Below are 55353 nucleotides of genomic sequence, written 5' to 3' on the forward strand. Positions count from 1 at the left end.
AACTCTAAGGCCTTCTCAAATCGGTGGTGGTGGCCGGGCAGGGCTCCCCCCCCCGTGGCGACCCCTGGCCGATGGTCCCCGCCCCCGATCTTCTCCACTCCAGGCCCGTGGCGGCCTGGTCCGTCCAAGGAACCATCTTGTCCAAGTTGCCTACCCTCGATCTTGTCGAGGTCATCGAGCAATCGCCGCTGGGCTTTCGCCGGCTGGTGATCTTCTTCCTGATCTTTCTTTTCATCACCATCGAAGGCTTTGACACCGCCGCCATCGGCTTTCTGGTGCCTTCGATGGTCAAGGCCTTCCAACTGAGCAGCACCGAGGTGTCGGGTCTGTTTGCTGCCGGCATGGGGGGGCTGCTGCTCAGTTCCTTCGTGGGCGGCATGCTCTGCGATGTGTACGGCCGCAAGCGGGTCAGCGTGATCAGCGTGCTGATCTTTGGTGTGGCCTGCATTGGTGTCGCCATGTCCAAGGGCTACACCGAACTGATGCTGTGGCGCTTTGCCACCGGCGCCGGCATCGGTGCGGCGCTGCCTGCCTTGTCCACCTTGTGCGCCGAGCTGACACCGGCCCGCTCGCGCTCGACGATCCTGGCCATTGTTTTCAGTGGCTTTCTCACGGGCTCGGTGTTGGCTGGCCTGATCACCGGTGCCTACCTGCACCAGGTGGGTTGGGAGGGCATCATGCTCATTGGCGGGGTGGTGCCGATTGCCATGATCGTGCTGCTGGCCGCGTGGATGCCTGAGTCGCCGCGCTACATGGCCTTGCGTCCTCAACGCGCGGCAGGGGTGCCGGCGGCCATGGACAGGCTGTTCCCGGGGCGCGAGTTCAGCCGCACCGCCTTTGTCAGCCACGAGAACCCCCAGGCCGGCCCCAAAGCCCGGGTGACTGAATTGTTCCGGGGGCGCTTTGCGGCCGTCACGATGGCCCTGTGGGGCATGAATTTCACTGTGTTGCTGAGCTTCTACACGATTGCCAGCTGGCTGCCTTCGCTGTTGCACCTGGGGGGCATCGATCCAGCCCAGGCCTCGAAGCTGGCGTCCAGCTTTCAGATCGGCGCTTTGATCGGTTCAGTGAGCACGGCGCTGGCCCTGCGTCGGCTGCGCCCGGCGGTCTGGCTGGGTTCGGTGTTCGTCCTCGGTGGCTTGACCACCTGGTTGTTGACGGCCGCGGTGGGCACGACGTGGTTCATTCCGGTGACCTTGCTGAGCGGCTTTTGCGTGGCCGGTCCGGTGGTGGGCCTGCAGGCCGTGGCCGCTTCGGTCTACCCGACCTACATGCGGGGAGCCGGCGTGGGCTGGGCTGCCACCTTGTCTCGCGTGGGATCGTTGACGGGGGCCAGCATGGTGGGAATCATGATCAGCGGTGGCCTTGCCATGCCCGACATCTTCCGGCTGATGCTGGTGCCCATGCTGTTGGCAGCGGCTTGTGCCTGGTTTCTGCAGCGCGGCATGAGCGGGCCGGTGAACATGGCGGCTGGCGGCCATTGAGCTGAATCCCTGCCCGCAGCAGGGCTGACCAACGTGTCGGGCTTTCCGATAAACTGTATAAAAATACAGTTATTGGAGCCCTCATGGACGATTTCGACCCGCCCCCCATCGTGCCCAGGCCTGTGCAGGTGCTGAAGGGGCGGGGGGTGTCCAGTGCCGTGCCCCACCGCTTCAGCAAAGACCAGCGCGAGTGGCTGGATGATGGCTGGTCCGATCGTGAGGCGGGCGAACTTGAGGGCGCCCGGCCCGCCACCGAGGTCATCACCGAGACCGCACGCAGTGCCTTGAGCCGCAACGACTCCCCCGACATTGCGTTTGATCAGGCCATCAACCCCTATCGGGGGTGTGAGCACGGTTGCAGCTATTGCTATGCGCGGCCCACCCACAGCTACCTGGGGTACTCGCCCGGGCTGGACTTCGAGACCCGCATCGTGGCCAAGCACAACCTGCCCGAGCTGCTGGAGCAGGCCTTGTCCCGGTCCAGCTACCGGCCCCGCATGACCAACCTGGGCTCGGCCACCGATTGCTACCAGCCTGTGGAGCGCGAGCTGCGCCTGACGCGACGCGTGATCGAGGTCTTGCAGCGGCACCAGCACCCGTTCTCGCTGATCACCAAGGCCAGTCTGGTCGAGCGCGATCTGGATTTGCTGGCACCCATGGCACACCAGGGCCTGGTGGCGGTGTATGTGACCATCACCACCCTGGATGCCGACCTGGCGCGCCGCCTGGAGCCCCGGGCCGCGTCACCGCAACGGCGCCTGCGCACGATCCGCACGCTGGCCGAGGCGGGCGTGCCCGTGGGCGTGAGTGTGGCGCCGCAGATCCCCTTCCTCAACGAAGACATGGAGCAGGTGCTGGCCGCAGCCACCGAGGCGGGTGCGCGCTCGGCTTTCTACACGGTGCTGCGCCTGCCATGGGAGTTGCGCGAGGTGTTCACCGAGTGGCTTCAGCTGCATTACCCGGATCGGGCCGCCCGCGTGCTGGCCCGCTTGCGCGACCACCGCGGCGGGCATGATTCGGCAGGTGATTTTTCAACCCGCATGAAGGGGCAGGGCCTGTGGGCTGATTTGCTGAGTCAGCGCTTTGCCCGCGCCTGCACCCGCCTGGGGCTGAACCGCGAGCGGGTGGAACTGGACTTGTCGCGCTTCATGCACCATCCCGAGCTGGCTGGGCGTCAGCCCGGGTTGTTTGACGATGAACCCGGGCCCCTGCCTCGCCGGGTGGCGGGAACCGTGCTCGATGTGTGCGCCGAGCGGACCGGCCATTGAGGGGCGTCGGCGCCTCAGCTCAACGGTAACGGTAGGCCACGCCCAGGTTGGCGGACAGGCTGTTCGGACGCTGCGTCAATGGGCTGGCACGGGCCGGGCCCCGCAACTGGGTTCCGCCCAGGCCCCCGTAAACCAGCCATTGGGAGGTCAGCGCGCTGGTGAAACTCAGGCCGATCGAGCGGCTGTAAAAGCCCGCCCCGGCCTGGTAGGCGGGCAGTGACGAGGCGCCGGTTGGCACGCCGTAGTGGCTGTTCATGTAGGTGCCATTCCCCCAACTGGTGCCTCCGCCAAGCACCAATCGGGTGCGTGGCGTGGCTTGCCAGGTGTAGCTGAGCGAGGTGTCGACCTGGCTGCCAGCGTCCCTCCCCAGCAGATCCTGGGTCAGGCCGGTGCCCACGGCCCAGCCATAGCCCAGTGCCAGGCCCAGGCCCAGTCGCCCCGTGATGGTGCGTCGTACATCGGGCAGGCCGCTCAGACGGGGATCGTCAGAGGCGCTGCGCCCGTTGTCAAAGCCCAGCGAGGCATTGAGCTGGAGGTCGCGCAGGCTCAGCAGGGTGGCGGTGGCGCCCGATCCGCCCATTTCGGCGCCATAACCCAGCAAGGCGTTGGCCCCACCGGTGCTCAGCTTGAAGCGTCCGTACGACACCAGCCACACCGGGCTGATGCGATGCTGGCTGCCGGCTGCCCCTGAGTAGTTGGGGCTGCTTCGCAGGCCGGCGCCCAGCAGGTAGCTGAGGCGGGGTTCGGGCGGCTCAAAACCGACACCGGGGGTGCGGGCCTCGCCGGACAACACGGGGCCGCCTGGGGCCGACGCGACAGCTGGCGTTGGCGTTGCTGGCGTGGCGCCTGCTTCCGTGCCGGCGTTGGCCAGACGCAGGTCCAGGGCTTGGGGCAGGGCAGGGGCCACGGGCGGGGCGCCTGCCTCGGCCTGTGCCAATGCCAGTGCCGGCAGTAACCACAGGCCCGTCAGCAGGCCTGGCAGTGCCCCTGCCTGCCCGCAAACGGCGAGGCAGGGCCTCGGTGGGTAAGTGCTGAACGGTCGTCTTGAACGCATGAGACGCATTATGGAGGCCGATGCAACCGGCCCCTGAGCCTTGCGTCAAACCACGTGGTGCGGCAGCGCGTTCAGGCGCAAAGCGTGGCGGCGTGGTGACGCAGGTGGCTCTCGATCACGCTGCTCACGAAGTAGTAGCCGTGGTCATAGCCTTCGTGGCGGCGCAACTGCAGGCCTTGGCCCACCTGGGCGCAGGCCGCCTCGAACAGGTGCGGGTGCAATTGCTCGGCCAGGAAGTTGTCGGCCAGACCCTGGTCGATCAGGATGTCCTGCGGCAGCAGCGGCGCGTTGCGGGTGCTCATCAGTTCGGTGGCGTCGTGGGCCGACCAGTGCTGGCGGTCTGGCCCCAGGTAGCCGGTGAAGGCCTTCTCGCCCCAGGGACAGCGGGTGGGGGCGCAGATGGGCGCCAGGGCCGACAGTGAGCGGAAGCGGCCTGGGTGGCGCAGCGCCAGGGTCAGGGCCCCATGCCCACCCATCGAATGGCCGGTGATGCCGACGCGTGTCACGTCCAGCCCTTGCAGGGTGCCCAGCAAGGGCAACAGCTCGTCGAGCAGGTAGCTTTCCATGCGCCAATGGGTGGACCAGGGGGCCTGGGTGGCATCGAGGTAGAAGCCGGCGCCCACCCCGAAATCCCAGGCTTCGGCCTCACCCGGCACACCGGCGCCGCGCGGGCTGGTGTCGGGCGTGACCAGGGCCACGCCCAGTTCGGCGGCCACGCGCTGGGCACCGGCCTTGATCATGAAGGTCTCTTCGGTGCAGGTCAGCCCGGCCAGGTACAGCAGCACCGGCACCGGGCCGGTCTCGGCCTGCGGGGGAAGGTAGACCGAAAAGCGCATCGGCAGACCGATGGTGCTGGAGGCGTGGCGGTAGAAGCGTTGCACGCCGCCAAAGCAGCGGTGCTGGCTGAGGGTTTCAAGCGTCATGGCCGTTGTCGGTGTCAGTAGAGCACCACGCCGCGGATCGATTCGCCGCGCTTCATCAGGTCGAAGCCCTTGTTGATGTCTTCGAGCGGCATGGTGTGGGTGATCAGAGCGTCGATGTTGATCTTGCCCTCCATGTACCAGTCGACGATCTTGGGCACGTCGGTGCGGCCACGGGCGCCGCCGAAGGCCGAGCCTTCCCATTTGCGGCCGGTGACCAGTTGGAAGGGCCGGGTGCTGATTTCGGCGCCAGCCTCGGCCACGCCGATGATGATGCTGCGGCCCCAGCCCTTGTGGGTGCATTCCAGGGCCTGGCGCATGACCTGGGTGTTGCCGATGCATTCGAAGCTGTAGTCGGCACCGCCATCGGTCAACTGCACGATGGCGTCCACCACGTTTTCGACTTCCTTGGGGTTGATGAAGTGGGTCATGCCGAACTGGCGCGCCATTTCCTGGCGGGCCGGGTTGATGTCGACCCCGATGATCTTGTCGGCGCCGACCATCTTGGCGCCCTGGATCACGTTCAGGCCGATGCCGCCCAGGCCGAACACCACCACATTGGCGCCTGCCTCGACCTTGGCCGTGAAGATCACGGCACCGATCCCGGTGGTGACGCCGCACCCGATGTAGCAAACCTTGTCGAACGGTGCATCTTCGCGGATCTTGGCCAGCGAGATCTCCGGGGCCACGGTGAAGTTGCTGAAGGTGCTGGTGCCCATGTAGTGGAAGATGGGCTGGCCGTCCAGGCTGAAGCGGCTGGTGGCGTCAGGCATCAGGCCCTTGCCCTGGGTGCCGCGGATCAACTGGCACAGGTTGGTCTTGCGCGACAGGCAGAACTTGCACTGGCGGCATTCCGGTGTGTAGAGCGGGATCACGTGATCGCCCTTTTTGAGGGTGGTCACGCCCGGGCCCACATCGACCACGATGCCGGCGCCCTCATGGCCCAGGATGGCCGGGAAGATGCCTTCGGGGTCGGCGCCCGACAAGGTGTAGTAGTCGGTGTGGCAGATGCCGGTGGCCTTGATCTCGACCAGCACTTCGCCAAACTTGGGGCCTTGCAGGTCGACGGTTTCGATGGTGAGGGGCTGGCCAGCTTGCCAGGCGACGGCGGCACGCGTTTTCATGGTGGGCTCCGGGGGTGTTCAGGAAAGAAGAGGTGTCTGGTGGCGCACTCTACCGAAGTCGGCCGCTCTTGCGGGGGACGGGCTGGAAGTGCCGCACAATTTGGCCGCTGCCATCGCTAGATTGGCCGTCGGCCATTCAGCCCGGTCGATGGCTGCGCCGTGGCCTTGTCGTTTCACGCTGTTTTCCTGCCCGCTTGTTGCCCATGTCCTCACTGCCAGCCTCCGCTCCGTTCACCGTGGACATCGTCGTCTACCCCGGCTTCAAGGCCCTGGAGGCGGTGGGGCCCTTGTCGGTCTTTGACTATGCCAATCTGCACCTGGCCCGGCGCGGCTTGGGACCGGGCTACCTGGTGTCGGTGGTGGCCGAGCAGACGGGCCTGGTGCGTTCGGACACCGTCATGGCCCTGGAGGCGACGCGCCAGGCCGGTGTCGGGCCGGTGCCTGACGTGGCCTTGATCGTGGGTTCCAGGCACATCGAGCAGGCCCTGCAGGCCTCACCCGGCCTGGTGGCCTGGGCGGCCCGCACTGCCCCGGAGGTCGGGCGCATGGTGGCCTTGTGTTCCGGGTGCTTTTTTCTGGCGGCGGCCGGGCTGCTCGATGGCCGGCCCGCGGCCACGCACTGGAGCGTGACCGAGTTGCTGCGCCAGCGATTTCCCCAGGTGCAGGTCGATCCGGATGCGATTTATGTGCGCAGCGGCAAGTTCTGGACGTCGGCCGGGGTGACGGCCGGCATCGATCTGGCCCTGGCCCTGGTCGAAGAGGACTTCGGCCATGCCCTGGCCCTGGAGGTGGCGCGTGATTTGGTGATGTACCTGAAGCGCCCCGGCGGGCAGTCGCAATTCAGCGTGCACCTGGCCAGCCAGGCCACGCGCCACCCCGGCATCCGCGAGGTGCAGGCCTGGGTGCTGTCGCACCTGGACCAGCCGATCAGCCTGGCGCTGCTGGCCTCGCAGGCGGCGATGAGCGAGCGCAACTTCCGCCGCGTGTTCGCACAGGAGTGCGGGCAAAGCCCATCCGAATTCATCGAGACAGCCCGCCTGGAGGGGGCCCGGCGCTTGCTGGAGGAGGGCGCCGGTCTGCCCGTCAAGGCGGTGGCGGTGCGGGTGGGCTTCCAATCCGAGCAGGCGCTGCGGGCCTTGTTCATCCGCCGCTTGGGTGTGACCCCCCAGGCCTACCGCGAGCGCTTTGGCGAAGCCCCATGAAAAAAGCCCGCCGGGTGGCGGGCTTGGTCAGGCTTGAGGCCTTCAGACACGGGCCACCGAGGTGGCCTGTGCCGGGGTCATCAACGTTGGCCCAGGGGCTGGACGTCGCGACGGGGCGAGCCGGTGAACAGCTGGCGCGGACGGCCGATCTTGTACTCGGGGTCGCCGATCATTTCGTTCAACTGGGCGATCCAGCCCACGGTGCGGGCCAGCGCGAAGATGGCGGTGAACAGGCTGACCGGGATGCCGATGGCACGTTGCACGATGCCCGAGTAGAAGTCGACGTTCGGGTACAGCTTGCGCGACACGAAGTAGTCGTCCGACAGGGCGATGCGTTCGAGTTCCTTGGCCAGCTTGAACAGCGGGTCGTTTTCCAGGCCCAGGGCTTCCAGCACCTCGTTGCAGGTTTCCTGCATCAGCTTGGCGCGCGGGTCGTAGTTCTTGTACACGCGGTGACCGAAGCCCATCAGGCGCACGCCCGAGTTCTTGTCCTTCACCTTTTCCATGAACTCACCGACCTTGGCCACACCGCCCATGGCCTGGATTTCTTCCAGCATGTTCAGGCAGGCTTCGTTGGCGCCACCGTGGGCAGGGCCCCACAGGCAGGCCACGCCAGCCGCGATGGCGGCGAACGGGTTGGTGCCCGACGAGCCGCACAGACGCACGGTCGAGGTGGAGGCGTTTTGCTCGTGGTCAGCGTGCAGGATGAAGATGCGGTCGAGCGCGCGCTCGATCACCGGGTTCACCTTGTACTCTTCGCACGGGGTGGCGAACATCATGCGCAGGAAGTTGCCGGCGTACGACAGGTCGTTCTTCGGGTACATGAAAGGCTGGCCCACGCTGTACTTGTACGCCATGGCGACCAGGGTCGGCAGCTTGGCGATCAGGCGGATGGCAGCGATTTCGCGGTGCTCAGGGTTGTTGATGTCGGTGCTGTCGTGATAGAAGGCCGACAGACCACCCACCAGACCGGTCAGCACAGCCATCGGGTGGGCATCACGGCGGAAACCACGCAGGAAGAACTGCATCTGTTCGTTCACCATCGTGTGCTGGGTGACACGGTTGGTGAAGTCAGACTTTTGCGTGGCGTTCGGCAGTTCACCGTACAGCAGCAGGTGGCAGGTTTCCAGGAAGTCGCAGTTCACGGCCAACTGCTCGATGGGGTAGCCGCGGTACAGCAGTTCGCCCTTGTCGCCATCGATGTAGGTGATGGCCGACTGGCACGAGGCCGTCGACAGAAAGCCCGGGTCGTAGGTGAACATGCCGGTCTGGGCGTACAGCTTGCGGATGTCGATGACGTCCGGACCGATGTTGCCGTGGTAGACCGGCAGGTCAACGCTGGGGCTGCCGTTGCTGAACGACAGGGTGGCTTTATTGTCAGCTAGCTTCATATGCACTTTCCTAGAGTAATTTGCCCGTCTTGGGTGGGGGCTCTGCCAGGCCTTTGATGAGGCCTCAGGGGGTCAGCAGGGCCAGTACTGCACGCACTTCTTCAGTGTCCAATGTCTCGGCAAGCGGCTTGCGGCGCAGCAGCAGGTCGAGCAGATCGTTGTCTGCCAAGTCCATCAAGGCATACATGCCCCGGGCGTGGCCCACGGTGAGGTGAGCGCCGTGCCGGGTGAAGAACTTCTCGATGAACAGGTCGTTTTCCAGCAGGCCGCGACGGCAGCGCCACTGCAGCTTGCTGTAGGCACGTTCACCCAAGGGCTCGTCGGCAGCCCGCTGAGCGAGCTCGCCGTCATCTCCGAGGTGACTGGGCAGATCAAGTGTCATGCCTGAACCATCAAACGGCCCGACGGACCATCAGTTCCTTGATCTTGCCAATCGCCTTGGTCGGGTTCAGGCCCTTGGGGCAGACGTCGACGCAGTTCATGATGGTGTGGCAGCGGAACAGGCGGTACGGATCTTCGAGGTTGTCCAGGCGCTCGGTGGTGGCTTCATCGCGGCTGTCCGCAATGAAGCGATAGGCCTGCAGCAGACCGGCGGGGCCCACGAACTTGTCGGGGTTCCACCAGAAGCTGGGGCAGCTGGTCGAGCAGCTGGCGCACAGAATGCACTCGTACAGGCCGTTGAGCTCTTCGCGCTCTTCGGGCGACTGCAGGCGCTCTTTCTCGGGCGGCACGTTGTCGTTGATCAGGTAAGGCTTGATCGAGTTGTACTGCTTGAAGAACTGGGTCATGTCCACGATCAGGTCGCGGATGACCGGCAGGCCGGGCAGCGGCTTGAGCGTGATCACGCCCTTGAGCGTGTTCATGTTGGTCAGGCAGGCCAGACCATTCTTGCCGTTGATGTTCATGGCATCAGAGCCACAAACACCTTCGCGGCAGGAGCGGCGGAAGGCGATGCTGGGGTCTTGGGCCTTGAGCTTGATCAGGGCGTCCAGCAGCATGCGCTCGTGACCGTCGAGTTCGATCTCGATGGTCTGCATGTAGGGCTTGGCATCCTTGTCCGGATCGTAGCGGTAGATCTGAAAAGTACGTTTCGTCATATCGTGGGCTTTCGTGCGGGACGGATCAGAACGTGCGGACCTTGGGCGGCACGGATTCAACGGTGCGCGGCTTCAGGTTCACGGGCTTGTAGGTCAGGCTGTTGGAAGCGCTGTGCCACAGGGTGTGCTTCATCCAGTTGGCGTCGTCGCGGCCCAGCGGTGCCGTGGGGTGATCGGCCGGGTGTTCGTAGTCGTCCACGGTGTGGGCGCCACGGCATTCACGGCGGGCAGCGGCCGAGACCATGGTGGCCTGGGCGGCTTCGATCAGGTTGTCGACTTCCAGCGCTTCGATGCGCGCGGTGTTGAACACCTTGGAGTTGTCGGACAGACCCACGCTCTTGGCGCGTTCGCGCAGTTCGGCGATCTTGACCACGCCTTCATCCATGCTCGCCTGGGTGCGGAACACGCCGGCGTGCTGCTGCATGGCAGCGCGGATGTCGTTGGCCACGTCCTGGGCGTATTCGCCGCTCTTGGCGTTGTCCAGGCGGTTCAGGCGCTCCAGCGTGTAATCGGCCGCATCGGTCGGCAGCGGCTTGTGCGACTTGGTGCGGCTGGCGAACTCGACGATGTGGTTGCCGGCCGCGCGGCCGAACACCAGCAGGTCAAGCAGCGAGTTGGTGCCCAGGCGGTTGGCGCCGTGCACCGACACGCAGGAGCATTCACCGACGGCATACAGGCCATTGACGACCTGGTTGTGGACATCACCGTTCTGAACCACGACCTGACCATTGACGTTGGTCGAGATACCGCCCATCTGATAGTGGATGGTGGGCACGACCGGGATCGGCTCGCGGGTGATGTCGACGTTGGCAAAGTTCACGCCGATTTCGTACACCGAGGGCAGGCGCTTGTGGATGGTCTCGGCACCCAGGTGGTCCAGCTTCAACAGGATGTAGTCCTTGTTGGGACCGCAGCCACGGCCTTCCTTGATTTCCTGGTCCATCGAGCGCGACACGAAGTCACGCGGGGCCAGATCCTTCAGGGTCGGCGCATAGCGTTCCATGAAGCGTTCGCCATTGCTGTTGAGCAGAATCGCGCCTTCGCCACGGCAACCTTCGGTCAGCAGCACGCCAGCACCGGCCACGCCGGTGGGGTGGAACTGCCAGAACTCCATGTCTTGCAGCGCGATGCCTGCACGGGCAGCCATGCCCAGGCCGTCACCGGTGTTGATGAAGGCGTTGGTGGAGGCTGCGAAGATGCGGCCGGCACCGCCGGTGGCCAGCAGCACGGTCTTGGCGTGCAGCACATGCAGGTCGCCGGTTTCCATTTCGAGGGCGGTCACGCCGACCACGTCGCCTTCGGCGTCGCGGATCAGGTCCAGGGCCATCCACTCGACGAAGAAGCTGGTCTTGGCCTTGACGTTCTGCTGGTACAGCGTGTGCAGCATGGCGTGACCCGTGCGGTCAGCGGCTGCGCAGGCACGTTGCACCGGCTTTTCGCCGTAGTTGGCGGTGTGGCCGCCAAAGGGGCGCTGATAGATGGTGCCGTCTGGGTTGCGGTCGAAAGGCATGCCCATGTGCTCAAGGTCATAAACCACCTTGGGCGCTTCCTGGCACATGAACTCGATCGCATCCTGGTCGCCGAGCCAGTCGGAGCCCTTGATGGTGTCGTAGAAGTGATAGTGCCAGTTGTCTTCGGACATGTTGCCCAGCGAGGCGCCAATGCCGCCTTGAGCCGCCACGGTGTGCGAGCGGGTCGGGAACACTTTGGACAGAACGGCCACATTCAGGCCTGCACGGGCCAGTTGCAGCGATGCGCGCATGCCGGAGCCGCCGGCCCCCACGATGACGACGTCAAACTTGCGGGTGGTGATGCCAGATTTCGAGTAAGTCATTTTTTACAGTCTCCACAGGATTTGAATCGCCCAACCAGCGCAGCTGACGAGCCAGACAATGGAGAAGATTTGCAGGGTGAGACGGAGACCGACGGGCTTGACGTAGTCCATGAAGATGTCACGCACGCCAATCCAGACGTGGTAGAGCAGGGCGATGATGACCGAGAAGGTCAGGGCCTTCATCCATTGGGCCGAGAAGATGCCGGCCCACTTGTCGTAGCCGATGGGGCCGGAGCCCAGAAGCACCTGAGCCAGCACGATGATCGTGAACAGGGCCATCAGGCCGCCGGTGATGCGCTGGGCCAGCCAGTCGCGCAGACCATAGTGAGCACCGACGACGATGCGCTTGGAGCCGTAGTTGACGGACATGGGTTGTTGCTCCTGTGTAATCAGTAGAGGCCGAACAGCTTGGCACCCAGCACCAGGGTCAGGCCAATGCTCAGGGTGAGGGTCACGAGGGCGGAGCTCTTGCCGAACTCTTTGCTCACGGCGTGGTTCACATCCATGTAGAGGTGACGCAGGCCGGCGATGAAGTGGTGCAGGTAGGCCCAGATGAGGGCCAGAGCCACCAGCTTGATGAACACGCCCGGAACAAAACCAAGGCCGCTGTTGAAAGCGGCCTTGAACTTCGAAAACGAAATTTCGGAGGAGACGGAAGCGTCAAACATCCAGATGATGAAAGGCATCAGCAAGAACATGATGACGCCACTGGCGCGGTGAAGAATCGACACCCAACCGGCCGGAGGCAGGCGGTAGGTGGTCAGGTCCTTGAAGGCGTTGATGTTGCGGAACTCTGGCCGCTTTTTTGCGAGTTCGGACATTGGATGTGCTTTCGTGGATGTAACTGCTCTGTAATTTCGTAAATGCGATCGACCCAAAATTCTATTGCAATGCAGCAATGGGGGGCTTGGGTCGGTGCCTATTTTCGACGTTTCTCATCAAGTTGGTGCCGCTTCTTTCTTTAGTTGAGTTCGTTCCTGTAGTGATGGGTATCAGTTCGGTAAAGACCGCGCCGCAGTTCCATGGGGGCGTTGTTGTAGGTGTAGGCCACGCGTTCCACGCTCAGCAGCGGGGTTTGAGGGCTGATCTGCAGCAGGCTGGCCTGTGTTTCGTCGGGCAGCACGGCCTTGATTTTTTCTTCGGCGCGCACCATGCGCACGCCAAATTCGAGCTCGAACATCGCGTAAGTGGCCCCATGAAACTGAGCCATTTGCTCGGCTGTCAGGCCCTTGAAAGCCTGGCCCGGCAGCCACAGGTCTTCCAGGATGGTGGGGACACCACCAAAGGCGAGGATCCTGCGCACCTGCAGCACGGCGTCACCGCTGCGCAGGGCCAGGGGGCGGGCCACTTCGGCGCTGGCCCGGGCCCGGCGGCACTCGATGATGGTGCGCTGTGCAGGGCCTTCGGCGGCGATGTCGCCCACATCGGGCTTGAGTTTCAGGAAGCGGTATTGAACATGCTGTTCGGCGTGGGTCGCCACGAAGGTGCCCTTGCCCTGGCGGCGCACCACCAGGTTGTCGGCAGCCAGTTCGTCGATGGCCTTGCGCACCGTGCCTTGGCTCACGCGGTAACGTGCAGCCAGGTCCATCTCGCTGGGGATGGACTCGCCGGGTTTCCAGTCGCCCGCCTGGAGGCTTTGCAGGATCAGGCCTTTGATCTGTTGGTACAGTGGACTGAAGGCGGGGGTGACCATGCCGCCGGCGTCCGGGGAACTGGCGTCGGATGGGCTCAGTGAGGGCGGTGGCATGGTGGTGTCGGGTGGCATCGGGCTGGGCGAGGTCCGCGTTATTTTTCAACGTGGCGCGGGCTCGCATCATATCTTATATAAGACATAAGACAAATTGACCGAGGTGCTGTAACGAGAGTACACTCTTGTGCTGTTTCGCAGGCTCGGACGCTAGTTCCTGGGACAGGTCCAGCACTGTGGCGACACCCGTTTTACACAACCTCCTGGAGTTCCTCATGAGCAAAAAGCCCGTCCGTGTTGCCGTTACCGGCGCCGCAGGCCAAATTGGTTACGCCCTGCTGTTCCGCATCGCCTCCGGCGAAATGCTGGGCAAGGACCAGCCGGTGATCCTGCAATTGCTGGAAATCCCCGATGAAAAGGCCCAGAACGCGCTCAAGGGCGTGATCATGGAACTGGAAGACTGCGCCTTCCCGCTGCTGGCCGGCATTGAAGCCCACAGCGATCCGATGACCGCCTTCAAGGACACCGACTACGCCCTGCTGGTGGGTTCGCGTCCGCGTGGCCCGGGCATGGAACGTGCCGAGCTGCTGGCCGTCAACGGCGCCATCTTCATTGGCCAGGGCAAGGCCCTGAACGCCGTGGCTTCGCGCAACGTCAAGGTGCTCGTGGTCGGCAACCCCGCCAACACCAACGCTTACATCGCCATGAAGTCGGCCCCGGATCTGCCGGCCAAGAACTTCACTGCCATGCTGCGCCTGGACCACAACCGCGCTGCCTCGCAACTGGCTGCCAAGACTGGCAAGGCCGTGTCGGACATCGAAAAATTGGCCGTTTGGGGCAACCACTCGCCCACCATGTACGCCGACTACCGCTTCGCCACCATCGGTGGTGAGTCGGTCAAGGCCATGATCAACGACGAAACCTGGAACCGCGAAACCTTCCTGCCGACCGTGGGCAAGCGTGGTGCCGCCATCATCGCCGCCCGTGGCCTGTCGTCGGCTGCCTCGGCTGCCAACGCTGCCATCGACCACATGCGCGACTGGGCCCTGGGCACCAACGGCAAGTGGGTCACCATGGGCATCCCGTCGGATGGCTCTTACGGCATCCCCAAGGACGTCATGTTCGGCTTCCCGGTCACCACCGAAAACGGTGAGTACAAGATCGTTCAAGGTCTGGATGTCGACGCCTTCTCGCAAGAATGCATCGACAAGACCCTGAAGGAATTGACCGACGAGCAAGCCGGCGTGGCCCACCTGCTCTGATCGGACTGCAATCCGTGAAGAAGCATCCGCGCGACGTCTTGCTGGAAGCCCAGGCCCAACGGGGCCTGTTGCCGGTCTGTGACCATTACAGCGGCGTTGAGCTGCGGATGCGCAAAAGCCTGCAGCTGCAGGCTGAAATGACCGCGCGCCTGGGTACCTGTGTCTTCGATGTCACCCTTGACTGCGAAGATGGTGCTCCGGCTGGTGGTGAGGCGGAACATGCTGCGCTGGTGGCCGAGCTGGCGCTGGGCGCCGCGCCCGGGGCCCGCGTGGCAGCCCGAGTCCACCCGGTCGATCACCCCTCTTTTGACGCTGACGTGCAGACCATCGTGGGTCGAGCCGGAGCCCGCCTGTGCCATGTGATGGTGCCCAAGGTGGAAACCGTGCAGGACGTCGAGCGAGCGACCCGTGCCCTGGCGGCAGCGGGTCACCCTGATCTTCCGCTGCAGGTGCTGATCGAGTCGCCTGCAGCCGTCCACCGCGCCTTCGACATTGCTGCCTGTCCCCAGGTGCAATCGCTCAGCTTCGGCCTGATGGACTTTGTTTCCGCCCACGCCGGTGCCATACCCTCTGCGGGCATGGGTGCTGCGGGGCAGTTCACCCATCCGCTGGTGGTGCGTGCCAAGCTCGAGATCGCCTCGGCCGCCCACGCCCACGGCAAAGTCCCCTCGCACTGCGTGGTCACCGAATTCAGCGACATGGCGGTGATGCGCGCGGCGGCCCAGAAGGCCTCGCGTGAATTTGGCTATGCCCGCATGTGGAGCATTCACCCTTCTCAGATCCAGCCCATTCTCGAGGCCTTTTCGCCCGACGAGCGGGAGATCGAGACCGCAACGCGCATCATCCTGGCGGCTGAGGCGGCTGATTGGGCCCCGATCAGCCACGCCTCCCAATTGCATGATCGCGCGAGTTACCGTTATTTCTGGCAAGTGCTGGAGCGCGCCCACCAGACGGGTTGCGCCCTGCCTGCCGAGGCGCAGGCGTATTTCGCGCCTAGCCATCTTTGACCCACCCCGGGAGTTACAAGCATGAAACATCTGATCGCCGCAGCCCTGATCCTGGGCGCCAGCACCCTGGCCCTGGCCCAGAACCCGACGGCTGACGCGGCCCACAAGGCCCACAGCGAGAAGAAGGCCAAGGCCAAGCCCAGCGTCAGCCGCACCGAAATCAAGAGCACCGCCAAGAACATGGCGGCGGGTGTGGAGGCCGCCGAGGCCGCCCTGTCGCCCGAGGAACTGGCGCTGGCCGACCGCGTGCACATCGGTCGCATCCCCTGCGAACTGGGCGCCTACGTGACCGTCACGGCCGACGAGAAGGCACCCGGCTACTTCAATGTGGTGGGCAAGGGCTTCAAGTACCGCATGTCGCCGGTGGCCAGCCGCACTGGCGCCCTGCGCCTGGAAGACGAGAAGGCTGGCGCCGTGTGGATCCAGATCGCCAACAAATCGATGCTGATGAACCAGAAGCTGGGCCAACGCCTGGCCGACGAATGCATGAGCCCCGAACAGGCCATTGTGGCCGACAGCCTGCGCAAGAACCCGGCCCCAAGCCTGCTTGATGCCCCGGCCACCGCACTGGCCAAGTAAACCTCAGATTTTCAAAAACCGCCCCACTATCCCCTTAGTGAACTGACAGGAGAACAACATGTTGCAAGCCTACCGCCAACACGCTGCCGAACGCGCAGCCCTGGGCATTCCTCCCCTGCCGCTGGATGCCAAGCAAGTGGCCGAGCTGATCGAACTGATCAAGAACCCGCCCGCGGGTGAAGATGCCTTCCTGCTCGATCTGCTGACCCACCGCGTGCCCCCGGGCGTGGACGATGCCGCCAAGGTCAAAGCCAGCTTCCTGGCAGCCGTGGCCCATGGCGACATTGCTGTCGGCCTGATCTCCAAGGCCAAGGCCACCGAGTTGCTGGGCACCATGGTGGGTGGCTACAACGTGCACCCCCTGATCGAACTGCTGGACGACGCTGAAGTGGCTGCTGTGGCTGCCGAAGGCCTCAAGAAGACCCTGCTGATGTTCGACTTCTTCAACGACGTGGCTGAGAAGGCCAAGGCCGGCAATGCCAAGGCCAAGGAAGTGGTGCAGAGCTGGGCTGACGCCGAGTGGTTCACCACCCGCCCCGAAGTCGAGAAGAAGATCACCGTCACCGTGTTCAAGGTGCCCGGCGAAACCAACACCGACGACCTGTCGCCCGCCCCGGACGCCTGGAGCCGTCCGGACATCCCGCTGCACTACCTGGCCATGCTGAAGAACACCCGTCCCGACGCGGCCTTCAAGCCCGAGGAAGACGGCAAGCGCGGTCCGATGCAGTTCATTGAAGACCTGAAGAAAAAGGGCAACCTGGTGGCCTACGTGGGCGACGTGGTGGGCACCGGCTCCAGCCGCAAGTCGGCCACCAACAGCGTGATCTGGGCCACGGGCCAAGACATTCCCTTCGTGCCCAACAAGCGCTTTGGCGGTGTGACCCTGGGTGGCAAGATCGCCCCCATCTTCTTCAACACCCAAGAAGACTCGGGTTCGCTGCCGATCGAAGTGGATGTGTCCAAGCTCGAAATGGGCGACGTGGTCGACATCCTGCCGTACGAAGGCAAGATCGTGAAGAACGGCGAGACCGTCTCTGAGTTCAAGCTCAAGAGCGATGTGCTGTTTGATGAAGTGCGCGCCGGCGGCCGCATCAACCTGATCATCGGCCGCTCGCTGACGGCCAAGGCCCGCGAATTCCTGGGCCTGGGCGCTTCCACCCTGTTCCGTCTGCCGCAGGCCCCTGCTGCCACCAACGCTGGCTTCACGCTGGCCCAGAAGATGGTCGGTCGCGCAGTCGGTCTGGCTGAAGGTCAAGGCGTGCGCCCTGGCACCTACTGCGAACCCCGGATGACCACCGTGGGCTCGCAAGACACCACCGGCCCCATGACCCGTGACGAGCTGAAGGATCTGGCTTGCCTGGGCTTCTCGGCTGACCTGGTGATGCAGTCCTTCTGCCACACGGCCGCCTATCCGAAGCCGGTCGACGTCAAGACCCACCGCGAACTGCCGGCCTTCATCAGCAGCCGCGGCGGCGTGGCTCTGCGTCCGGGCGACGGCGTGATCCACAGCTGGCTGAACCGCCTGCTGCTGCCTGACACCGTCGGTACCGGTGGCGACTCGCACACCCGTTTCCCAATCGGTATCTCGTTCCCCGCCGGTTCCGGCCTGGTGGCCTTCGGTGCCGCCACCGGCGTGATGCCCCTGGACATGCCTGAGTCGGTGCTGGTCCGCTTCAAGGGCCAGATGCAACCCGGCGTCACCCTGCGTGACCTGGTGCATGCGATCCCGCTGTACGCCATCAAGGCCGGTCTGCTGACCGTGGCCAAGGCTGGCAAGAAGAACGTGTTCTCGGGCCGCATCCTCGAAATCGAAGGCCTGCCGGATCTGAAGGTTGAGCAAGCGTTCGAACTGTCTGACGCCTCGGCCGAACGCTCGGCAGCGGGTTGCACCATCAAGCTCAACCCCGAGCCGGTCAAGGAATACCTCACCAGCAACGTGGTGCTGATGAAGAACATGATCGCCGACGGCTACGCTGATGCCCGCACCCTGCAGCGCCGCATCGAGAAGGTCGAAGCCTGGCTGGCCCAGCCCAACCTGCTCGAAGCCGACAAGGACGCCGAGTACGCCGCGGTCATCGAGATCGACCTGGCCGACATCAAGGAGCCGATCGTCTGCTGCCCGAACGACCCGGATGACGCCAAGTTCCTGTCCGAAGTGGCCGGCACCAAGATCGATGAGTCCTTCATCGGTTCGTGCATGACCAACATCGGTCACTTCCGCGCGGCAGCCAAGCTGCTGGGCGGCCAGCGCGACATCCCGGTCAAGCTGTGGGTCGCCCCGCCGACCAAGATGGACCAGAGCGAGCTGATCAAGGAAGGTCATTACGCCGCCTTCGGCACCGCCGGTGCCCGCACCGAAATGCCGGGCTGCTCGCTGTGCATGGGCAACCAAGCCCAGGTGCGCGAAGGTGCGACCGTCATCTCGACCAGCACCCGCAACTTCCCGAACCGCCTGGGCAAGAACACCAATGTGTTCCTGGGCTCGGCCGAACTGGCCGCCATTGCCTCCAAGCTGGGCAAGCTGCCCACCGTGGCCGAGTACCACGAAGCCATGGGCATCGTGAACAAGGACGGCGCCTCGATCTACAAGTACCTCAACTTCAACCAGATCGAAGAGTACGCAGAAGTGGCCAAGGGCGTGACCGCCTGAGGACCCCGGGCCTGAAAAGGCCCGTTTTCAGCCCTGGTGCTGAAACGTCTGTCAAAAAAAGCCCCGCTGGCGTGAGCCTGCGGGGCTTTTTGCTGATGTCTGCCTGATGCCCCAGGTTGTCTGCAGGGGGCAATGGGGATGATCAGTGCAGCAGGTCTGCAGGCACGTTGCCGCCGTTGGCCGCCAGCTTTTGCAGCACCGTCTTGTGCAGCCAGATGTTCATGGCGGCAGAGTCCTCCATCTTTTCGCTCGGGCAGCCCAGCTCGGTGGCCAGGGCCTTGCGCGTGGCCAGGCTGCTGTCCAGGCCCAACAGCTTCATCAGGTCGACGATGGAGACCTTCCAGTTGAGCTTTTCAGCGTGGCTGGCGGCCAGTGCTTCGAGTTGACCCAGGACATCGACCACGCTGATGGCCGCGGGGGCGTCTGCCGGTGCCGCTGCCGTGGGGGCGCTGGGCGCTTGCTCGGCGGCGGAGACGGCCTGTTCGCCAAAACCCAGTTTGGAAAGAATGCTGCTGAAAAAGCCCATGGGGAACTCCCGGTGTTGAATGAACCCCGGTTGTAACTGCGCTGTGTGACGGCATGGTCGATGGGCAAGGCCCAAAGTGTGACAAAAACCTCCGATGAGGCGGTCGCGAAGGCTCAGGCCGCGACCAGGCTGACGGCCACCCCGCTCAAGACCGAATTGCCCGACAAGGGATCGCGTCTTTGTTCATCCAACAAGGCGTTCAGGTTGACCCCAGGGCGCTCAGCCGCCAGGTTCAGGCGCGCCCCAGGCTGATCGTGCCCCCAGCCGTGCGGCAGGCTGACCACGCCGGGCATCATGGCGGCGCTGAGCTGAATGGGCACGAGCAGGGTGTTGGCTGGCTGGTCACTGCGGCTCAGGCGGGCCTGGCGGCCGTCTTGCAGGCCCAGGCGTTGGGCATCGTTGGGGTGGACCAGCAGGGTGCAGCGTTCTGGCCCCTTGGCCAGGATGGGCAGGTTGTGCATCCAGCTGTTGTTCGACCGCACATCGCGCCGGCCGATCAGGGTGAGGGCTGGGGCTGGTTCGCTCAGGGCGATGGCGGCACGCTGCAGGTCTTGCATCAGCGCCGGTGGCGTCAGGTCGATGCGGCCGTCGGGTGTGCGCAGCAGCTCAGGCAGGCGGGGCTGCAGTTCACCCAGGTCCAGGCCAGCCGGAGCGGCCTGCACCTGTTCCAGACTCAGCCGGTAAGGGCCGGCGCGCAGGGCCAGATCGAGCAGGCGGTCCGGGCCCTGAAGATGGCCACTGGCGGCTTGGGCGGCTTCGGCCAGCTCGGCGGGCAGGCGCTTCAATTCATCAGCAAAGTACGCGTCGTCCAGCCTCTGGCTGTCCTGCGGGCCTTGCTCGCCCTGGGCGATGGCCGCCAGCCTCAGCAGGCTTTGCCATTCGGCAGGTTGCTCTGCCGGGCGTTGAAAGACGGGCGCGCTGTAGCGCGCATGGTTGCGCCACGATAGCTGGGGAAAGGGCACGTCGTAATGCAGGTCTTCCAGCGGCGACGGCGCGGGCAGGATCACATCGGCATGGCGCGTGGTCTCGTTGAGGTAGATGTCCAGGCTGACCATGAAGTCGAGCTGACCCAGGGCCTTGGTCAGGCGTTCGCCGTTGGGCGAGGACAGCGCGGGGTTGGTGGCAATGGTGATCAAGGCTCGCACAGCCCCTTCGCCCGGGGTGTCGATCTCTTCGGCCAGGCAACTGATGGGCAGCTCGCCCATCACTTCAGGTGCGGCGCTGACTCGGCTGCTGAAGCGACCCAGCTTGACCCCACGGCCCTGTCCGGCAGGGCCGGCCGTGTTGGCGGCAAAGGCGGCCGCCTTGGGGAACATCGATCCACCGACCTGATCAAGGTGTCCGGTGAGCAGGTTCAGCAGGTCGAGCAGCCAGGTGGACAGGCTGCCGAAATCCTGCGTGCAGGTGCCGATGCGGCCGTACAGCACGGCGCGGGGGGTGGTGGCCAGTTCGGTCGCCAGACGGACAATGGTCTGTGCGGGCAGCCCACAACGTTCGGCCACCCGCTCTGGGGTAAAGCCCGCCACGGCTTGCCGAAGTTCATCCCACGGTCCGATCAGGCCCTGGACCGCCCCGGGCCGCGCCAGGCCCGACTCGAACACGGTGTGCAGCATGCCCAAGAGCAGATAGACGTCGGCGCCCGGGCGGATGAAGTGGTGTTCATCAGCCAATGCGGCGGTTTCGCTGCGGCGCGGGTCGATGACGATGAGCTTGCCGCCGCGTGCCTGCAATGCCTTGGCCTTGCCGCGGAAATCGGGCACGGTCCACATGCTGCCGTTGCTGGCCACCGGGTTGGCGCCCAGCACCAGCAGCCAGTCGGTGCGGGTGATGTCGGGCACGGGCACACTCATCCACTGCCCGTACATCAGTCCGCTGACCACATGGCGAGGCATCTGGTCGAGGGTTGCGGCGCTGAAGATGTTGCGCGTGCCCAGGGCCTTGAGCAGACGGGGGTAGTAAAGCATCAGCCCGATCTTGTGAGCGCTGGGGTTGCCGGCCACCGCGGCCACGCTGTGGCGCCCATGCTGCGCTTGCACGGCCTGCAGGCGGCGTTCGATCTCGGTGTAGGCCTCCTCCCAACTGGCCGGTTCGAAGCGTCCGTTGCGTTTGATCAATGGCTGACGCAAGCGGTCGGGGTCTTCGTGCAGGTCTTTCAGCGCGGCGCCCTTGGGGCAGATGTAGCCTTGGCTGAACACATCATCGGCCTGGCCGCTGATGCGGGTCACACGGCCCTCACTGACCTTGATTTCCAGGCCGCAGCAGGCCTCGCACAGTGGGCAGATGCGGTGGTGGGTGGTGGTGATCGGGGTGGGCGGGCTTGTCTCTGTCATGGTGTGCGCTCGGTGGGCTCTTGATCGGGGTCATGCTGCCGCAGCCCCGGCGTCGGCGCGATCACACCCGCGACAGGCCCTGTTCAAGCGCCCTTGCGGGCCGGGGCCTCCTGGTGCCGTGAGGCTGTCGCCAGCTTGTCACATTCGTCCACAGCTTCTGTGGACAACTTTGTGGGTGAGTGCATGAACAAGCCGCCAAAGCCTTGACTGGCGCGGCTTTCAACAGGCTGCTTACTGTTTGAGCAGGGTTAACCCTGTGTTGAAAAGTGCGAATTTTGCTACCGAAACAAGAGCAAAAAAGGCCTGCGAAGCAGGCCTTTCCGGTCGTTGGGGGGGTGGATCTGTGCTAGGCCTTCTGGCCTGTCACGCCACCGCTTCGGGCTCAAACACCCGGGCCAGCAAGGCACCCGCGAAGCGGGCCTCCAGCGGGATCCAGACCTTGATCGGGTTGCCCTGGGCCACATCGACGGGCTGACCGTCGCTGTTGCGCATCTCGGCGAGCTTGACCTTGTGGTTGCCACTGGGGTGGATCACCTCCAGGGTGTCGCCCACGGCGAAGCGGTTTTTGGTTTCCACTTCCACCCAGCCATCGGCCGCACCACGCACCTCGCCCACAAACTGGCTGCGGTGGGCCACCGAATGGCCGGTTTCGTAGTTCTGGTAATCGTTGGCCGGGCGTCGGTCCAGCAGACCGGTGGTGTAGCCCCGGTTGGCCAGGCCCTCCAGATCGGTGATCAATGCCGGGTTGAAGGGGCGGCCCGCCACGGCGTCGTCAATCGCACGGCGGTAGGCCTGGGCGGTACGGGCCACGTAATAGAGGGATTTGGTGCGGCCCTCGATCTTCAATGAGTCGACGCCGATCTGGGCCAGCCGCTCCACGTACTCGATGGCGCGCAGGTCTTTCGAGTTGAGGATGTAAGTGCCGTGTTCGTCTTCCATGACCGGCATCAGCTCACCTGGGCGGCCCAGCTCTTCGATCAGGTAGACCTGGTCTGCTGCGGGGTGGCGTTGCTGGTTGCCGCAGGTGCTGGTGAACTGGGCATCGGCCTCGTCGCGGGCCTGCTCGAAGCTGAAGCCCTTGTCCAGCGGCTGGGCCAGGGCTTCGCCGGTGTTGGCGTCGATGGCGGCTGACTGGGTCTTGTACTCCCAGCGGCAGGCATTGGTGCAGGTGCCTTGGTTGGGGTCGCGCCGGTTGAAGTAGCCAGACAGCAGGCAGCGGCCCGAGTAGGCGATGCACAGGGCGCCGTGCACGAAGACCTCGATCTCCATGTCCGGGCATTCCTGGCGGATCTTCTCGATCTCGTCCAGGCTCAGTTCACGCGACAGAATGATGCGGGTCACGCCCATCTTCTGCCAGAACTTGACCGTGGCCCAGTTGGTGGTGTTGGCCTGCACCGAGAGGTGGATCTCGGTCTCGGGCCATTTTTCTTTCACCATCATGATCAGGCCCGGGTCGGCCATGATCAGGGCGTCGGGGCGGCATTCGATCACCGGTTCGATGTCGCGCAGGTAGGTGCGCACTTTGTCGTTGTGGGCAATCAGATTGCTGGTGACGAAGAACTTTTTGCCCCGCGCGTGGGCTTCGCCAATGCCTTGGGCAATCTGCTCCAGGCGGAACTCGTTGTTGCGTGCGCGCAGCGAGTAGCGGGGTTGCCCGGCATAGACGGCATCGGCGCCAAAGTCATAGGCGGCGCGCATCTTTTCGAGGGAACCGGCCGGCAGCAGCAGTTCGGGGGCTTTGAGGGTCATGGTGGGGTGTCCTGAGGGGGGCCGGCTGGCTTCGCCAACCTGTGTCGTGCGACGGGCGCCGACCGCACAGGCGGCAGACGGGGGCTGTCTGCCGCTGGGCAAAAAAGGGGGCACGGTCCAGACACGTGGCCTTGACAGCACCGGCTGGAGCGGATTTTAAGGGCTGAGCGCGATTCAGCTTTCTGTCCGGTTCAAGAGCGCTTCAAGGCTGGGGGCACTCAGCATGTGTTGCGACCACTGATCAAGCTGATGCCGGGTGGCCTCGCTCAGGCGTTGCTCGGCCCAGGGCGGCAAGTGGTCAAAACGCTGCTCCAGCACCCGGCGTAGCATGAGGCTGATACCCTCTTCACGACCTTCTTCACGACCTTTCTCTCGACCCTCGTCACGCCCCTCCTGAAAGCCCGCTTGGCGACCTGCCTTGAGGCCATCCTTGTGGGCCTGTTTGAAAATGCGCTCCAGGGTGTCTTCAAGCATGGGGGCTCCTTCAAAGAGGTTGGGGATGGTGGCCAGATCGGGCTCGGCAGTTTCGGGCATTTTGCGACGGATCAGGCGGCGAAACCAGAGGTCCAGGGTGCGCCGAAGTGCTTTTTGCTCGGGGGCTTGCAGCACTCTTCCAGCCGCGAGGATCAGTCGGATGATGTCGTCTGAGGCGGTGCTGCGTTCAAGTTTGAACAGGGCTTCGACCATGTTGTGGATGTCATGGGAGGGGGACAGTTGCAGCCGGGCCTCGTCGATCAGGTGGTACATGAGTCTGGGGCGGAACCGGGCCAGGCCGGGCAGGCTGGGGGCAAAGCAGTGGCCCGCATCGGTGGGTGCCCGCCAGGGCTGTGCGCCGTTGTAAAGCACCAAGGGGATCAGTGCGGGCAATCGACCATCCTCCAACTGCCTTTCCTTGATCAGGTGCTGCGCCAGCAGGCCCACGTAGACCATCATGCGTACGGCCATCCACGGGTCATCTTGGCTCTGGAACTCCAGCAGCAGGTAGACCCAGACCCAGCGTGGCCCCACTTGCAGCCGCCACACCATGTCGTCGTGGCGTTGCTTGTCCGATTCGCTGACATAGCTCGCATTGACACGTTCTAACGTTTCGAAGCGCGCGGCCTGCAGCCAGGGCCCGGGGACGAAGCCGGTGAGCAGGTCGCGCACCATGTCGGGGTGGGAGAACAGTTGCTTGTAGCCGCTGTCGTGGGCAGTGTCTGAGGCCATGGCGGGCCATCGTGAGGGCCTTTGCCCCGCATGCAGCCGGCGCACCGCCGGACTGGCGGTGCGGGCGGACAAAGGGGCAGCCCTGGCGGGCTGGCCGCCTCAGTCCTTGGGCCGGAACACCAGCACCAGCGACGAAGGCACGGTACCGTCGGTGTCGCGTGGCAGCACCTCGGTCTTGTCGATGGCCTTGAGCACAGCGTCGTCCCAGGCCGCCACACCGCTGGATTTGCTCAGCTTGCGGCCCACGATGGTGCCGTCCGGGGCAAGTCGCACCTCCACCTCGGCCACCGGGTTGTTCGGCAGGTCGTCGGTGAAGACGATGTTGGGCTTGACGCGTGCCTTGACGCGCCCGCCATAGCTGGCAGACGGCCCGGACGAACGCAGCGCGCTGCCTGTGGCGCTGGCGCCACCGCTGGCACCGGCCATGCCGGCCATGCGTTTGAGGTTGTCGGCGCGCTGGGCTTCCAGGCGCTTGGCATCGGCGGCTTCAGCGTCTTTCTTGCGCTTGGCGTCGGCTTCGGTCGCTCGGCGTTTGTCGGCCTCGGCCTCCTGCTTCTTGCGCTCCTGGTCTTTCTCTCGCTGCTGTTGTTCCTGGCGCTTCTTTTCAGCGGCTTTCTCAGCGGCCTTCTCGGCGGCTTTGTCGGCCTCGCGCTTTTGCTGCAGGGCTTTTTCTTTGTCCAGCTTTTCCTGCTTCTCGCGCTCTTTCTTTTCCTGCGCCTTTTTCTCAAGTTCGCGCTGGTGCTCGCGTTCTTTCTTCTCAAGTTCCTTGCGCTTGCGTTCTTTTTCGAGGGCGATCTGGGCGTCCTTGAGCGATTCGTCCGGGGCCGGCGGCGGCTTGACCTCCGGCGCTGGCGGCGGGGCGGGGCGGGGCTTGACGATCTCCTCGGGCGGAGCCGGTGGAGGAGGAGGGGGGGGCGGTGGCTCGACGGCGCGCGGGGCGGCCTCTTGCGGCACGGCAGACCACAACTCGGCCTCGGCCACCGTGTCCTCGGCGTTGCGCTTCCACTGCACGCTGAAGGTCAGGCCGGCCACCAGCAAGGCATGGGCCAGCAGCGCCAAGGCCACAGCGCGGCCCATGCCGCGTTGTGGCGGCGGCGCGAATTCGTTGCGTTCGGAGAGGGCGTGCGTCATGAAGCTCGGGGGCCTGGGTCAGGGGGCCAGTTGCACCGACAGGCCCACGCGCTTGACGCCGGCGCGCTGCAGGGCGTCCATCACCTTCACCACCGACTCGTACTTGACGTTGCGGTCGGCGCTGATCACGACCGGGTTGTTGTCATCGCCCTCCTGGGCCTGGCGCACGGCGGCCACCAGACCGGCCTGGTTGATGGCCTGGGTTTCTTCGGGCTTGCCGGGGCGGCGCAGTTCCAGCTTTTCGTCCTTGCCGATCACCACCTGCACCACGCGGTCAGGCTGTTTGGCGGCCTTGCCCACGCTGGGCAGGTCGATGTTGCTGGGCGTGATCAGCGGGGCGGTGACCATGAAGATGATCAGCAGCACCAGCATCACGTCGATGAAGGGCACCATGTTGATCTCGTTGATGGTGCGGCGGCCGCGGCCGCGTGAAACCATGGCGGGCATCGTGGGGTCTCCGGACGGGGTTCAGCGGCCCGAGGCCGATGCCTGCGCAGCCTGGGCACCCAGGTTGCGTTGCAGGATGTTGGAGAACTCTTCGATGAAGGTTTCCTGGTGGATGGCCACGCGGTCGATGTCGCGCGCAAAGCGGTTGTAGGCCACCACGGCCGGGATGGCAGAAAACAACCCGATGGCGGTTGACACCAGGGCTTCGGCGATGCCGGGGGCCACGGTGGCCAGGGTGACCTGTTGCAGGGCGGCCAGGCCCGAGAACGCGCCCATGATGCCCCACACCGTGCCGAACAGACCCACATAGGGGGACACCGAGCCCACTGAGGCCAGGAAGGACAGATTGGATTCGATCACGTCCATTTCGCGCTGGAAGCTGGCGCGCATGGCGCGGCGGGCGCCATCCATCAAGGTGCCGGCATCGCTGATGCGGCGCTCACGCAGCTTCTGGAACTCTCGCATGCCGCTGGCAAAAATGCGTTCCATGGGGCCGGACTGGCGTGCGTTCTGGGCCGCGGCGGCAAACAGGTCGTTCAGGCTGGTGCCCGACCAGAACTCGCGCTCGAACTCCTCATTGAGGGCTTTCACGCGCTTGATCGAGAACAGCTTGCGGAAGATGGCCGTCCAGCTGGCGATCGAGATGCAGGCCAGCAAGGCCATGACCAGCTGGACCACCAGACTGGCATGCAGCACCAGATGCACGATGGACAGGTCTTGAGAATTCATGAGAGTACTTCCAGGATGTTCGTCGGGATGCGGGCGGGGCGCAGGCTGGCCGCATCGACCCAACCTATGCGGATCGTGCCTTCGCACAGAAGTTCCACTGGCAGGCCTGCTGCATCCTGCAGCCAGGCCTGTTGGGCAATCACCAGCGAGGCCCGGCCCGGCGTGTGCAGGCTCGCCGTGACGATGAGTTGATCGTCGAGCCGCGCCGGCCGGTGGTAGCGCAGTCGGGTCTCGCTGACCACGAACATGCCGCCCGTGGCTTCGCGCAGCGCCTGCTGGCCCACACCCAGGCTGCGCAGCCATTCGGTGCGGGCGCGCTCGAAGAACTTGAGGTAGTTGGCATAGAACACGATGCCACCGGCATCGGTGTCTTCCCAGTACACGCGCACGCTGTGGCTGTAGGCGGCACTTTGCGGGGTGGCTTGCGGGCTCATCCGGCCAGGGCCTTCAAGCGGGCAATCGACTCTTGCAGGTGCGCCATCGAGCTGGCGGTGGAGAAGCGCAGGAAATCCGCTGTCTCGGCCGTACCGAAGTCGCGCCCCGGGGTGACGGCCAGATGGCTTTCGCGCATCAGGGTGTAGGCCAGGTCCCAGCTGTCTTTCACGCCCAGGCGCTGGCACCAGTCGCGGCAGTGGGCCCAGGCGTAAAAGGCCCCGTCGGGCTTCACAGGCACAGTCAGTCCCACGCTTTCCAGCGCCGGGATGAAGTAATCACGCCGGGCCTTGAATTCGGCGCGACGGCGCTCGTACTCGGCCAGGCTGTCGGGCTCGAAGCAGGCGAGGGCGGCGTGCTGGGCCACGGTGCTGGCGCAGATGAAGAGGTTCTGAGCCAGGCGCTCGACCACCGGCACCAGGGTGTCTGGCACCACCAGCCAGCCCAGGCGCCAACCCGTCATGTTGAAGTACTTGCTGAAGCTGTTGATGCTGATGAGCTGATCGTCGATGCCCAGGCCCGTGTGGCCATAGGTGTCGTCGTAGCTCAGGCCCAGGTAGATCTCGTCGACCATCGTGATGCCGTCGTGCTGCTTCACCACCTCGTGGATGCGGCGCAGTTCATCGGGATGGATCGAGGTGCCCGTGGGGTTGGAGGGCGAGGCCAGCAACACGCCACGGGTGCGGGGTGTCCAGGCCTGGCGCACTTTGTCGGCGCTGAGCTGGTAGCGCTCGGCGGCCGTGGTGGGAATCAGCACCGCGTTGCCTTCGGCGGCACTCACAAAGTGGCGGTTGCAGGGGTAGCTGGGGTCGGGCATCAGCACCTCGTCGCCCGCATCAATCAGGGCCAGGCAGGCCAGTTGCAGGGCGGCCGAGGCGCCGGCCGTGATCACGATGCGCCGCGCCGGCACCTGAGCGCCAAACCGGTCGGCATACCACTGGCTGATGCGTTCACGCAGCGCCATCAGGCCGGTGGCCTGGGTGTACTGGGTGGCCCCATCGCGGATGGCTTTGGCAGCGGCCTCCTGCACGGCCGGCGGGGCCGTGAAGTCGGGCTCGCCGATGTTCAGGAAGATCATCGGGCGGCTGCTGTGCGCCACCTCGCGGGCCAGTTCGGAAGCAGCCTTGGCCACCTCCATGACATAGAAGGGCTCGATGCGCCCAGCTCGGGTGGAGATTTTCATGCGCGGGGCAATACAGGCAAAGGAGGCTGTGCAGGGGCGGGCGGCAGTTCAGTCGGCAGACGGCGGTGTGGCTGCTGCGTCTGGGGTCGTTGCCGGGCTGGCCTGGGGCGCCTTGCTCTTGTCGGCGGCCACTTCGGCGGCGCGCAGGCGCGGGGCCAAGCCATTGAGCACCGCATTCACGTACTTGTGACCATCGGTACCGCCAAATTCCTTGGCGAGTTCGATGCATTCGTTGAGCACCACGCGCCAGGGCACGTCGTGGCAGAACTGCAGTTCGTAGGCGCCGATCCACATCACGGCGTGTTCGATGGGCGAAATTTCGGCCAGCTTGCGGTCGAGCAGGGGCTCGATCTGGGCATCCAGATCATCGGCCTGGGCCACGCAACCGTGCAGCAAGGTGTTGTAGTGCGCAGCATCGGCCTTGTGAAAGCCCGACAGGTCGCGCGTGAAGTGGTCGATGTCGCTGGCGTCGTTCTTGCCCACCAGGAACTGGTACAGCGCCTGCAGGGTGAATTCACGCGCACGGCTGCGGTCGGATTTCGAGGCCGCCTTGCGGGCGCCGGTGCTGGTCGTGCCTTTGCGCGGGGCGCGCGGCTGGCGAGGGGCGGGGGAGGGGGTATCGCTCATGAAAGTTCGTCCAGCAGGTTGGCCATCTCGACCGCCACCCGGGCCGCATCGCGTCCCTTGTCGGTCTGGCGGGCCACGGCCTGCTCCAGGTTTTCGGTGGTGATGATCGCGTTGGCGATCGGGATCTGGTAGTCCAGCGTCAGGCGGGTCACGCCGGCGCCCGATTCGTTGGCCACGAGTTCGAAGTGGTAGGTCTCGCCACGGATGATGCAGCCGAGGGCGATCAGGGCGTCGTACTCGTCCTTTTCGGCCATGGCCTGCAGGGCCACGGGCACTTCCAGTGCGCCTGGCACGAGCACGTGGTGGATGTGCTTGTCCAGCACGCCCAATGCGGCCAGCTCGGCCTTGCAGGCGTCGGCCAGTGCATTGGTGATGCTCTCGTTGAAGCGGGCCTGCACGATGCCGATGTGGAGTTTTTTACCGTCCAGCTTGTCGGACGTGCCTTTTTCTGCGCCAAACATGTGTCTTATTCCTTGGTGAGGTAGCCGGTGATCTCGAGTCCGTAGCCGGTCATGCTGGGCATGCGGCGCGGGTTGCCCATCAGGCGCATGCGGTGCACGCCGCAGGCGCGCAGGATCTGTGCCCCCACGCCGTAGGTGCGTAGGTCCATGCGGCCCCGCTCAGGGGCCTGGGCCGCGCGGGCCCGGCCCTCGAACTGGGCCAGCAGTTCGGCAGCGCTTTCGCCGCAGTTGAGCAGCACGGCCACGCCCTTGCCGCTGGCGGCAAAGTGCGCCAGGCTGGCGTCCAGCCCCCAGGAGTGCATGCTGCGGTTGATTTCCAGGGCATCCAGCACCGACAGCGGCTCGTGCACGCGCACATCCACCACTTCATCGGCCTGCCATTGACCCTTCACCAGGGCCAGGTGAATGCCCTGGCTGGGTTTGTCGCGGAAGGCATGGGCCTGGAACTCGCCATAGGCGGTGCGGATGCTGCGCACGCCCAGGCTCTCGACCAGGGATTCGGTGCGGCTGCGGTATTCGATCAGATCGGCAATGGTGCCAATCTTCAGGCCGTGCTCGGCAGCAAACAGTTGCAGGTCAGGCAGCCGGGCCATGGTGCCGTCTTCGTTCATCACTTCGCAGATCACCGAGGCGGGACTGCATCCGGCCATGGTGGCCAGATCACAGCCGGCTTCGGTGTGGCCGGCGCGCATCAGCACGCCGCCATCGACGGCCTGCAAGGGAAAGATGTGGCCAGGCTGAACCAGGTCGCTGGCTTGGGCATGGCGGGCCACGGCAGCCTGCACGGTGCGTGCGCGGTCGGCTGCCGAGATGCCCGTGGTGACGCCTTCGGCAGCTTCGATCGAGACCGTGAAGGCTGTCGAGTGCTTGGCCCCGTTGCGGGCCACCATGGGCGGCAGCTGCAGCTTCTCGCACATCTCGCGCGACAGGGTCAGGCAGATCAGGCCGCGGGCATACCGTGCCATGAAGTTGATGTACTCGGCGCTGACATGGTCTGCCGCCAGCACCAGGTCGCCTTCGTTCTCGCGGTCTTCTTCATCCACCAGGATGACCATGCGGCCGGCACGGATGTCGGCCACGATGTCCTCCACCGGGGAGATCGCCACGGGCGTGAGTGATTTGCTTGTCATGGGTGTCGATGTGATCGGGCCAGCTCGCCGGCATCCGGCCGATGCGTGTGCAGCGGTGCGGAACGGGGCAGGGTGTGGTCCATGGGTTGATTCGGTTGTTTCCGTCGCCCCGCGGGTCAGTGCCCGGACGCCAGGGCGCGAGCCTGGCCGGCAGGCCACGGTGTGTCAGGGTGATGCGGGAAGCCTCTTGGGGAGATCCTGGATGAACCGACAAACCCCGATTATCGCCGCAAAGCCTGCCGTTCGGCATGGCGGGCGGGCACCTGCACCCGCGGAATGCCGATGCCAGCGCTTCACCGCCTGCGCCAGCGGGGCCAGAAAGCGCTGATCCAAAGCAAAACAGCAGGCCGCGGATGTCTCCGCGCCTGCTGTCTCAATGTTGGGGCCGGTCTGTTCAGAGGCCGGATCGGGCCACGCCAGTGCGCAGCCCAAAACCCATCACTGACCGATCTTTTCGGTCTTGGCGGCTTCAGCGCCGGCGGCCTTGCGCTTGGCGCGCGCAGCCTTCTTCTCTTCGGCAGTGGCCTTGGCCGAAGGAGCAGCCTTGTCGGCGCCACCAGCGGCATCACCGTTCTCGGCGGCCTTGGCAGCCTTGGCGGCTTCAGCGCCAGCAGCCTTGCGCTCGGCGCGTGCAGCTTGCTTTTCAGCCTTGGTGGCGGGGGTCGAAGCAGCAGCCTTGCTGTCAGCAGCGTCCACTTCACCAGCGGCGAAAGCGTTGACGGCCATCAGTTGAACCAGAGCCACACCCACGGAAAGAATCACTTTTTTCATACGTTTCTCCAAAAATCCGAGCTAGTCAGTGAACGTCCAGGACCGGACGCTTGCACGTTTTGCTGTGCCTGCCAGTCAACATCAGGGAGCCCATGGCCGAACTCGCAGGCGCAGTAACACCACTCTAACGGAGTGGGCGGATGTTTTTTTGCGATGAGTGGTCTAAGTGTCGGAGTTGCGACACTTTTGGCTCGGGATGGGATTTTTTGATCTGGGTGCTTGACACGAATCAAAAGTTGAAATTTTGAAAATTCAGGTGATGTTCCATCTCAGGAACATGCACTGTGTAGCGACGCAATTGGCGTGCCAATCTTGGGTGCCCTGGGCGTTTGGGGTGTTGCCAGTGGCGGCTGTGGATTCCGGCCGGGTGAGTCCGCCGCCAACCCCTGGCGACGGACTCGCCCGAGGGTGCGGGCTTATTATTTTTTGGCGCGATCGTCGGCCGATGCGGCTTCGCCCGAACCTTGCTTCTTGTCGGCCTGGGCGGCGGCGGCTCCGGCGGCCTTGCGCTTGGCGCGGGCCTCCGCCTTCTGTTCGGCGCTGGCAGGCTGGGATGCCTTGGCGTGGTCGTCTGCGGTGGCGGCTTCGCCGGAGCCATTGGCCTTGTCGGCCTTGGCGGCGGCGGTGCCCTCGACCTTGCGCTTGGCACGTGCCTCAGCCTTTTGCTCGGCGCTGGCGGGCTTGGACGCTTTGGCGCGGTCGTCCGCGGTCGCTGCTTCGCCGCTGCCGTTGTTCTTGGCGGCTTGGGCCGCGGCTTCGCCAGTCGGGTTGGCGTGGGCAGGGATGAGTGCCAATTGGGTCAAGGCCAGGCCCAGGGACAGAACAATTTTCTTCATGACATTCTCCAGAATTGAAATTGAGTGGTGCTGTTGCCATGAGGATCTGTGCATCAGCACCGTGCCGACACCTGTGATCGCAGGTCGTTCGCTGCTTTTTCGCACGCATCGGCTCGGTTGAATTTAATGGAGAAGTGATGCGAATCTGGAGGGATTTCAAAATTGAACTGATTTTGTGTGAGCAAATAATTTAAGTGTTATTTGCTGAAAATCATCCCTGTTGGGATTGGCCGTTCTGCCAGTGCCTCTCTCTGAAAGGTGTCTCAAATTTCAGCGATTTGATGCCTTGAAGGCCTGAGGATTGATATTGAGTGGCTTTATTGGAGGTATGAGTGGTGTTGATATTCTGATTTTATCTTTAATCAGATATTGAGGGGCGCCAAATAAAATCCGGGCTGCGCCCGGATTTTTACATTTCGAATCTGTTATTGCGATTCACTTGTGGGTGCTTGAGAGCATTCGTTCGACGTAGCGCGCCACGGTGTCGATTTCGAGATTGACCCGATCACCGGCCTTCAACACGCCCAACGCGGTGTTGGCGACCGTGTGGGGAATCAGGTTGATGCTGATTTCTGCGCCATCGGCCGTGTCTTGCACCTGATTGACGGTCAGACTGACGCCGTTGACTGTGATCGACCCTTTGTAGGCCAGAAAGCGCGCCAGGCTGGCTGGGGCGCCGATGCGCAGCTCCCAGCTTTCGCTGATCTGTTCGAAGCGCACGACGGTGCCCAGTCCATCCACATGGCCCGACACGATGTGGCCGCCCAGGCGATCGTTGGCCCGCAGGGCCTTTTCCAGGTTGATGGTACCGGTGCGGTCCAGGCCGCTGGTCTTGTCCAGCGATTCGGCCGATATGTCGACCGTGAACTGGCGTTCCGCCAGTTGCAGCGAGGTCACGGTCATGCACGCGCCATTGAGTGCGATGCTGTCGCCCAGGCCGACATCGTCCAGGTAGCCCGCAGGGGTCTCGATGCTCAGGCGTTTGCCGTGGCTGGCACTGCTGCCCAGGTCTTGCAAGGCCACGATGCGGCCGACGCCAGTGATGATTCCAGTGAACATGTTCAGCTTGTCCTGTCAGAAGGTTGAGGTGGAAATGGGGCTCCGGCCCGGCGCGCCAGCAGGCGCAGATCCGGGCCGACGCGATCGATGTCGGTGAATTCGAGCGTGCAGGCACCGTCCAGCTGGTTCAGCGCCGGCAGCGCCAGCAGGGGCCGTCCGGGCCCCAGCAGCTTGGGGGCCAGGTAGAACAGCCACTCGTCGGTCATGCCGGCCTGCAGCAGGGCCGCGTTCAGGATGGGGCCGGCCTCGACATGCAGCTCGTTGATCTCGCGGCGCCCCAGTTCGGCCATCAGGGCCACCAGATCGATCCGACCGTTCGGACCGGGCAAGACCATCACTTCGGCGTTGCGGGCCAGGTAAGGGGCGTGGCGCTCGGGGTTGGCCACCGTGGTGACCAGCAGGCAAGCTCGTTCAAGCGTGAGCAGGCGGGCGTTGGGCGGTGTGCGCAACTGGCTGTCCAGCACCACCAGCAGGGGCTGGCGCGCTGTAGGCACACCGTGCGCGTCGCGCACATTGAGCAGCGGGTCGTCCGCCAGCACCGTGCCCACCCCAGTGAGCACGGCACCGGCGCGCGCGCGCCAGGTCTGGCCATCGGCGCGTGCCTCAGGCGAGGTGATCCACTGGCTGACACCGTTGTCCAGTGCCGTGCGGCCATCCAGGGAGCCGGCGATCTTGCTGCGCACCCACGGGCGCCCGCGAACCATGCGCGAGAAGAAGCCGATGTTGAGCTCACGCGCAGCCACTTCGCCGGGCCCGATCTCGACCGCGATGCCGGCAGCCCGCAGGCGGGCAAAGCCTTGGCCGGCCACCAGGGGGTTGGGGTCTTGCAGCGAGGCCACCACGCGGCTCACGCCAGCGGCAATGAGGGCATCACAACAGGGGCCGGTGCGTCCGTGGTGGGAACAGGGCTCCAGCGTGACATAGGCGGTGGCTCCCTGGGTCGATTCGCCCCGCGCCTGGGCGTCGCGCAAGGCCATGACCTCGGCATGGGGGCCGCCCCTCACCTGCGTGTGGCCACAGCCGAGGACGCGACCGTCCGGGCCCATCAGCACCGCACCGACGGCGGGGTTGGGCGGGCAGATCAGCCGGGCCTGGGCGGCCAGGGCCTGCGCCAGGTCCATCGGGTGCTCATGGTGGGCGAAGGGGAGTGCGTCGGGGCGTGTCAATCCAGTGGTCCTGAGATAAAAACCGTCGTTCGTGTCGGTGTGTCGTGATCGGGCCGAAGCACGTATTTTCGTCGGATGTCATCACCTGGGTCGTCAAACGCCAAAAACAAGCCGCCACGCTCCTGCCTGGGCCTGACCCTGGTCGAGCTCATGGTCACGCTGGCGTTGGTGGGCGTTCTGGCCGGGTTGGCGGCCCCGGGCTTCAGCGTGCTGGCACAGCGCTACAAGGCCGATCTGGCGGCCAGCCAGATGGTGGCAGCCTTGAGTCTTGCGCGCCTGGAGGCCCTGCGGCGTGGCGGCGGCGTGGCGGTTCAGCGCCTGGAGGACGCCAATTGCGCTCGCCCGGATTCCGTCCAGGACTGGTCTTGTGGTTGGGTGGTGTTTGCCGATCGCGACGGCGACGGTCTGTTCAACCCAAGCACCCGCTCTGGACGCGCGACCCCTGACCAACTGATCCAGGTGTTCCGGGTGGCCGATGGCACTGCGGTCATGCGCTCGCTCAATCTTCGCTCCTTTGTCGTGAACCGTTGGGGGCAACTGGGCGGCGTCAACCTGGGGTTCACCTTCACGCCGCCCAACAACCGGCTCGATTCCACCTACCAGGTCTGCAGCGCCACTGGGGGGCGCATCCGCAAGTTGCCGACCACCGTGGCCTGCTCCGCCTCATGAAGCCTTTGCACACCTTGTCTGGCGTGGCCCTGCTGGAGGCCCTGGTCGCCCTGGGGGTGCTGGCCTTTGCCTTGTTGGGGCTGTTGGCGCTGCAGATGCGCACTGGCACCGACGGGCATTTGGCCGCGCAACGCACTTTGGCCACCCGCCTGGCACAAGACCTGTTCGAACGGGTCAAGGCCAACCCGGGTGGTGCCGCGGTGTTTCAGGCCTACCTGACCCCGACCGACCGGCCGGAAGCAGCGCTCGACCCTGTCCCAGGGCCCCTCATGGACTGCCGGGCCCAGCCTTGTGGTCCGCTGGCCCTGGCTGCCTGGGATCTCGACCAGTGGCAGCAGCAGCTTGGCCGTGATCTGCCCCTGGGGCGGGCCACCGTCTTTGTGCCAGAAGGCAGCGCTGGTCAGTTGGGCGTGCTCTTGGCTTGGCGGGCCAACGAGGCCGCCCACGACGCGCGCTATTTGGCCCCTCTGCAAATTTCGCCCCTGCCGGGTCGTCCCTTGCTGCGCTGTCCCGAGGGGCAGATCTGCCAGCTTCTTTACACAGCGCCATGAAGTGGTCGGTGTTTCATCGTCAAGCACCCGAAGTGCGCCATCGGCCTGCACACGGCGTGTCGCTGCCTGATCTGCTCACAGGTCTGGCTGTCGGCCTGCTGGTGGCGTTGGCTGCGGTGGGGTTGCTGGCCTCAACACGGGTGCTGTCGCGGCAAACCCTGGACGAGGCCGAGTTGATGGCCCAGGCCAACAACGCGATGCGTCTGATCGGCAGCCAGGCCAGGCCGGCCGGCGCGGTGGAGCTTTTGCCCCTCAACCCGACGAGCCCTCCTGCGGAGCAAAGCTTTGTTTACAGCCAACGTTTTGATGGTCTGGACGTCGACGGCGATGGCCTGGCCGACGGTGCGTATGTCTGGGGGCTGGATGGACCGACCGGCGCTGGCGACACCTTGGTGCTGAGCTTCGAGAACCGATCTGCCAGCATCACCCCCGATTGTCTGGGCGCCGGCACCGCCAAAGGCCTGCACCGGGTGGACAGCCGCTTCTTCCTGCGTGAGGGCCGCTTGATGTGTCAGGGCTCCAGCAATCCCGGCACGGCACAGCCGGTGGCTGAGTCGTTGGAAGATTTCCAGGTGCGCTATGCGCTGTTGCAGGGCGTGGGTGGCGGTGCCACGCTGCAATGGCTGGACGCTGCCCAGGTGGCTGGCCGATGGCTTCAGGTGCTGGCCATTCAGGTCTGTCTTCAGAGGGTGGGCTCGGTGGGCGGGCCCCGACTGGAGGGGCGTTCGTTCCTGGCCTGCAGCGGGCTCGAACAGGCCCACGATGGTCGCCGGCACATCGTGTTGCGCAATACCTTTGTCCTGCGCGGCGCGGGGCGTCCGCGATGACCCGGCGGCCGGGCCAACAAGGGGTGTCGCTGCTGATCGTGGTCGTGATGACCCTGCTGTGCGCCTTGCTGGTGCTGGCCGGTGCCCAGATTGTTCGTCTGTCCGAGATGCTGGCCGGCAACGACAGCGAAGCCACCCGGGGCTTCGAGGCGGCTGAAGCCCTGCTGCGCGACGCCGAGTTGGATGTGCTCGGCCTCGGGCCCCAGGGGCAGGTCTGCCGGCCCGACCCTGGCTGGGTGGGGTGCCGCAACCCGGCCACCACCACCACGCTGCCGCGCACCCTGGCAGACTTTGATGTGCTGGCCCAGCAGCTGACCCTGCGCGAGCCACCCTGTGCCGATGGCCTTTGCCTGAGCCTGGGGGCTGCCGCCACCGCCGAGTCGGGTGCCGGCTTCTGGCGCAACGAGCAGACGCTGGGCACTTTCGTGGCAGCAAGCGGCGGGGTTCCCTATGGTCGCTACAGTGGCGCCCCGGCAGCCGCGGGCGCGGGCAATCCCTTGCTGCTGTCCAGCGCCGCCCGAGGCGCCTGGTACTGGATCGAGGTGCTGCCCTACAGCACCGGTGCCGCTGCGGCCGGCGGAGACCTGGCGATCTGGTCGCCCACACCGGCGGACCCGTTCATTTTCCGCATCACCGCGGTGGTGCAGGGCCGGCGCTCAGGCGCCACCACCGTGTTGCAGACCCTGCTGGTACGGCACAGCCTGGGGGCGCCATGAGGCCCTTGATGGCGGTCGTGCGCCTGAGCGGGCATTCCAGCCTGGTGCGAGCCGTCGGGTGGCCGCTGCTGGCCCTCGCGTGGGCATGGTGGGTGGCGGTGTGCGGGCCTGCCTGGGCCGAGCCATTGCCGCTGGAGACGGCGCCCGCAGGGGCCGCAGAGGCCCCGCCCAACCTGATCCTGTCCGTGGGCGATTCCCGGCGCCTGGGCCAGGCCGGGCTGCAGGCCTTGCGGCCGGTGCTCCGATCGGCCTTCAATGCCGAGGCCGTGCCCGATGGCAGCCTGCGTCTGGCCTACCAGTCGTACGGCAGTTGCCGAGCCCAGCCTGACGGCCGCTGCGGCAAGCCCTTGAAAATCCGCAGCTTCGATGCCCGCGAGCGTGAGCCGTTCTTTCAATGGGCCGATGCGCTGGTGCCCGATCACCCCAACTCGGCGCATCTGTTGTTTGCTGAGGTCGGGCGCTTCATCCGGAGCACGGGTGTCGAGGGCCCCTATGCGGCTGTTCCGGGCCAGGCTGAGGCACCGGTGCTGGCGTGTCGCAGGTCTTACCACCTGTTCGTGGACGCGGGCGGCTGGAGTGACGAGGCGTCGGCAGGCGAACATGCGGCCGATGCCGGCTCGGCCGACGGCACCCGCCGGGTGTTGCCTGACGGCGTGGTGTTTGACCCTGAGGGCCAGACCGAGGCCCTGACGCGGGTCTTTCGCGATGGCTATCTGCCGCGAGCCAGCGCCAGCCCTGCCCACCCGGGCTGGCACCACAACACCCTGGCTGATTTCGCCTTTGACCAATGGGCCAGCGACCTGCAACCCCAACTGGCCGACCAGGTTCCGCCTCGGGTGCGGCAGCCTGGCCAGGCCGACTTCGGCACGCCGGCTGCGCCCTACAAGGTGCCCGAGTACTGGAACCCAAAAAACGATCCGGCCACCTGGCAGCACCTGAGCACCTCCACCGTAGGCATCAACCCGCGAGCCCAGGATGCCTTGCCTGAAACCGGGCCGCGGCGACGCCCCTGGTGGGCGGGCGACACCTGGTCGGGGGATTTCCAGGCCCTGGTGCGCGGCGAGGTGGGCTGGTGCAACCCGATGTTCACGGCCGGCGGGCGGGTGGATGGGGGCTCGGGGCATCTGCCGTCCTTGAAGGGCGACGGGCCGCTGCCCCCCAACCTCTGCGTCGAGCCCAGCCCTTCGGATGGCAGGCCTCTGATCGACGATGCGCTGGCGCGGGCCCGCCTGCAAGAGCTCTGGCATGTGGCCCTCAACGGGCGAGGGCGTTTTGTTCAGGCCACGGATCAGGACGGCCTGCGGCAGGCCTTCAGCGACTTCCTCGGGCAGATCCAGACCGCCAGCGGCGAGGCTGAGCTGACCCTGGCGGCCAACACCCAGACGCTGGATGCCGGCGGCAAGCTGTACTTTGCCGGCTACCGGGCGCCGTCCTGGCGTGGCGAGCTGCAAGCCATCGGTGTTGACGACCAAGGCCGGCTGCAGCCCCGGCCCGACTGGGAGGCCGGCCGGGCCCTGCAGGGCCTGGACCCCACCCAGCGCCTGATCTGGAGTCATGACGGCCAGCGTGGCGTGCGCTTTGAATGGACTGCCTTGAGTACCGCCCAGCGCGAACTGCTCAAGGGCGGGCCGCGTGCACCCGATGCCGAGGGCGAGCTGCGCCTGCTCTACCTGCGCGGCGCCCGCACGGCTGAGGCCCGGCAAGGCGGGCACCTGCGCGATCGCGACACCGTGCTGGGCGACATCGTGCATTCCGTCCCCTGGTGGGTGGGGGCGCCGGTGGCGGGGCGGCCCGAGGCGAGTTACCCAGCCTTTGTGCAGCAGCACCGCGGCCGCGTCGGCATGGTCTATGTGGGCGCCAACGATGGCATGCTGCACGGCTTTTCCAGCCTGGATGGGCGTGAGAAGCTGGCCTACGTGCCCCTGGGCGCCTGGCCTCGGCTGCATGCCCTCACCGAGCCGGCCTACACCCACCGCTACAGCGTTGATGGCCGCCTCATGAGTGGCGATGTCCTGGACGCGGGCACCTGGAAGACCCTGCTGCTTGGCACCCTGGGTTGGGGTGGTCGGGGCTATTTCGTGCTGGATGTGAGTTCCCCCGCCCAGTTTGCCGAGCAGGATCCGGCCCGGCAGGTGGTGATGGACCGCAGCGACGGGGCTGACCCCGACATCGGCCACCAGATCCTGGATCCCACCCTGGACCCGGCGCATCCTGCCAGGGTGTCGCAGTTCAGCCGGCTCAACAATGGCCGCTGGGCCGTGCTGTTGGGCAACGGCGTGAACAGCCGCAACGAGCGCGCGGTGCTGCTGATCCAGTACCTCGACGGCGCGAAGGAACTGCTCAAGCTGCCCACTGCCGTGCCGGTGCCGGCCGGGGCGGGCAATGGCCTGTCCACGCCCCAGTTGATCGACTTCAACGGCGACGGCCAGGTCGATGTGGCCTATGCCGGAGACCAGCAGGGTCAACTCTGGAAGTTCGACCTCAGCAGTGCCCAGCCTTCAGATTGGGGGGTGGCCGCGCCCGGCGGGCCGATCTTTGTCGCCGAGGACCCCCAGGGACGGCGTCAGCCGATCACGGCGGCGCCGGTCTGGCTTCCCCACCCCTATGGCGGTGTGATGCTGGGCCTGGGGACCGGCCGCTTGCTGACGCTGGGTGACCGGAGCAGCACCGACGTGCAGACCCTCTATGGCTTTTGGGACACGGCCCGCGTGGGCATGGGCGCCACCCGCGTTCAGATCGGGCCCGGTGCGCCCCTGGGTCCGGGCTGGCGGCAACTCAAGCCAGCGCCCTTGGTGGCGCAGCAACGCACCGAGGTGGTCCGGCAGGGGGCGCAGACCTTCTACCGCAGCAGCCGCCATCCGGTGAACTACCGTGGGCCCGCCGCGGTACAGGGCTGGTTCATGGACCTGCCACAGCCGCGTGAAAGAGTGGTCTCCAATGGCCTGGTGCTGGGCCGCCTGTGGCTGCAGCGCAGCCTGGTGCCGGCCCGCAGCGAGCCCGCCGACCCGGCTGCACCGAGCTGTGAGGCCCCGCTGCGCCAGGCCATCAGCGAGGAGTACCTGCTGGACCTCTTCAGCGGCGCGCCTGCCCCGTGGCCGGCATTTGACACCGACGGTGGCGGCTTCACGGGCACCGAGTTGGCCGACATCAGTGGCTGGCGATCAGGGCCTCAGGCGCGCCTGTGGCAGCGCTCCGCGGGCTCGGAGGTGCTTAGCCTGGGGCGGGGCGCGCCCCTGCGCCTGCGCGTGCTGGGCGGGCCCTCGGTGCGCATCGGCTGGCGCCAGCTTCAGTGAGTCCAAGGGGCACGCATGGCGCAATTTGTCTGTCGGGGTCGTCGATCCCAGGGCTTCAGCCTGATCGAACTTCTGATCGTGCTGGCCGTGATCGCGTTGCTGGTGAGCCTGGCCTGGCCCGGCTACCAGGCCACCCTTCAGCGCGCCCGCCGCAGCGACGCCCGCGAGGCCTTGCTGCGGGGCGCGCAGTGGCTTGAGCGCGTGGCCTCGATCCACGGGCAGTACCCCGAAGCGGCGGCCTACCCAGCCACCCTGGCCCTCAGCGCTGCCGGCCATTACCACATCCGGTATGCGCCCAGCGCCGATCTGGGGGCCTACACCCTCACCGCACTGCGCCGTGGCGCACAGGCGCAGGACCGTTGCGGTGATTTCGTGCTCGACCAGGCGGGGCAGCGGTCACTTGTGGGGCCGGCGGTCGGCAACGGCGTGGCCGATTGCTGGCAACGCTGAACGCCCGCCCCATGGGCGCGGCCCCGTTGTTGGCGGGCCGAGGGTCGCCTGGTTCATTGCTTGCGTTGCACGAACAGATTGCGCTTGGCGTCCTCGGGGTAGGCAAAGGTGACCAGCCCGTTGCGCACTTGGCCCATCACCAGCATGTTGGCCGAGATGGCTTCCTTGTCCTGAGCGCTGAACGGATGGTCATAGGTGGCCACCACGCCGTAGTAGGTCTTCATCCGTCCTTCGAGTGCAGCCTTGATGGCCGGGCCATCGGCCGGCCCCTTGTGGATGGACAGCAGGGCATACAGCAGCAGGTAGCTGGCGTCGTAGCCATTGGCCGCGGCCATGGGCACCGGGATGCGGCGGTTGTTGAACTTGCGCGCATAGCCGGCCAGAAACGCGGCGCGCCGTTCGTTGCTGGGCTCGGCGATGAAGGTCTGGGCCATCAGGGCGCCTTCTGCCGCGTCCTTGGCGCCGTCGATGAAAAACGGAAACGACAGCGTCCAGGGGCCGACCTGGGGCACTTTCCAGCCCAGGGCCTTGCGGCCTTGCGCCACCACGGCGTTCTCCGGGCCCACGGTGTAGCTGAAGATCACGTTGGCGCCCGCCGCCCGAGCGGCCTTGAGCTCGTCGGACAGGTCCTTGACACCCAGTGCGAAACGGGCCACGTGAACGGGCTTGAGGTTCTTGGCCGCCAGGGCCGCGATCACGTCCCGGGTGCCGCCTTCGCCGTAGCCCGTGGTGTCGGCAAAGATGGCCACCCGGTCCCAGCCCCGCTTGAGCAGGTCGTCCACCACGAAAGGGGCCTGCAGGGCATCACGGCCTTGCACGCGGAAGATGTAGCTTTCGGGTGCCGGGTACTGGGTGGTCAGTGCCGTGCCGGTGGCGCAAGGGACGATCAGCGGCACCTTGTTCTTCTGGAACACCTCGATCGAGTTGAGTGCCACCCCGGTGTTGCAGTAGCCGATCGTGGCCACCACCTGGTCGCGAACCAGTTCTTCGGCCAGTTGCCTTCCGCGGGCCGGGTCGGCCGTGTCGTCCTTGATCACCAGCTCCAGCGGGCGCCCCAGGTAGCCGCCGACCGCATTGATTTCGTCCATGGCCAATTTCACGCCATTGGCCATGGGCACACCGAAGTCGGCCGAGGGCCCCGTCAAGGGGCCGATCAGGCCGATGCGCAAGGGCGCCGGCCCGGCTGGGGGAGGGCCTGCCTCGGCGGCCCCTGCCGGCAGCCCGGCAAGCCCGCCTGCGAGCAGCAGGGCGCTGCACGCCCATGCCCCTGCCCGACGGCCCAAGCCGAAGACCGACCCCACGGACGCATCCGCCCGACTTGGTAAGAACTTGAAAGACACGTGACGACCCGCCCAGGTGGATGAACAAATGCCCGAATCTAGGGGGCAGTCCCCGCCTGCGGAACGGGGCTTACCCGAGTCACAGGCCTCTGACGATGGCGCGAACCGCTTGTTGCATGGCGCTCCTCGCCGGGGCGCCCGGGTTTGTCCGGCCCGAAGAGTGGGGTGTTGAAGGGGGTTTTGGCGCGGCAAGCATCCAGGCGCCGCTAACATGTCGTTTTCGGGGTCGCCGTGCGCGTTGGATGCTGGTGGCCGTTGTGCTGACCCCTGCTTTTGTGGCCTTGTTCCTGCCCCTGTGTGACTCTGTGAGCGCCTCCCGCGACATCAAAACCTATGGCATGGCCGAACGGGCCAACCACCTCGATTTCGACATCCGCGAGCAGCTGGTGCGGCCACCGTTGCTGCGCCCGCACCGGCACGACTATTTTCAGATCCAGGTCAGCCTGCAGGGGGATGGCGAGCAGACCGTGGGGGCCAGTGTGCGGCCGTTTGGCCGCGGCACGCTGAGCTTTGTGCTGCCCTACAGGGTGCATGTGGTCTCGCACCCTGAAGGTTCGCGCTATGTGATCCTGAACTTTTCGCAAGCCTTTTTGCGCCCCGACCTGCAGGCCGACCCCCTGGATCTGGAAGACGTTCCCCTGAGCCTGGCGCCCGAACTGGGCCCGTTCCTGTTCCAGGAGTACACCGACTTTGCCTTTGGACCCGGGGCATTTGCCGAGGTCGAAGCCCTGGTGCAGCGCATGCTGCGTGAAAACGCGCAGCGCCGCCACGGCAGCCTCACGCTGTTGCGGGGCCTGCTGTTGCAACTGCTGGGCCTGACCTGCCAGGTGTTCGAGGCCGACCTGGCCCGTCTGGCGGCCCAGCATGCGCAAAAGACCAGCCAGCGCGAAGCCTTGCAGCGTGTGGCCCGTTTCATCCGAGATCACCTGGCCGAGGACTTGACGCTGGCCGACGCCGCTGCGGCGGCGTTCCTGTCGCCCAATTACCTGGCCAACCTGCTCAAGAAGGAAACCGGCAAGACCTTCACCGAACTGCTCACCGAGCGCCGCATGGAGCGTGCGCAAGAGCTGCTGGCCCACACCTCGCAGCGCGTCATGCAGGTGGCCCATGCGGTGGGCTTCGCCGACGAGTCGTATTTCACGCGGCGCTTCCGCCAGAGCATGGGCCTGAGCCCGCGCGCCTGGCGCGACCAGTTGCGCCAGCGCCTGCAACACCCGGCCTGAGTGTCGCTCTGAGTGCTGCTCTGAGTGTCGCTCTGGGGGCGACACGCAGGTGCAGCCCACTTTGTGCTGGAAAACCGTAAGCCCGCGCGGTGGTGGCACAGTGCGGCGTTTTTACAGTCGGAATCTGTCGCTTTCGAACATCTTTACAGGCGGAGACTTTGATGACTGATTTGAACAAACGTGGCTGGCTGCAGGGCGGTCTGCTGATGAGTGCCGGGGCCTTGAGCGCTTGTGCCAACCCAGGCACGGCCCAGCCCGGGCGGCCGGTGGCCACCCCCTTCGAACTGAGCCACACCACCGTGCCCGTGGCCACGGCCGACGGCCAGCCCCTGGCCTTTCCGGTGCGCCGCATCTATTGCATCGGGCGCAACTACGCCGCCCACGCCCGCGAGATGGGCTCGGACCCGAGCCGTGAGCCGCCCTTTTTCTTTCAAAAGCCCAGCGACGCGATCCAGTTCGTGGCCCCGGGCACGGTGGCTGATCACCCTTACCCCAGCCTCACGCGCAACTACCACTACGAGGTCGAGCTGGTGGCCGCCCTGCACCGGGGCGGCCGGGACATCCCGATGGAGCGGGCCCTGGACTGTGTCTATGGCTATGCGCTGGGCCTGGACATGACGCGGCGCGACCTGCAGCGTGGCATGGGCGATCAGAAGAAGCCCTGGGAGATCGGCAAGAGCTTCGATCACTCGGCCCCCATCGGCCCCATCCACCCGGTGGCCCGCACGGGCCATTACACGCAAGGGGCCATCTGGCTCAAGGTGAATGGCCAGATCAAGCAACAGGCCACGCTCAACCACATGATCTGGTCGGTGGCCGAGCAGATCAGCCGCCTGTCCGAGGCGTTTGAGCTGTTTCCGGGCGACATCATCTACTCCGGCACCCCGGAAAACGTGGGGCCTGTGGTGCGCGGCGACCTGATTGAATGCCACATCGACGGCCTGCCCGAATTGAACCTGCGCATCGTTTGAGTCTGCTGACCGCGCTGCCGGGTTGAGGGACGTCAACATCAGGCCGCGGCCCTGGTGGCAGGATGAAGTCCGGTGGCATCGGGGTCGTCAGAACAGCCGGGCTCCGATTTCGGGAGCTTGTTCTATGAAGCGGCGCATTCTCATCATCCAGGGGCATCCGGACCATCGGGCCCCTCATCTGGCCCACGCCCTGGCAGACGCCTATGCCAGCGGTGCCCAGTTGGAGGGGCACGAGGTGCGGCAGATCTGTGTGGCGCAACTTGACCTGAGCCTGCTGCGCAGCCAGGAGGAGTGGGAGCGCAAGCCCATCCCGGCGGCGCTGACGTCGGTGCAGGAAGAGCTGCGCTGGGCCCAGCACCTGGTGTTCTTCTTCCCGCTGTGGTTGGGTGAGATGCCCGCCATGCTCAAAGGCTTTCTGGAGCAGGTGGCCCGGCCCGACCTGGTCCGGGTGACCGGGTCAGAGGGGCGCAGCAGCCCTGGCCTCAAAGGGCGCAGTGCCCGCCTGGTGGTCACCATGGGCATGCCGGCCCTGTTCTATCGCGCCTTTTACGGCGGCCATGGCCTGCGCTCGATGCGCCGCAGCGTGCTGGGCTACATGGGCATCTCACCGGTCAGTCAGACGCTGATTGGCCGTGTCGGGGCGATCTCGCCGCACCGTTTCGAGGGGCTGGTGCATCAGATGCAAGGGCTGGGGCGCCAGGCACGCTGAGTTTCTGATGGGTGGAACAAGCCCTAGCACAGACCTCGTCTTTACGGGGGCGCGGCACCGTGGGCAACTCCGGTATCAGGGTAAAGCCGGGGGTGTCTTCGGGCAATCTGCGACAATCCTGCCTCTCGAAAATTTTGACCGTCCGAAGAATAAATCCTAAATGAGCACTCTGACCACTGTTGAGATCCGTCCTGCCACCCTGCGAGATGCCAAGACCGTAGCCGAAATCCACACGGTGGCTGCCCAAGCCGCCTACAAAGGCATTGTTCCCGACGAGTTTCTGAAAAGCTCCTCCACTGACAAGCGCGTGGCCCAATGGCGTGAAGCCATCGAATACTGTGAACCCCAGGTCCAAGTGGCCATGGATGAAGGCAAGGTGGTCGGCTTTGTCGGCTTTGACCGCTCGCGCGATCCGAAGTCCCGCCCGACCACCGGCGAAATCTGGGCCCTGTACGTGTTGCCCAGCCACTGGGACAAGGGCGTTGGCCTGGCCCTGTGGGACGCCGCCCGCGAAGGTCTGTCTGAAGAAGGCTGCACCAACGTCACCGCCTGGGTTCCGCTGCGCAATGAGCGCGCCATGCGCTTCCTGGAACTGGCCGGTTTCAAGCGCGAGCTGAACACCGCCAAGACCACGCCCATGGGCGCCATCAAGCTCGAGGAAATCCGCCTCAAGCGCGGCGACCTGAACTGAGCCTGGCGAGCCCGGCAAGAGGCTGCTGACGCAGCCCGTCGGGTGCCTCTGAAAGCCCTCGGTCTTCGGACCCAAAGGCCACCGCCCTCGTGCAGTGGCCTTTTTTTCGTGGGCGATCGGTGGGCCGTTCGCGGCCTCAGCTGCCCTTGCGGCAGGCCTGATCGACGTACTGCAGTGCGTCGGGCAGAGCGTCGCGAAACACCAGCCATTCATGATCGCCATCGATCACGCGCAGTTCGACCTGCCGCGGCTGGATCTGATGCAGGCGCCAGAACAGGTTGGCCGACATCGGGGCGATGCCCAGGTAATCGTGGTCGCCTGACACGATCCACATGGGCACCCGCGCAGCGCCGGCCCGGTAGGCGTCGAGCGCAGCCGGGTAGTTCAGCGCCTTCCAGGTGTCGGCATCGAACTGGCCGTTGCGCACGAACTGCGGCGTGCGGCGTGCGGCCGAGGTTTCGGGAGGCAGGGGATCGTAGATCGCCGGGCTGATCACGGCCGCCCCGCAGAACTTCTGTGGGTGGCGCAGCGACAGGTTCAGCGCACCGTAGCCTCCCATGGACAGGCCGCCGATGGCCCGGCCGCTGCGCTCTTTCTGCACCCGGTAATGCGTCTCCACATAGGGCAACAGCTCGTTCATGATGGCCGTGCCGGCCTTCTCGGCGGCCCCGTCGGCCCACCACGATGCGGGCCCCGCTGTCGGCATCACCACCACCGAGGGCCGGATCAGGCCGCGCTTGATCAGGCCGTCCAGGGTCTCTACCGCACCGCCCTTGGTGCGCCACTCGTTTTCGTCGCCGCCTGCGCCATGCAACAAGTACACGACGGGGTAGGGCTGTTGGGCTTTTTCATACCCATCTGGCAGGTAGACCGTGAAGGGCAGGGGGCGGCCCAGCGCAGCCGAGGGCGCCTGATCGGCCAGCACCATGCTGGCTGCGTGGCCGGGCAGGGCCGCACTCAGGGCCGCGCCCAAGGTCAGCAGGCCCAGCAGATGGGCCTGCGCCCAACGGCGGGCACGCGCGCCCAAGGGGCGCAGGGTCGGGGATGTCAATGCCATGTTGTCTCCTGTTTTTTGAGGTCTGAGCTTCGTTCCGAGGCAGAGGAACGCGCTTGATTCTGGGTGCATGGGCCAAAGAATGTGCGCTGACACGCTAAATTCGACCTTTGAGCAGGTGATTCCTCGCAATGCAGCCCACGTGGGCTGCGCTCAAGCCGCGACAATGGGGGCATGACCGATACCCCACCCAGCCTGAGCTGGACCGATGCCCAGGGCCTGCCGCAGCAAGCCCGCTGGCGCTCCGAAGCCGGTGTACCTGCACCGCGCCGCCTGCAACTGGCCGATGACACCCTGAACGCCGACACCGCCTACCGCCTGGCCTGCGAGGGCACAGGCTTGCTCTGGCAGGGTGATTTCCACAACGCCCGGCAACTGCTGCAGGCGCTGGCACGCCGGGTGGACCGCAAGCCGCGCAAGCTCAAGGCACCGGCCACCACGCTGGCCGAAGCGTTCCACCAGCATCGCCAGGGCCAGGCCCAGCGGGCTCGTGTGCTCGGTCAGGTGCTGGTGCCGGTGAATGCCGATTTCACCGTGCCGTTGCGCCGCGCACCCGATGTGCGGCAGGCTTTGCAGGAGGTGTGGGGCGAACCCGAGGCGCAACCGTCGGTGCTGAGCCTGCGCGAGCTGCTGGGCCTGGTGGGCGCGCATGAATGGCGCAAGAAGGGCGTGCCCGTGCCAGCCCTGGGGCCGGAGGCGCGCATCCACCCCTATTACGGCGTGTTTTCACCCGTGCGCGGTGAGTACGTCGATCTGCTGGCCAAGACCCCTTGGCCAGCCGGCTTCAGCACCGATCAGCCGGTGTTCGACATCGGCGTGGGCACGGGTGTGCTGTCGGCGGTGCTGGCCCGGCGTGGAGCCCGTCAGGTGGTGGCCACCGATCAGGACCCGCGTGCCCTGGCCTGTGCGCGGGCCAACCTGGCCCGCCTGAAGCTGTCGGCCCAGGTCCAGTTGCAGCAGACCGACTTGTTTCCGCCGGGCCACGCGGCCCTGGTGGTGTGCAACCCGCCCTGGCTGCCCGCCCGGCCCAGTTCCCCCATCGAGTACGCGGTCTACGACCCCGACAGCCGCATGCTGCGTGGCTTTCTGCAAGGCCTGGCAGCGCACCTGAGCCCCGATGGCGAGGCCTGGCTGATCTTGTCCGACCTGGCCGAATTGCTGGGCCTGCGCAGCCGCGAGGAGTGGCAGGGTTGGGCCCGTGAGGCGGGCATCGAAGTCGTGGGCCGGCGTGATGCCCGGCCCCAGCACCCCAAGGCCAGCGACCCCACCGACCCCTTGCACAAGGCCCGCTCTGCCGAGGTCACCAGCCTGTGGCGCTTGCGCAGGGCGGCGGCCTAACGTGGTGACCTAGGGCGGGTTTTCACCGGGTGCCCAGTGGCGGGGCAAGACACTAAGATCATGCTCTGAAACTGGTTTCAGGCTTCCCGGCCTTTCGCTGCGTCCTGATGTCGCAGGTGCTCCGGGGCTCTGGCCAGTGCTAGCTCTGCCTGATTCGACCCTGCCCGTGCCCCGCTCCACTCCCCCTTCTACCGCCATCGCCGCCGCTGCGGCCCCGTCAGGTGCCGCCGGCGCCCGCGCCACCATCGCCGATGTGGCGCGCGAGGCGGGGGTGTCCAAGGCCACCGTCTCACGCTTTCTGAACCACCGCGAAACCCTGCTCAGCCCCGACATCGCGATGCGGGTCGAGCGGGCGGTGGCGGCGCTGGGCTACTCGCCCAGCCCGATGGCGCAAGCCCTCAAACGAGGGCGTACCCGACTCATCGGCCTGGTCGTGGCCGATGTGACCAACCCCTACTCGGTGGCCGTGTTGCGCGGCGCCGAGCAGGCCTGCCAGGAGGCGGGTTACCTGGTCATGCTGTTCAACCTGGGCAATGACAGTGGGCGTGAACGCGAAGCCATGGCGGCCCTGGCCTCTTACCAGGTCGAGGGGTTCATCCTCAACACCCTGGGGCGTGATCCGGGTGTGGCTGCCGAGGCGCTGCGCCTGGGGCGCCCGGTGGTGCTGGTGGACCGGCGCCACAGCAGCATGCAGGCCGATTTCGTGTCGCTGGACAACGCCCAGGCCATGCGCATGGTGCTGGCCCACTTGCAGGCCCAGGGCTATCGACAGCTTTTGTACGTGACCGAGCCGGTGCGGGGCGTGAGTTCGCGCACCGAGCGCGAGGCGGCCTTTCGCGAGGGTTGCCACCAGTCCGGCCACGACGGCCCGGCCCTGCTGGGCCAGACTTTCGAAAACCAGGACGACGCACCCGAAGCCCAGGTGCAGGCCCTGGCCGAGGCCTTGCAGGCCTGCCGGCAGCAGGCCGGAGGGCAGCCTGCGGCGGTGCTGGCGAGCAATTCGGTGGTCATGCTTCGCGTGTGCGCCGCCCTGGCCCGCCTGGGCTGGCAGGCCGGGCGTGAGCTGGGGGTGGTGGGCTTTGACGATCCCGACTGGGCGCCCTATGTGGGCCCCGGCATCAGCACCCTGGCCCAGCCCACCCACGATCTGGGGCGGCTCGCGGCCAGTTGCCTGCTGGAGCGCCTGGGTGGCCTGAACCTGGCGCCCCGCCAGATTCTGCTGCCGGGCCAGTTGCGGGTGCGGGGCTCGACCTCGGGTCTGGCCGCGGGCGCCTGAGATTTTCTGGGCGGGGTGAAGCCAGGGTTTTCACCCATGGAAACCTGAAACCGGTTTCTTAAACTTGCTGAAAACGGTTTCAGGATGGATTTCAGGGTTTCAAATCGTGCCTGCCCCCAGTGGGCGCCGTCCGCCACCGGTTCTCTTTTCTATCGGATCGATCGTGAACTACAGCTTTCAATTTGCCGATGTGCTGGCCGCCTGGCCTCTGCTGCTCAAGGGCACCTGGATCACGGTGCAGCTGTCGATGCTGGCCATGGCGCTGGGCCTGGGGCTGGCCATTCTGTGCGCCTGGGGCAAGACCGCCGGCCCACGCCCGCTGCGCTGGGTGATCCAGGCCTACATCGAGTTGATCCGCAACACGCCGTTTCTGGTCCAGCTGTTCTTCTTTTTCTTTGCGCTGCCGGCCATCGGCCTGCGCTGGAGCGCTTACACCGCGGCCCTGACGGCCCTGGTGATCAACCTGGGGGCCTATGCCACCGAGATCATCCGTGCGGGCATCGAATCCATCCCGCGCGGTCAGATCGAGGCCGGCCTGGCGCTGAACCTCAAACGCTGGGAGATCTTCCGCTTTGTGATCCTCAAGCCGGCGCTCAAGGCCATCTACCCGGCCCTGACCAGCCAGTTCATCCTGCTGATGCTGAGTTCGGCGGTGGTGTCGGTGATCTCGGCCGACGACCTGACCTCGGTGGCGGCCAACCTGCAGTCGCAGACCTTTCGCAGCTTCGAGATCTACATCGTGGTGGCGCTGATCTACCTGGCGCTGTCGATGGCCTTCTCGGCGCTGTTCAAGCTGATCTACCGCGCCGCGCTCAGTTACCCCGACCGCCGCTGAGTCCCCATGACCCCTTTTCACGCAACCCTGATCTGCCCGCCGCGGGCGACGGAGACCTGACCCATGCGCAGTTTCGGTTTCGCCGAGTTCATGTTCATCCTCGAGGCGGCCCGCTGGACGCTGGCCCTGTCACTGCTGGCCTTTGTCGGCGGTTCGGTGGTGGGCCTGGTGGTGGCCCTGGCCCGCACCAGTGAGTCGCGTTGGGCCCAGGCCGGCGCCGGGCTGTTCATCCAGGTGTTTCAAGGCACGCCACTGCTGTTGCAGTTGTTTCTGATCTTTTTCGGGGCCCCGGTGCTGGGCCTGGACATCAACCCCTGGGTGGCCGCCGGTGCCGCACTGATCCTCAACAGTGGCGCCTTTCTGGGCGAGATCTGGCGCGGTTGCATCCAGGCCGTGCCGCGGGGGCAGTGGGAAGCCGCCGAGGCGCTGAGCCTGTCGTATGTGGACCGCATGCGCGACGTGGTGCTGCCGCAGGCCTGGCGCATCGCTGTGCCGCCCACCGTGGGCTATGGCGTGCAGATCATCAAAGGCACCTCGCTGGCCGCCATCATCGGCTTCACCGAGATCACCCGGGCCGGCCAGATCATCAACAACGCCACCTTCCAGCCCCTGCTGGTGTTCAGCGCCGTGGCCGCCCTCTACTTTGTGCTGTGCTGGCCGCTGTCCCTGCTGGCCGCCCGCATGGAGCGGCGCCAGGCCGCGGCCACCGCCCGCTGAACCCGCGCTGGCCGTCCCCCTCCCTCATCCCTTCGTTCAACAACAGCCACCCAGGAGACTTTCATGCACGATCAGACCCTCACCCTGTCGCCCGCGGGCGCCCGCCGTCGCACCTTCACGGCCGCTCTTGTGGCCTCCAGCCTGGGCCTGCTGGCCTCGGGCGCCTCAGCCCAGACCCTGGACGAGCTGAAGAAGAAGGGCGAGCTCACCATCGGCATGCTGGTCGACTTTCCGCCCTATGGCACCACCAATGCGCAAAATCAGCCCGATGGCTACGACGCCGATGTGGCCCGCCTGTTGGGCAAGGACCTGGGCCTGAAGGTCAACCTGGTGCCCGTCACCGGCCCCAACCGCATTCCTTTCCTGCTGACCAACAAGGTGGATCTGCTGGTGGCCTCGCTGGCCATCACACCCGAGCGCGCCAAGCAGGTGCAGTTCTCGCAACCCTATGCGGCCGCGACCATCGTGCTGTTTGGTGCCACCAAGTCGGCCATCAAGAGCCCTGCCGACCTCAAGGGCCTGCGCGTGGGCGTGGCCCGGGCCAGCACGCAAGACGTGGCCGTCACCAAGGCGGCCCCCGAGGGCACCGAGATCCGCCGCTTCGACGACGATGCCTCGGCCATGCAGGCGCTGCTGTCGGGCCAGGTGGACGCGATCGGTTGCTCGGTCACAGTGGCCGCCCAGATCAACAAGCGCGCCCCGGCGGGCAGCTTTGAAGTCAAGTTCAACCTGCTGCAGCAGGCCATGGGCATCGCACTGCGCCCCAACCAGGCTGAACTGCTCAAAGCCGTGAACGATTTCGTGGCCCGCAACACCGCCAACGGCGAACTCAACAAGCTCTACCGCAAGTGGCTGGAAAGCGACCTGCCCAAGCTGTCCTGAACCCCTGACACCTTCTTTTGCCCGCCGATGCCATGACCGAACACGCCACCCACGCCCTTGCTGACGCCCCGCCCATCATCCGCCTGGAACAAGTCCAGAAGTGGTATGGCGAATTCAAGGTGCTCAGCGACATCAACCTGTCGGTGCAGCCCGGCGAGCGCATCGTGATCTGCGGGCCTTCGGGCTCGGGCAAGAGCACGCTGATCCGCTGCATCAACCGCCTGGAGGCGGTGCAGCAGGGCCGCATCGTGGTCGATGGTCATGAACTGACGGCCGGCGGTCGTGAGGTCGATGCAGTGCGGCAAGAGGTGGGCATGGTGTTCCAGCAGTTCAACCTGTTCCCGCACCTGACGATTCTGCAGAACTGCACGCTGGCCCCCATGCGCTCGCGCGGCATGAGCCAGCAGCAGGCCGAGGACGTCGCCATGAAGTACCTGACCCGGGTGCGCATTCCGGATCAGGCGCATAAGTACCCCAGCCAGCTCTCGGGTGGTCAGCAACAGCGAGTGGCGATTGCCCGGGCCCTGTGCATGACGCCCAAGGTGATGCTGTTCGATGAGCCCACCTCGGCCCTGGACCCCGAGATGGTCAAGGAGGTGCTCGACACCATGATCGGCCTGGCCGAAGACGGCATGACCATGCTGTGCGTGACCCATGAAATGGGTTTTGCCCGCAGCGTGGCCGACCGCGTGATCTTCATGGCCGACGGTCGCATCCTGGAGCAAGCCCCGCCCGAGCGCTTCTTTGGCGAGCCGCAGCACGAGAAGACGCGCCAGTTCCTGGGGCAGATCCTGCCCTCGCACCAGGGCGCGTGATGATCAACTCCCAGACCCAGGTGGTACCCCACCCGACGCAGGGCTTTGCGGTGCTGATCTCGCTGGGCGCCTTTGGCGCCAGCGAGGTGCTGCGCCTGGGCCAGTTGCATTTCACCCGTGTGGCCGCGGACGCCGGCGCCGACGGCGTGGAGGTGCGCGAGGAGCTGCTGCGGGATCCCGACACCGAACTGCCCCAACTGGCCGCCGAGTTGGCCGCCCGGGGCCTGCGGGCGGTGTACTCGTGCCCCAGCGGCCTTTGGCGTGAGGACGGCACACTGGACGAGGTCACGCTGGGCGCAGCCCTGGCGGCGACCCGGCGGCTGGGGGCCGATCGCCTCAAGATGGCCATCGGCGGCTTTGGCCCCGCATCGGCGGACGGTTGGGAGGTGCTCAAGTCCTGGTTTCAGAATGGCTCCGGGCCTGAGTTGCTGATCGAGAACGACCAGACCCCCGAGGCCGGCACGCTGCCCGCGCTGCAAGGCTTTTTTGCGGCCACCCAGGCCCAGGGTCTGCCGCTGGCCATGACCTTTGACATGGGCAACTGGCACTGGGTGGGTGAATGCCCGCAAGCCGCGGCCCAGGCCCTGGGCTGGCGCGTGGGCTATGTGCATTGCAAGGGCGTGCTGCGCGAGCCTGGGCGCTGGGTGGCCGTGCCCCTGGCCCAGTCGCAAGCCCCATGGCGGGCGGTGCTGGGCCACTTGCCGGCCGAGGTGCCCTGGGCCATTGAATACCCCCTTCAGGGCGCAGACCTGACGGCCGTGGTGCAGGCCGAGCTGGCCCTGCTGCGCCGCGAAGCCCGGCGCCTGCGTGAAGCCCGAGCCGATCGGGCGCACGAGCTGGCATGACCCGCCCCTTTTTGACCTGACTCCGCCACTCCATGACTGATTCCTTGAACCCTGCAGGCGCACCAGCGCTGGACGTGATCACCTTTGGCGAGGCCATGATGATGCTGGTGGCCGACAGCCCCGGCCCTTTGGAGGCCGTGAACGGCTTTCACAAGCGCACCGCGGGGGCTGAGACCAATGCCGCCATCGGGTTGGCCCGGCTGGGCCTGCGGGTGGGTTGGGCCAGCCGCCTGGGCACCGACTCGATGGGCCGCTACCTGCTGGCCGAAATGCAGCGCGAGGGCGTCGACTGCTCACACGTGGTCTGCGATGCCACCCAACGCACGGGCTTTTTGATCAAGGGCCGGGTCGATGATGGCAGCGACCCGCCGATCGAATACCACCGCAAAGGCTCGGCTGCCAGCCAGATGGGCCCGGCCGACCTGGACCTGCCCTGGCTGACCGCGGCCCGGCACTTGCACGCCACGGGCGTGTTTGCCGCCGTCTCGCCCAGCACCCTGGCGCTGACCCGCGAGACCCTGCAGCAGATGCGGACGGCCGGCCGCAGCATCTCTTTCGACACCAACCTGCGCCCCACGCTGTGGCCCTCGGCCGAGGTGATGCGACGCGAGGTCAATCAACTGGCCAGCCTGGCCGACTGGGTGCTGCCCGGCATCGAGGAAGGGCGGGTGCTCACCGGCCACGACACCCCCGAGGCCATTGCCCGTTTCTACCTGGCGCAGGGCGCTCAACTGGTGGTGGTCAAGCTGGGGGCCGAGGGCGCTTACTACGAGGGCCGCCATGCCGGCCAGTCGGTGCAGGGGCGGGTGGCGGGCTTTCCGGTGGCCGAGGTGGTGGACACGGTCGGCGCCGGCGACGGCTTTGCCGTGGGCGTGGTCAGTGCCTTGCTGGAGGGGCGCAGCGTGGCTGACTCCGTGCGCCGCGGCGCCTGGATCGGCGCCCGGGCGGTGCAGGTGCTGGGCGATACCGAAGGGCTGCCGACGCGGGCCCAGTTGAACGAGGCCGCGCTGTGAACGCGCTGACCAAGGCGGGGGCAGGGCGCCAGCGGGTGCTGGTGTTCCGGGCCTTGCCGCCGGACCAACTGGCCCGCCTGCAGGCCCTGCACGAGGTCACGGTGGCCGACCCCCGGCAGCCCGAGCAGATCGAGGCCTTCGAGGCCGCCCTGGCCCAGGCCGAGGGTCTGATCGGTTCCAGCTACCCCATCACGCCGGCCCTGCTGGCACGGGCACCGCGATTGAAGGTGATTTCGAGCATCTCGGTGGGCGTGGACAACTACCCTCTGGCGGCGCTGCAGCAGCGCGGCATCCTGCTTTGCCATACCCCCGGCGTGCTGACCGAGACCACGGCCGACACGATTTTTGCGCTCATCCTGGCTACCAGTCGACGCCTGGTCGAACTGGCCAACCATGTGCGCGAGGGGCATTGGCAGCGCAACATCGGCGAAGACCTGTTCGGTCGCGACGTGCACGGCAAGACCCTGGGCATCCTCGGTTTTGGCCGCATCGGCCAGGCCCTGGCCCGCCGCGCGGCACTGGGCTTTGGGATGCCGGTGATCTTCCATGCCCGGCGCACGGTGGACCTGGCGGTGCAGGCCCCCGAGTTGCTGGGGCGGGTGCGTCAGGCGCCGATGGACGAGGTATTGGCCCAAGCCGATGTGGTGGCGCTGGTGCTGCCCCTCAGTGAAGAGACGCGGGGCCTGATGGGCGCGCGTGAATTCAATCGGATGAAACCGGGCGCGATCTTCATCAACGGCGCCCGGGGGGCCATCGTGCAAGAGGCCGCCTTGTTGCAGGCCCTGGCGTCCGGCCC

Annotated in this window: 54 protein-coding genes (1 of these 54 cut by a window edge); 26 read left to right on the forward strand and 28 right to left on the reverse strand. The window is 65.9% G+C overall.

Features of this window, described 5'->3' with window-relative positions:
* The first annotated feature begins 137 nt into the window (after window positions 1-137).
* Entirely contained in the window at window positions 138-1484 is a 1347-nt protein-coding gene (locus AC3WUT_RS19420; RefSeq protein ID WP_492348731.1) for an MFS transporter, read from the forward strand.
* An 83-nt stretch (window positions 1485-1567) separates the two neighbouring features.
* Window positions 1568-2752 carry a PA0069 family radical SAM protein gene (locus tag AC3WUT_RS19425; protein ID WP_492348732.1) on the forward strand — a complete coding sequence of 395 codons (1185 nt, stop codon included), beginning with the start codon at window positions 1568-1570 and terminating at the stop codon, window positions 2750-2752.
* Between the two features lie 19 nt (window positions 2753-2771).
* Here AC3WUT_RS19425 and AC3WUT_RS19430 read toward each other — a convergent pair whose 3' ends face one another.
* The 3 genes from AC3WUT_RS19430 to AC3WUT_RS19440 all read right to left on the reverse strand — a co-directional run bounded on the left by AC3WUT_RS19430 (window position 2772) and on the right by AC3WUT_RS19440 (window position 5850).
* A complete protein-coding gene (locus tag AC3WUT_RS19430; RefSeq protein WP_492348733.1) occupies window positions 2772-3659 on the reverse strand; it encodes a MipA/OmpV family protein in 888 nt (295 codons plus the stop codon).
* 218 nt (window positions 3660-3877) lie between these two features.
* Complete coding sequence (fghA, locus tag AC3WUT_RS19435; RefSeq protein ID WP_492348734.1) at window positions 3878-4729, reverse strand: S-formylglutathione hydrolase; 852 nt, start codon at window positions 4727-4729, stop codon at window positions 3878-3880.
* Window positions 4730-4743: 14 nt separating this feature from the next.
* Complete coding sequence (locus AC3WUT_RS19440; protein WP_492348735.1) at window positions 4744-5850, reverse strand: S-(hydroxymethyl)glutathione dehydrogenase/class III alcohol dehydrogenase; 1107 nt, start codon at window positions 5848-5850, stop codon at window positions 4744-4746.
* Between the two features lie 203 nt (window positions 5851-6053).
* Between AC3WUT_RS19440 and AC3WUT_RS19445 the strand changes: the two genes are divergently transcribed.
* A complete protein-coding gene (locus AC3WUT_RS19445; RefSeq protein WP_492348736.1) occupies window positions 6054-7052 on the forward strand; it encodes a GlxA family transcriptional regulator in 999 nt (332 codons plus the stop codon).
* Window positions 7053-7132: 80 nt separating this feature from the next.
* On the opposite strand, the gene AC3WUT_RS19450 is transcribed toward AC3WUT_RS19445, so the two are convergent.
* The 7 genes from AC3WUT_RS19450 to AC3WUT_RS19480 all read right to left on the reverse strand — a co-directional run bounded on the left by AC3WUT_RS19450 (window position 7133) and on the right by AC3WUT_RS19480 (window position 13121).
* A complete protein-coding gene (locus AC3WUT_RS19450; RefSeq protein ID WP_492348737.1) occupies window positions 7133-8443 on the reverse strand; it encodes a citrate synthase in 1311 nt (436 codons plus the stop codon).
* A gap of 64 nt (window positions 8444-8507) precedes the next feature.
* Window positions 8508-8825, reverse strand: a complete 318-nt coding sequence (locus tag AC3WUT_RS19455; protein WP_492348738.1) for an FAD assembly factor SdhE — start codon at window positions 8823-8825, stop codon at window positions 8508-8510.
* 10 nt (window positions 8826-8835) lie between these two features.
* Window positions 8836-9540, reverse strand: a complete 705-nt coding sequence (locus tag AC3WUT_RS19460; protein ID WP_019574360.1) for a succinate dehydrogenase iron-sulfur subunit — start codon at window positions 9538-9540, stop codon at window positions 8836-8838.
* 25 nt (window positions 9541-9565) lie between these two features.
* On the reverse strand, window positions 9566-11374 hold the full coding sequence (gene sdhA, locus AC3WUT_RS19465) for a succinate dehydrogenase flavoprotein subunit (protein ID WP_492348739.1): 1809 nt from the start codon (window positions 11372-11374) through the stop codon (window positions 9566-9568).
* A gap of 3 nt (window positions 11375-11377) precedes the next feature.
* The gene (sdhD, locus tag AC3WUT_RS19470; RefSeq protein ID WP_492348740.1) at window positions 11378-11743 is read right to left on the reverse strand and encodes a succinate dehydrogenase, hydrophobic membrane anchor protein; all 366 of its coding nucleotides are present in this window, start codon (window positions 11741-11743) and stop codon (window positions 11378-11380) included.
* Window positions 11744-11763: 20 nt separating this feature from the next.
* Entirely contained in the window at window positions 11764-12195 is a 432-nt protein-coding gene (sdhC, locus tag AC3WUT_RS19475) for a succinate dehydrogenase, cytochrome b556 subunit (protein ID WP_492348741.1), read from the reverse strand.
* 140 nt (window positions 12196-12335) lie between these two features.
* Entirely contained in the window at window positions 12336-13121 is a 786-nt protein-coding gene (locus AC3WUT_RS19480; protein ID WP_492348742.1) for a GntR family transcriptional regulator, read from the reverse strand.
* 215 nt (window positions 13122-13336) lie between these two features.
* Here AC3WUT_RS19480 and AC3WUT_RS19485 point away from each other — a divergent pair, with 215 nt between their 5' ends.
* Genes AC3WUT_RS19485 through acnB form a run of 4 tightly spaced genes read left to right on the forward strand, consistent with a single transcriptional unit; the run spans window position 13337 to window position 18559 of the window.
* The gene (locus tag AC3WUT_RS19485; RefSeq protein ID WP_492348743.1) at window positions 13337-14323 is read left to right on the forward strand and encodes a malate dehydrogenase; all 987 of its coding nucleotides are present in this window, start codon (window positions 13337-13339) and stop codon (window positions 14321-14323) included.
* 14 nt (window positions 14324-14337) lie between these two features.
* A complete protein-coding gene (locus tag AC3WUT_RS19490; RefSeq protein ID WP_492348744.1) occupies window positions 14338-15330 on the forward strand; it encodes an HpcH/HpaI aldolase/citrate lyase family protein in 993 nt (330 codons plus the stop codon).
* Between the two features lie 21 nt (window positions 15331-15351).
* Window positions 15352-15909: a hypothetical protein gene (locus AC3WUT_RS19495; RefSeq protein ID WP_492348745.1), complete on the forward strand. Its 558-nt coding sequence runs from the start codon at window positions 15352-15354 to the stop codon at window positions 15907-15909.
* A gap of 58 nt (window positions 15910-15967) precedes the next feature.
* Window positions 15968-18559: a bifunctional aconitate hydratase 2/2-methylisocitrate dehydratase gene (gene acnB / locus AC3WUT_RS19500; protein ID WP_492348746.1), complete on the forward strand. Its 2592-nt coding sequence runs from the start codon at window positions 15968-15970 to the stop codon at window positions 18557-18559.
* A 142-nt stretch (window positions 18560-18701) separates the two neighbouring features.
* Here the strand turns inward: acnB and AC3WUT_RS19505 are convergent, their stop codons facing one another.
* From AC3WUT_RS19505 to ribD, 16 genes are all read right to left on the reverse strand, one after another.
* A complete protein-coding gene (locus AC3WUT_RS19505; protein WP_492348747.1) occupies window positions 18702-19085 on the reverse strand; it encodes a DUF3597 domain-containing protein in 384 nt (127 codons plus the stop codon).
* A 113-nt stretch (window positions 19086-19198) separates the two neighbouring features.
* Window positions 19199-21415, reverse strand: coding sequence for a molybdopterin-dependent oxidoreductase (locus AC3WUT_RS19510; protein WP_492348748.1), 2217 nt, complete (start codon window positions 21413-21415; stop codon window positions 19199-19201).
* Window positions 21416-21778: 363 nt separating this feature from the next.
* Complete coding sequence (trhP, locus tag AC3WUT_RS19515; RefSeq protein ID WP_492348749.1) at window positions 21779-23164, reverse strand: prephenate-dependent tRNA uridine(34) hydroxylase TrhP; 1386 nt, start codon at window positions 23162-23164, stop codon at window positions 21779-21781.
* 174 nt (window positions 23165-23338) lie between these two features.
* Complete coding sequence (locus AC3WUT_RS19520) at window positions 23339-24370, reverse strand: Rpn family recombination-promoting nuclease/putative transposase (protein WP_492348750.1); 1032 nt, start codon at window positions 24368-24370, stop codon at window positions 23339-23341.
* A 99-nt stretch (window positions 24371-24469) separates the two neighbouring features.
* Window positions 24470-25501 carry a cell envelope integrity protein TolA gene (gene tolA, locus AC3WUT_RS19525; protein WP_492348751.1) on the reverse strand — a complete coding sequence of 344 codons (1032 nt, stop codon included), beginning with the start codon at window positions 25499-25501 and terminating at the stop codon, window positions 24470-24472.
* An 18-nt stretch (window positions 25502-25519) separates the two neighbouring features.
* Window positions 25520-25948 carry a protein TolR gene (gene tolR, locus AC3WUT_RS19530; protein ID WP_492348752.1) on the reverse strand — a complete coding sequence of 143 codons (429 nt, stop codon included), beginning with the start codon at window positions 25946-25948 and terminating at the stop codon, window positions 25520-25522.
* 21 nt (window positions 25949-25969) lie between these two features.
* Complete coding sequence (gene tolQ, locus AC3WUT_RS19535) at window positions 25970-26677, reverse strand: protein TolQ (RefSeq protein ID WP_492348753.1); 708 nt, start codon at window positions 26675-26677, stop codon at window positions 25970-25972.
* Complete coding sequence (gene ybgC / locus AC3WUT_RS19540) at window positions 26674-27111, reverse strand: tol-pal system-associated acyl-CoA thioesterase (RefSeq protein ID WP_492348754.1); 438 nt, start codon at window positions 27109-27111, stop codon at window positions 26674-26676. The genes tolQ and ybgC overlap by 4 nt, the downstream gene beginning before the upstream one ends.
* The gene (locus AC3WUT_RS19545) at window positions 27108-28292 is read right to left on the reverse strand and encodes a pyridoxal phosphate-dependent aminotransferase (protein ID WP_492348755.1); all 1185 of its coding nucleotides are present in this window, start codon (window positions 28290-28292) and stop codon (window positions 27108-27110) included. The genes ybgC and AC3WUT_RS19545 overlap by 4 nt, the downstream gene beginning before the upstream one ends.
* 48 nt (window positions 28293-28340) lie before the next feature.
* Window positions 28341-28919 carry a transcription antitermination factor NusB gene (gene nusB / locus AC3WUT_RS19550; RefSeq protein ID WP_492348756.1) on the reverse strand — a complete coding sequence of 193 codons (579 nt, stop codon included), beginning with the start codon at window positions 28917-28919 and terminating at the stop codon, window positions 28341-28343.
* Window positions 28916-29380, reverse strand: coding sequence for a 6,7-dimethyl-8-ribityllumazine synthase (gene ribH / locus AC3WUT_RS19555; RefSeq protein WP_492348757.1), 465 nt, complete (start codon window positions 29378-29380; stop codon window positions 28916-28918). Before ribH ends, nusB begins: the two co-directional genes overlap by 4 nt.
* Window positions 29381-29385: 5 nt before the next feature.
* Complete coding sequence (gene ribBA, locus AC3WUT_RS19560; protein WP_492348758.1) at window positions 29386-30510, reverse strand: bifunctional 3,4-dihydroxy-2-butanone-4-phosphate synthase/GTP cyclohydrolase II; 1125 nt, start codon at window positions 30508-30510, stop codon at window positions 29386-29388.
* A 438-nt stretch (window positions 30511-30948) separates the two neighbouring features.
* Window positions 30949-31281 (reverse strand): hypothetical protein, encoded by a 333-nt coding sequence (locus tag AC3WUT_RS19565; protein WP_492348759.1) that lies wholly within the window; start codon window positions 31279-31281, stop codon window positions 30949-30951.
* Window positions 31282-31700: 419 nt separating this feature from the next.
* Entirely contained in the window at window positions 31701-32117 is a 417-nt protein-coding gene (locus tag AC3WUT_RS19570; RefSeq protein ID WP_492348760.1) for a hypothetical protein, read from the reverse strand.
* A 435-nt stretch (window positions 32118-32552) separates the two neighbouring features.
* Window positions 32553-33176: a riboflavin synthase gene (locus tag AC3WUT_RS19575; RefSeq protein WP_492348761.1), complete on the reverse strand. Its 624-nt coding sequence runs from the start codon at window positions 33174-33176 to the stop codon at window positions 32553-32555.
* Window positions 33177-33178: 2 nt separating this feature from the next.
* Complete coding sequence (ribD, locus tag AC3WUT_RS19580) at window positions 33179-34297, reverse strand: bifunctional diaminohydroxyphosphoribosylaminopyrimidine deaminase/5-amino-6-(5-phosphoribosylamino)uracil reductase RibD (protein ID WP_492348838.1); 1119 nt, start codon at window positions 34295-34297, stop codon at window positions 33179-33181.
* Between the two features lie 120 nt (window positions 34298-34417).
* On the opposite strand from ribD, the gene AC3WUT_RS19585 reads away from it, so the two are divergent.
* From AC3WUT_RS19585 to AC3WUT_RS19610, 6 genes are read left to right on the forward strand one after another with little or no spacing between them, the layout of a single operon-like run.
* Window positions 34418-35011, forward strand: coding sequence for a GspH/FimT family pseudopilin (locus tag AC3WUT_RS19585; RefSeq protein ID WP_492348762.1), 594 nt, complete (start codon window positions 34418-34420; stop codon window positions 35009-35011).
* On the forward strand, window positions 35008-35562 hold the full coding sequence (pilV, locus tag AC3WUT_RS19590) for a type IV pilus modification protein PilV (protein ID WP_492348763.1): 555 nt from the start codon (window positions 35008-35010) through the stop codon (window positions 35560-35562). Before AC3WUT_RS19585 ends, pilV begins: the two co-directional genes overlap by 4 nt.
* Window positions 35563-35570: 8 nt before the next feature.
* The gene (locus AC3WUT_RS19595; RefSeq protein ID WP_492348764.1) at window positions 35571-36389 is read left to right on the forward strand and encodes a PilW family protein; all 819 of its coding nucleotides are present in this window, start codon (window positions 35571-35573) and stop codon (window positions 36387-36389) included.
* Window positions 36386-37105, forward strand: coding sequence for a pilus assembly PilX family protein (locus AC3WUT_RS19600; RefSeq protein WP_492348765.1), 720 nt, complete (start codon window positions 36386-36388; stop codon window positions 37103-37105). The genes AC3WUT_RS19595 and AC3WUT_RS19600 overlap by 4 nt, the downstream gene beginning before the upstream one ends.
* Before the next feature lie 8 nt (window positions 37106-37113).
* Window positions 37114-40398, forward strand: a complete 3285-nt coding sequence (locus AC3WUT_RS19605) for a pilus assembly protein (protein WP_492348766.1) — start codon at window positions 37114-37116, stop codon at window positions 40396-40398.
* A gap of 15 nt (window positions 40399-40413) precedes the next feature.
* Complete coding sequence (locus AC3WUT_RS19610; protein ID WP_492348767.1) at window positions 40414-40848, forward strand: type IV pilin protein; 435 nt, start codon at window positions 40414-40416, stop codon at window positions 40846-40848.
* A gap of 53 nt (window positions 40849-40901) precedes the next feature.
* On the opposite strand, the gene AC3WUT_RS19615 is transcribed toward AC3WUT_RS19610, so the two are convergent.
* A complete protein-coding gene (locus AC3WUT_RS19615; protein WP_492348768.1) occupies window positions 40902-42149 on the reverse strand; it encodes an ABC transporter substrate-binding protein in 1248 nt (415 codons plus the stop codon).
* 377 nt (window positions 42150-42526) lie between these two features.
* Here AC3WUT_RS19615 and AC3WUT_RS19620 point away from each other — a divergent pair, with 377 nt between their 5' ends.
* The 4 genes from AC3WUT_RS19620 (at window position 42527) to AC3WUT_RS19635 (ending at window position 45782) form a co-directional block, all read left to right on the forward strand.
* A complete protein-coding gene (locus AC3WUT_RS19620) occupies window positions 42527-43411 on the forward strand; it encodes a helix-turn-helix transcriptional regulator (protein WP_492348839.1) in 885 nt (294 codons plus the stop codon).
* A gap of 161 nt (window positions 43412-43572) precedes the next feature.
* Complete coding sequence (locus AC3WUT_RS19625; protein WP_492348769.1) at window positions 43573-44382, forward strand: fumarylacetoacetate hydrolase family protein; 810 nt, start codon at window positions 43573-43575, stop codon at window positions 44380-44382.
* Between the two features lie 124 nt (window positions 44383-44506).
* A complete protein-coding gene (locus AC3WUT_RS19630; protein ID WP_492348770.1) occupies window positions 44507-45091 on the forward strand; it encodes an NAD(P)H-dependent oxidoreductase in 585 nt (194 codons plus the stop codon).
* A 160-nt stretch (window positions 45092-45251) separates the two neighbouring features.
* On the forward strand, window positions 45252-45782 hold the full coding sequence (locus AC3WUT_RS19635; protein ID WP_019574394.1) for a GNAT family N-acetyltransferase: 531 nt from the start codon (window positions 45252-45254) through the stop codon (window positions 45780-45782).
* Window positions 45783-45918: 136 nt separating this feature from the next.
* On the opposite strand, the gene AC3WUT_RS19640 is transcribed toward AC3WUT_RS19635, so the two are convergent.
* On the reverse strand, window positions 45919-46839 hold the full coding sequence (locus AC3WUT_RS19640) for an alpha/beta hydrolase (protein WP_492348771.1): 921 nt from the start codon (window positions 46837-46839) through the stop codon (window positions 45919-45921).
* A gap of 171 nt (window positions 46840-47010) precedes the next feature.
* On the opposite strand from AC3WUT_RS19640, the gene AC3WUT_RS19645 reads away from it, so the two are divergent.
* The 9 genes from AC3WUT_RS19645 to AC3WUT_RS19685 form a co-directional block, all read left to right on the forward strand.
* The gene (locus AC3WUT_RS19645) at window positions 47011-48174 is read left to right on the forward strand and encodes a methyltransferase (protein WP_492348772.1); all 1164 of its coding nucleotides are present in this window, start codon (window positions 47011-47013) and stop codon (window positions 48172-48174) included.
* Window positions 48175-48370: 196 nt separating this feature from the next.
* Window positions 48371-49450, forward strand: coding sequence for a LacI family DNA-binding transcriptional regulator (locus tag AC3WUT_RS19650; RefSeq protein WP_492348840.1), 1080 nt, complete (start codon window positions 48371-48373; stop codon window positions 49448-49450).
* Window positions 49451-49613: 163 nt separating this feature from the next.
* Entirely contained in the window at window positions 49614-50285 is a 672-nt protein-coding gene (locus AC3WUT_RS19655; RefSeq protein WP_492348773.1) for an amino acid ABC transporter permease, read from the forward strand.
* Window positions 50286-50348: 63 nt separating this feature from the next.
* Window positions 50349-51002: an amino acid ABC transporter permease gene (locus AC3WUT_RS19660; protein WP_492348774.1), complete on the forward strand. Its 654-nt coding sequence runs from the start codon at window positions 50349-50351 to the stop codon at window positions 51000-51002.
* Between the two features lie 63 nt (window positions 51003-51065).
* Window positions 51066-51884, forward strand: a complete 819-nt coding sequence (locus AC3WUT_RS19665) for a transporter substrate-binding domain-containing protein (RefSeq protein WP_492348775.1) — start codon at window positions 51066-51068, stop codon at window positions 51882-51884.
* Window positions 51885-51916: 32 nt separating this feature from the next.
* Window positions 51917-52699, forward strand: a complete 783-nt coding sequence (locus AC3WUT_RS19670) for an amino acid ABC transporter ATP-binding protein (protein ID WP_492348776.1) — start codon at window positions 51917-51919, stop codon at window positions 52697-52699.
* Complete coding sequence (locus AC3WUT_RS19675; RefSeq protein ID WP_492348777.1) at window positions 52699-53544, forward strand: sugar phosphate isomerase/epimerase family protein; 846 nt, start codon at window positions 52699-52701, stop codon at window positions 53542-53544. Before AC3WUT_RS19670 ends, AC3WUT_RS19675 begins: the two co-directional genes overlap by 1 nt.
* Before the next feature lie 32 nt (window positions 53545-53576).
* On the forward strand, window positions 53577-54557 hold the full coding sequence (locus tag AC3WUT_RS19680) for a sugar kinase (RefSeq protein ID WP_492348778.1): 981 nt from the start codon (window positions 53577-53579) through the stop codon (window positions 54555-54557).
* On the forward strand, window positions 54554-55353 hold the 5' portion of the coding sequence (locus AC3WUT_RS19685; protein ID WP_492348779.1) for a 2-hydroxyacid dehydrogenase. 220 nt of this gene lie beyond the right edge of the window; 800 of the gene's 1020 nt are visible here — the first part of the coding sequence; the start codon lies at window positions 54554-54556; its stop codon lies off the right edge, out of view. Before AC3WUT_RS19680 ends, AC3WUT_RS19685 begins: the two co-directional genes overlap by 4 nt.

This window comes from Curvibacter sp. EU05-FHT14A10 (assembly GCF_058791075.1).

Excerpts from the sequence above, each read along its gene's own strand:
- AC3WUT_RS19425 (WP_492348732.1), top strand. The coding sequence starts at position 1,568 with ATGGACGATTTCGACCCGCCCCCCATCGTGCCCAGGCCTGTGCAGGTG.
- fghA (WP_492348734.1), bottom strand. The coding sequence starts at position 4,729 with ATGACGCTTGAAACCCTCAGCCAGCACCGCTGCTTTGGCGGCGTGCAA.
- AC3WUT_RS19440 (WP_492348735.1), bottom strand. The coding sequence starts at position 5,850 with ATGAAAACGCGTGCCGCCGTCGCCTGGCAAGCTGGCCAGCCCCTCACC.
- AC3WUT_RS19445 (WP_492348736.1), top strand. The coding sequence starts at position 6,054 with ATGTCCTCACTGCCAGCCTCCGCTCCGTTCACCGTGGACATCGTCGTC.
- AC3WUT_RS19450 (WP_492348737.1), bottom strand. The coding sequence starts at position 8,443 with ATGAAGCTAGCTGACAATAAAGCCACCCTGTCGTTCAGCAACGGCAGC.
- AC3WUT_RS19455 (WP_492348738.1), bottom strand. The coding sequence starts at position 8,825 with ATGACACTTGATCTGCCCAGTCACCTCGGAGATGACGGCGAGCTCGCT.
- AC3WUT_RS19460 (WP_019574360.1), bottom strand. The coding sequence starts at position 9,540 with ATGACGAAACGTACTTTTCAGATCTACCGCTACGATCCGGACAAGGAT.
- sdhA (WP_492348739.1), bottom strand. The coding sequence starts at position 11,374 with ATGACTTACTCGAAATCTGGCATCACCACCCGCAAGTTTGACGTCGTC.
- sdhD (WP_492348740.1), bottom strand. The coding sequence starts at position 11,743 with ATGTCCGTCAACTACGGCTCCAAGCGCATCGTCGTCGGTGCTCACTAT.
- sdhC (WP_492348741.1), bottom strand. The coding sequence starts at position 12,195 with ATGTCCGAACTCGCAAAAAAGCGGCCAGAGTTCCGCAACATCAACGCC.
- AC3WUT_RS19480 (WP_492348742.1), bottom strand. The coding sequence starts at position 13,121 with ATGCCACCGCCCTCACTGAGCCCATCCGACGCCAGTTCCCCGGACGCC.
- AC3WUT_RS19485 (WP_492348743.1), top strand. The coding sequence starts at position 13,337 with ATGAGCAAAAAGCCCGTCCGTGTTGCCGTTACCGGCGCCGCAGGCCAA.
- AC3WUT_RS19495 (WP_492348745.1), top strand. The coding sequence starts at position 15,352 with ATGAAACATCTGATCGCCGCAGCCCTGATCCTGGGCGCCAGCACCCTG.
- acnB (WP_492348746.1), top strand. The coding sequence starts at position 15,968 with ATGTTGCAAGCCTACCGCCAACACGCTGCCGAACGCGCAGCCCTGGGC.
- AC3WUT_RS19505 (WP_492348747.1), bottom strand. The coding sequence starts at position 19,085 with ATGGGCTTTTTCAGCAGCATTCTTTCCAAACTGGGTTTTGGCGAACAG.
- AC3WUT_RS19510 (WP_492348748.1), bottom strand. The coding sequence starts at position 21,415 with ATGACAGAGACAAGCCCGCCCACCCCGATCACCACCACCCACCACCGC.
- trhP (WP_492348749.1), bottom strand. The coding sequence starts at position 23,164 with ATGACCCTCAAAGCCCCCGAACTGCTGCTGCCGGCCGGTTCCCTCGAA.
- AC3WUT_RS19520 (WP_492348750.1), bottom strand. The coding sequence starts at position 24,370 with ATGGCCTCAGACACTGCCCACGACAGCGGCTACAAGCAACTGTTCTCC.
- tolA (WP_492348751.1), bottom strand. The coding sequence starts at position 25,501 with ATGACGCACGCCCTCTCCGAACGCAACGAATTCGCGCCGCCGCCACAA.
- tolR (WP_492348752.1), bottom strand. The coding sequence starts at position 25,948 with ATGCCCGCCATGGTTTCACGCGGCCGCGGCCGCCGCACCATCAACGAG.
- tolQ (WP_492348753.1), bottom strand. The coding sequence starts at position 26,677 with ATGAATTCTCAAGACCTGTCCATCGTGCATCTGGTGCTGCATGCCAGT.
- ybgC (WP_492348754.1), bottom strand. The coding sequence starts at position 27,111 with ATGAGCCCGCAAGCCACCCCGCAAAGTGCCGCCTACAGCCACAGCGTG.
- AC3WUT_RS19545 (WP_492348755.1), bottom strand. The coding sequence starts at position 28,292 with ATGAAAATCTCCACCCGAGCTGGGCGCATCGAGCCCTTCTATGTCATG.
- nusB (WP_492348756.1), bottom strand. The coding sequence starts at position 28,919 with ATGAGCGATACCCCCTCCCCCGCCCCTCGCCAGCCGCGCGCCCCGCGC.
- ribH (WP_492348757.1), bottom strand. The coding sequence starts at position 29,380 with ATGTTTGGCGCAGAAAAAGGCACGTCCGACAAGCTGGACGGTAAAAAA.
- ribBA (WP_492348758.1), bottom strand. The coding sequence starts at position 30,510 with ATGACAAGCAAATCACTCACGCCCGTGGCGATCTCCCCGGTGGAGGAC.
- AC3WUT_RS19565 (WP_492348759.1), bottom strand. The coding sequence starts at position 31,281 with ATGAAAAAAGTGATTCTTTCCGTGGGTGTGGCTCTGGTTCAACTGATG.
- AC3WUT_RS19570 (WP_492348760.1), bottom strand. The coding sequence starts at position 32,117 with ATGAAGAAAATTGTTCTGTCCCTGGGCCTGGCCTTGACCCAATTGGCA.
- AC3WUT_RS19575 (WP_492348761.1), bottom strand. The coding sequence starts at position 33,176 with ATGTTCACTGGAATCATCACTGGCGTCGGCCGCATCGTGGCCTTGCAA.
- ribD (WP_492348838.1), bottom strand. The coding sequence starts at position 34,297 with ATGGACCTGGCGCAGGCCCTGGCCGCCCAGGCCCGGCTGATCTGCCCG.
- AC3WUT_RS19585 (WP_492348762.1), top strand. The coding sequence starts at position 34,418 with ATGTCATCACCTGGGTCGTCAAACGCCAAAAACAAGCCGCCACGCTCC.
- pilV (WP_492348763.1), top strand. The coding sequence starts at position 35,008 with ATGAAGCCTTTGCACACCTTGTCTGGCGTGGCCCTGCTGGAGGCCCTG.
- AC3WUT_RS19600 (WP_492348765.1), top strand. The coding sequence starts at position 36,386 with ATGACCCGGCGGCCGGGCCAACAAGGGGTGTCGCTGCTGATCGTGGTC.
- AC3WUT_RS19605 (WP_492348766.1), top strand. The coding sequence starts at position 37,114 with ATGGCGGTCGTGCGCCTGAGCGGGCATTCCAGCCTGGTGCGAGCCGTC.
- AC3WUT_RS19610 (WP_492348767.1), top strand. The coding sequence starts at position 40,414 with ATGGCGCAATTTGTCTGTCGGGGTCGTCGATCCCAGGGCTTCAGCCTG.
- AC3WUT_RS19620 (WP_492348839.1), top strand. The coding sequence starts at position 42,527 with ATGGCCGAACGGGCCAACCACCTCGATTTCGACATCCGCGAGCAGCTG.
- AC3WUT_RS19625 (WP_492348769.1), top strand. The coding sequence starts at position 43,573 with ATGACTGATTTGAACAAACGTGGCTGGCTGCAGGGCGGTCTGCTGATG.
- AC3WUT_RS19630 (WP_492348770.1), top strand. The coding sequence starts at position 44,507 with ATGAAGCGGCGCATTCTCATCATCCAGGGGCATCCGGACCATCGGGCC.
- AC3WUT_RS19635 (WP_019574394.1), top strand. The coding sequence starts at position 45,252 with ATGAGCACTCTGACCACTGTTGAGATCCGTCCTGCCACCCTGCGAGAT.
- AC3WUT_RS19640 (WP_492348771.1), bottom strand. The coding sequence starts at position 46,839 with ATGGCATTGACATCCCCGACCCTGCGCCCCTTGGGCGCGCGTGCCCGC.
- AC3WUT_RS19645 (WP_492348772.1), top strand. The coding sequence starts at position 47,011 with ATGACCGATACCCCACCCAGCCTGAGCTGGACCGATGCCCAGGGCCTG.
- AC3WUT_RS19660 (WP_492348774.1), top strand. The coding sequence starts at position 50,349 with ATGCGCAGTTTCGGTTTCGCCGAGTTCATGTTCATCCTCGAGGCGGCC.
- AC3WUT_RS19665 (WP_492348775.1), top strand. The coding sequence starts at position 51,066 with ATGCACGATCAGACCCTCACCCTGTCGCCCGCGGGCGCCCGCCGTCGC.
- AC3WUT_RS19670 (WP_492348776.1), top strand. The coding sequence starts at position 51,917 with ATGACCGAACACGCCACCCACGCCCTTGCTGACGCCCCGCCCATCATC.
- AC3WUT_RS19675 (WP_492348777.1), top strand. The coding sequence starts at position 52,699 with ATGATCAACTCCCAGACCCAGGTGGTACCCCACCCGACGCAGGGCTTT.
- AC3WUT_RS19680 (WP_492348778.1), top strand. The coding sequence starts at position 53,577 with ATGACTGATTCCTTGAACCCTGCAGGCGCACCAGCGCTGGACGTGATC.